39 protein-coding genes and 1 pseudogene are annotated in these 46,020 nt (G+C 60.2%); 16 read left to right on the top strand and 24 right to left on the bottom strand.

Going from position 1 to position 46,020, the window contains the following annotated elements; genetic code table 11:
• Positions 1-90 precede the first annotated feature (90 nt).
• The 3 genes from QLG10_RS22640 to QLG10_RS22650 all read right to left on the bottom strand — a co-directional run bounded on the left by QLG10_RS22640 (position 91) and on the right by QLG10_RS22650 (position 4,143).
• A complete protein-coding gene (locus QLG10_RS22640) occupies positions 91-1,671 on the bottom strand; it encodes an aldehyde dehydrogenase (NADP(+)) (RefSeq protein WP_282488066.1) in 1,581 nt (526 codons plus the stop codon).
• Positions 1,672-1,682: 11 nt separating this feature from the next.
• Positions 1,683-2,675, bottom strand: a complete 993-nt coding sequence (araD1, locus tag QLG10_RS22645; protein ID WP_110752142.1) for an AraD1 family protein — start codon at positions 2,673-2,675, stop codon at positions 1,683-1,685.
• A gap of 145 nt (positions 2,676-2,820) precedes the next feature.
• The gene (locus tag QLG10_RS22650) at positions 2,821-4,143 is read right to left on the bottom strand and encodes an MFS transporter (RefSeq protein ID WP_188264774.1); all 1,323 of its coding nucleotides are present in this window, start codon (positions 4,141-4,143) and stop codon (positions 2,821-2,823) included.
• Between the two features lie 193 nt (positions 4,144-4,336).
• Here QLG10_RS22650 and QLG10_RS22655 point away from each other — a divergent pair, with 193 nt between their 5' ends.
• Positions 4,337-6,073: an IlvD/Edd family dehydratase gene (locus QLG10_RS22655; RefSeq protein WP_110752138.1), complete on the top strand. Its 1,737-nt coding sequence runs from the start codon at positions 4,337-4,339 to the stop codon at positions 6,071-6,073.
• A 116-nt stretch (positions 6,074-6,189) separates the two neighbouring features.
• The gene (locus QLG10_RS22660; protein WP_110752136.1) at positions 6,190-6,909 is read left to right on the top strand and encodes a FadR/GntR family transcriptional regulator; all 720 of its coding nucleotides are present in this window, start codon (positions 6,190-6,192) and stop codon (positions 6,907-6,909) included.
• Between the two features lie 149 nt (positions 6,910-7,058).
• Here QLG10_RS22660 and QLG10_RS22665 read toward each other — a convergent pair whose 3' ends face one another.
• Positions 7,059-9,443 (bottom strand): RND family transporter, encoded by a 2,385-nt coding sequence (locus tag QLG10_RS22665; RefSeq protein ID WP_282488067.1) that lies wholly within the window; start codon positions 9,441-9,443, stop codon positions 7,059-7,061.
• A 28-nt stretch (positions 9,444-9,471) separates the two neighbouring features.
• Positions 9,472-10,524 (bottom strand): YCF48-related protein, encoded by a 1,053-nt coding sequence (locus QLG10_RS22670; protein WP_110752134.1) that lies wholly within the window; start codon positions 10,522-10,524, stop codon positions 9,472-9,474.
• A gap of 341 nt (positions 10,525-10,865) precedes the next feature.
• Here QLG10_RS22670 and QLG10_RS29645 point away from each other — a divergent pair.
• Positions 10,866-10,952 (top strand): annotated as a pseudogene (locus tag QLG10_RS29645) (outer membrane lipoprotein carrier protein LolA); the annotation flags it as partial.
• A 483-nt stretch (positions 10,953-11,435) separates the two neighbouring features.
• Here the strand turns inward: QLG10_RS29645 and pepN are convergent.
• Genes pepN through QLG10_RS22700 form a run of 6 tightly spaced genes read right to left on the bottom strand, consistent with a single transcriptional unit; the run spans position 11,436 to position 17,953 of the window.
• The gene (gene pepN, locus QLG10_RS22675) at positions 11,436-14,093 is read right to left on the bottom strand and encodes an aminopeptidase N (protein ID WP_282488068.1); all 2,658 of its coding nucleotides are present in this window, start codon (positions 14,091-14,093) and stop codon (positions 11,436-11,438) included.
• Between the two features lie 10 nt (positions 14,094-14,103).
• Entirely contained in the window at positions 14,104-14,934 is an 831-nt protein-coding gene (locus QLG10_RS22680) for a DUF2797 domain-containing protein (protein WP_110752128.1), read from the bottom strand.
• A complete protein-coding gene (locus tag QLG10_RS22685; RefSeq protein ID WP_020799300.1) occupies positions 14,931-15,191 on the bottom strand; it encodes a DUF1315 family protein in 261 nt (86 codons plus the stop codon). Before QLG10_RS22685 ends, QLG10_RS22680 begins: the two co-directional genes overlap by 4 nt.
• Positions 15,192-15,225: 34 nt before the next feature.
• Positions 15,226-16,095 carry a rhomboid family intramembrane serine protease gene (locus QLG10_RS22690; RefSeq protein ID WP_110752126.1) on the bottom strand — a complete coding sequence of 290 codons (870 nt, stop codon included), beginning with the start codon at positions 16,093-16,095 and terminating at the stop codon, positions 15,226-15,228.
• Positions 16,092-17,063 carry a metallophosphoesterase gene (locus QLG10_RS22695; protein WP_020799298.1) on the bottom strand — a complete coding sequence of 324 codons (972 nt, stop codon included), beginning with the start codon at positions 17,061-17,063 and terminating at the stop codon, positions 16,092-16,094. The genes QLG10_RS22690 and QLG10_RS22695 overlap by 4 nt, the downstream gene beginning before the upstream one ends.
• Positions 17,063-17,953: an NAD(+) kinase gene (locus QLG10_RS22700; RefSeq protein WP_020799297.1), complete on the bottom strand. Its 891-nt coding sequence runs from the start codon at positions 17,951-17,953 to the stop codon at positions 17,063-17,065. Before QLG10_RS22700 ends, QLG10_RS22695 begins: the two co-directional genes overlap by 1 nt.
• Positions 17,954-18,075: 122 nt before the next feature.
• Here QLG10_RS22700 and QLG10_RS22705 point away from each other — a divergent pair, with 122 nt between their 5' ends.
• Positions 18,076-19,026, top strand: a complete 951-nt coding sequence (locus QLG10_RS22705; protein WP_282488069.1) for a DUF1853 family protein — start codon at positions 18,076-18,078, stop codon at positions 19,024-19,026.
• A 103-nt stretch (positions 19,027-19,129) separates the two neighbouring features.
• Here QLG10_RS22705 and QLG10_RS22710 read toward each other — a convergent pair whose 3' ends face one another.
• Positions 19,130-20,233: a DUF2855 family protein gene (locus tag QLG10_RS22710; RefSeq protein WP_248677768.1), complete on the bottom strand. Its 1,104-nt coding sequence runs from the start codon at positions 20,231-20,233 to the stop codon at positions 19,130-19,132.
• 55 nt (positions 20,234-20,288) lie between these two features.
• Here QLG10_RS22710 and QLG10_RS22715 point away from each other — a divergent pair, with 55 nt between their 5' ends.
• Positions 20,289-20,948 (top strand): TetR/AcrR family transcriptional regulator, encoded by a 660-nt coding sequence (locus QLG10_RS22715; RefSeq protein ID WP_282488070.1) that lies wholly within the window; start codon positions 20,289-20,291, stop codon positions 20,946-20,948.
• 6 nt (positions 20,949-20,954) lie between these two features.
• Here the strand turns inward: QLG10_RS22715 and QLG10_RS22720 are convergent, their stop codons facing one another.
• Positions 20,955-21,518, bottom strand: coding sequence for an NADPH-dependent FMN reductase (locus QLG10_RS22720; RefSeq protein ID WP_282488071.1), 564 nt, complete (start codon positions 21,516-21,518; stop codon positions 20,955-20,957).
• 181 nt (positions 21,519-21,699) lie between these two features.
• Between QLG10_RS22720 and QLG10_RS22725 the strand changes: the two genes are divergently transcribed.
• Positions 21,700-21,924 (top strand): hypothetical protein, encoded by a 225-nt coding sequence (locus tag QLG10_RS22725; protein WP_110752116.1) that lies wholly within the window; start codon positions 21,700-21,702, stop codon positions 21,922-21,924.
• A gap of 91 nt (positions 21,925-22,015) precedes the next feature.
• A complete protein-coding gene (locus tag QLG10_RS22730) occupies positions 22,016-22,909 on the top strand; it encodes a LysR substrate-binding domain-containing protein (protein WP_110752114.1) in 894 nt (297 codons plus the stop codon).
• Here QLG10_RS22730 and QLG10_RS22735 read toward each other — a convergent pair.
• From QLG10_RS22735 to QLG10_RS22755, 5 genes are all read right to left on the bottom strand, one after another.
• A complete protein-coding gene (locus tag QLG10_RS22735) occupies positions 22,875-23,489 on the bottom strand; it encodes a GNAT family N-acetyltransferase (protein ID WP_110752112.1) in 615 nt (204 codons plus the stop codon). The genes QLG10_RS22730 and QLG10_RS22735 overlap by 35 nt on opposite strands.
• Before the next feature lie 14 nt (positions 23,490-23,503).
• Positions 23,504-25,759, bottom strand: a complete 2,256-nt coding sequence (locus QLG10_RS22740; protein WP_282488072.1) for an Orn/Lys/Arg decarboxylase N-terminal domain-containing protein — start codon at positions 25,757-25,759, stop codon at positions 23,504-23,506.
• A gap of 186 nt (positions 25,760-25,945) precedes the next feature.
• On the bottom strand, positions 25,946-26,710 hold the full coding sequence (gene dnaQ, locus QLG10_RS22745) for a DNA polymerase III subunit epsilon (protein WP_282488073.1): 765 nt from the start codon (positions 26,708-26,710) through the stop codon (positions 25,946-25,948).
• A gap of 213 nt (positions 26,711-26,923) precedes the next feature.
• Positions 26,924-27,376, bottom strand: a complete 453-nt coding sequence (gene rnhA / locus QLG10_RS22750; protein ID WP_020799287.1) for a ribonuclease HI — start codon at positions 27,374-27,376, stop codon at positions 26,924-26,926.
• An 89-nt stretch (positions 27,377-27,465) separates the two neighbouring features.
• The gene (locus tag QLG10_RS22755; protein WP_282488074.1) at positions 27,466-28,224 is read right to left on the bottom strand and encodes a methyltransferase domain-containing protein; all 759 of its coding nucleotides are present in this window, start codon (positions 28,222-28,224) and stop codon (positions 27,466-27,468) included.
• Between the two features lie 65 nt (positions 28,225-28,289).
• Here QLG10_RS22755 and gloB point away from each other — a divergent pair, with 65 nt between their 5' ends.
• The 8 genes from gloB to fabI all read left to right on the top strand — a co-directional run bounded on the left by gloB (position 28,290) and on the right by fabI (position 38,984).
• The gene (gene gloB, locus QLG10_RS22760) at positions 28,290-29,057 is read left to right on the top strand and encodes a hydroxyacylglutathione hydrolase (protein WP_282488081.1); all 768 of its coding nucleotides are present in this window, start codon (positions 28,290-28,292) and stop codon (positions 29,055-29,057) included.
• 99 nt (positions 29,058-29,156) lie between these two features.
• On the top strand, positions 29,157-30,593 hold the full coding sequence (locus QLG10_RS22765) for a transglycosylase SLT domain-containing protein (protein WP_179055515.1): 1,437 nt from the start codon (positions 29,157-29,159) through the stop codon (positions 30,591-30,593).
• Positions 30,594-30,787: 194 nt separating this feature from the next.
• Positions 30,788-32,620, top strand: coding sequence for an extracellular solute-binding protein (locus tag QLG10_RS22770; RefSeq protein ID WP_282488075.1), 1,833 nt, complete (start codon positions 30,788-30,790; stop codon positions 32,618-32,620).
• Entirely contained in the window at positions 32,617-34,458 is a 1,842-nt protein-coding gene (locus QLG10_RS22775) for an extracellular solute-binding protein (RefSeq protein WP_282488076.1), read from the top strand. Before QLG10_RS22770 ends, QLG10_RS22775 begins: the two co-directional genes overlap by 4 nt.
• A gap of 4 nt (positions 34,459-34,462) precedes the next feature.
• The gene (locus QLG10_RS22780) at positions 34,463-35,536 is read left to right on the top strand and encodes a microcin C ABC transporter permease YejB (RefSeq protein WP_020799281.1); all 1,074 of its coding nucleotides are present in this window, start codon (positions 34,463-34,465) and stop codon (positions 35,534-35,536) included.
• Between the two features lies 1 nt (position 35,537).
• Positions 35,538-36,557, top strand: coding sequence for an ABC transporter permease (locus tag QLG10_RS22785; protein WP_020799280.1), 1,020 nt, complete (start codon positions 35,538-35,540; stop codon positions 36,555-36,557).
• A gap of 1 nt (position 36,558) precedes the next feature.
• The gene (locus QLG10_RS22790; RefSeq protein WP_282488077.1) at positions 36,559-38,169 is read left to right on the top strand and encodes an ABC transporter ATP-binding protein; all 1,611 of its coding nucleotides are present in this window, start codon (positions 36,559-36,561) and stop codon (positions 38,167-38,169) included.
• Positions 38,170-38,189: 20 nt separating this feature from the next.
• Positions 38,190-38,984 (top strand): enoyl-ACP reductase FabI, encoded by a 795-nt coding sequence (gene fabI, locus QLG10_RS22795; RefSeq protein ID WP_020799278.1) that lies wholly within the window; start codon positions 38,190-38,192, stop codon positions 38,982-38,984.
• A gap of 93 nt (positions 38,985-39,077) precedes the next feature.
• Here the strand turns inward: fabI and QLG10_RS22800 are convergent, their stop codons facing one another.
• Entirely contained in the window at positions 39,078-40,232 is a 1,155-nt protein-coding gene (locus QLG10_RS22800; protein ID WP_282488078.1) for an RHS repeat-associated core domain-containing protein, read from the bottom strand.
• A 144-nt stretch (positions 40,233-40,376) separates the two neighbouring features.
• A complete protein-coding gene (locus QLG10_RS22805) occupies positions 40,377-41,231 on the bottom strand; it encodes a LysR family transcriptional regulator (RefSeq protein ID WP_110752094.1) in 855 nt (284 codons plus the stop codon).
• 113 nt (positions 41,232-41,344) lie between these two features.
• Here QLG10_RS22805 and QLG10_RS22810 point away from each other — a divergent pair, with 113 nt between their 5' ends.
• Positions 41,345-41,770: a VOC family protein gene (locus QLG10_RS22810; RefSeq protein ID WP_110752092.1), complete on the top strand. Its 426-nt coding sequence runs from the start codon at positions 41,345-41,347 to the stop codon at positions 41,768-41,770.
• Positions 41,771-41,893: 123 nt separating this feature from the next.
• Here QLG10_RS22810 and QLG10_RS22815 read toward each other — a convergent pair whose 3' ends face one another.
• The 4 genes from QLG10_RS22815 to QLG10_RS22830 form a co-directional block, all read right to left on the bottom strand.
• Positions 41,894-42,466: a GGDEF domain-containing protein gene (locus QLG10_RS22815; protein WP_282488079.1), complete on the bottom strand. Its 573-nt coding sequence runs from the start codon at positions 42,464-42,466 to the stop codon at positions 41,894-41,896.
• Between the two features lie 74 nt (positions 42,467-42,540).
• Positions 42,541-43,122: a hypothetical protein gene (locus QLG10_RS22820; RefSeq protein ID WP_188264786.1), complete on the bottom strand. Its 582-nt coding sequence runs from the start codon at positions 43,120-43,122 to the stop codon at positions 42,541-42,543.
• Between the two features lies 1 nt (position 43,123).
• Positions 43,124-45,292, bottom strand: coding sequence for a xanthine dehydrogenase family protein molybdopterin-binding subunit (locus QLG10_RS22825; RefSeq protein ID WP_282488080.1), 2,169 nt, complete (start codon positions 45,290-45,292; stop codon positions 43,124-43,126).
• A gap of 5 nt (positions 45,293-45,297) precedes the next feature.
• Positions 45,298-45,753: a (2Fe-2S)-binding protein gene (locus QLG10_RS22830; protein ID WP_020799272.1), complete on the bottom strand. Its 456-nt coding sequence runs from the start codon at positions 45,751-45,753 to the stop codon at positions 45,298-45,300.
• Between the last annotated feature and the right edge of the window lie 267 nt (positions 45,754-46,020).

Consider the following 46,020-nt stretch of genomic DNA (forward strand, 5'->3'; position numbering starts at 1 on the left):
CGCGAAGGCGGTGTATCAGTCAATCCAAGTGCCGACTGATACACCGCCTTCGCGAGCAAGCCCGCTCCCACAGGGGGGGGTGTGTAACCGTCAAAGGGCGTCGCGAGTCGGCTTGCCATCCACCAGGCGTTGAATGCGCAGTGGGTTGCTGTTTTTCAACGCATCCGGCAGCAGGCTGTCGGGGTAGTTCTGGAAACACACCGGGCGCAGGAAACGGTCGATGGCCAAGGTCCCTACCGACGTGCCGCGCGCATCCGAGGTCGCGGGATACGGCCCGCCGTGCACCATCGAATCGCAGACCTCCACGCCGGTTGGATAACCATTGAGCAGGATTCGCCCGACTTTCTGCTCCAGCAACCCCGTCAGTTCGCTGAACTGTTCGAAATCGGCCTGCTCACCGATGATCGTCGCGGTCAATTGACCATGCAGACCGTTCAACGCGGCGCTCAGTTGCGCCTGATCCGCCACTTCGACTACTACTGTGGTCGGGCCGAAGACTTCCGCTTGCAGCACTTCATCAGCCTCGATCAGCAAGCTCACATCGGCCTTGAACAATTGCGGTTGCGCCTGACGCCCTTGTTGCGGTTTACCCGCCAGGTGTTCGATACCGGGGTGGTCAAGGAGCTTTTGCACGCCCCGTGCATAGCTGCCCAGCGTGCCGACGTTGAGCATGGTCTGCGCCGGTTGATCGGCCATCATGTCCGCCAGTGACTGGAGGAAAGCGGTGAACTGCGGCGAACGGATACCCATCACCAGGCCAGGATTGGTGCAAAACTGACCGCAGCCTTGCACCACCGAAGCCGACAGGCCGCGGGCGATGGTGTCCATGCGCACTTGCAGTGCCTGGGGCAGCACGATCACCGGATTGATGCTCGACATCTCGGCGAACACCGGGATCGGTTGTGGGCGTGCCGCTGCCATGTCGCACAGCGCCCGTCCACCCGCGAGCGAACCGGTAAAGCCCACCGCCTGGATGGCCGGGTGCTTGACCAGCGCTTCACCGACTCCGCCGCCGTAGATCATGTTGAACACGCCGGCCGGCATCGCGGTTTTTTCTGCCGCACGGATGATCGCATCGGCCACCTGCTCGGCCGTGGCCATGTGGCCGCTGTGGGCCTTGAACACTACCGGGCAACCGGCAGCCAGGGCCGATGCCGTGTCGCCACCGGCGGTGGAAAACGCCAAGGGAAAGTTGCTGGCCCCGAACACAGCAACGGGGCCGAGAGCGATACGGTATTGGCGCAGGTCGGGACGTGGCAAGGGCTGGCGCTCAGGCAGCGCCTGATCGATCCGCGCCCCGTAGAAATCGCCCCGCCGTAGCACACTGGCGAACAAGCGCATCTGCCCGCTGGTGCGGCCACGCTCACCGATGATCCGTGCGGCCGGCAATGCCGTTTCGCGGCACACCAGGCTGACAAACTCATCGCCCAGCGCATCCAGTTCGTTGGCGATGGCATCGAGAAATTCTGCGCGACGCTCCGCGCTCAGATTGCGATAAGCCGAATACGCCTGCGCGGCAGCCTTGGCGGCGGCATCGACTTCTTGCGGCGTGGCCTGGGTGAAATCGTGGGGCAACGCCTCGCCTGTCTCGGCGTCGACACTGTGCAATTTGACGCTGCCCAGCGCACTGCGCTGGCCGCCGATGTAGTTGTGGCCAAGAATTCGAAGCATGGGGAAATTCCTCAAAGAGTGCCGACAGTGCCGGGTTCGAACGCCGCATCGACAGCAACGATGCCATTGATCAACGGCGCGCCGAACTCGCCCTGGCTGATCTCGAACACGTCGCCCGGTTGTGGGCGAATGCCGTCAGCGAAGGACAGGGTCGCGGTACCGAAGAAGTGAATGTGCACGTCCCCTGGACGCAGGAACTGGCTGTACTTGAAATGGTGGAATTCAAGGTTCGCCAGGCTGTGGCACATGTTGGCCTCGCCACTGAGGAACTCGTTCTGCCACAGCACCTGGCCGTCGCGCAGGATGCGACTGGTGCCGGCCAGGTGTTGCGGCAGCTCGCCGACCCGCAGCTCCGGACCGTAGCTGCAACTGCGCAGTTTCGAATGGGCCAGGTACAGGTAGTTCTTGCGCTCCATCACGTGATCGGAAAACTCGTTGCCGACGGCAAAGCCGAGGCGATACGGCTTGCCGTCGTGACCGATGACATAAAGGCCGCTGAGTTCAGGCTCTTCACCGGCGTCTTCGGCAAACGGTGGCAACGGGAATGGCTGGCCGGGGCGCACAACGATGCTGCCGTCGCCCTTGTAGAACCATTCCGGCTGCACGCCCGCCTGACCGGCCGCAGGCTTGCCGCCTTCCACGCCCCATTTGAAGATGCGCATGGTATCGGTCATCGCGGCTTCGTCACCAACCTGCTGGTGCATCTTGTCCCGGGCCGACGCGCTGCCCAGGTGAGTCAGGCCGGTGCCACTGACCAGCATGTGCGCCGGATCCGGGTGATCCAGCGGTGGCAGGATGCGCAATTGCGCCAGCAGTTCGGCATAGTCGTGGCTGATGCCAAGCCCCAGGCTCTGCACCTGTTGCTCCAGATTGACGCCTGCTTCGATCGCCGCCAGCGCCAGGTCGCGAACCGTGCGCGCCTCACGAACTTCCAGGACCTGCGACCCCTCGACCACGCCGACACGGCGCTCGCCGTTACTCAATTCGAACTGAACCAAACGCATGATTTTTTTCCTTTTACTTGAAAACACCGCAAACCCTGTAGGAGCTGGCTTGCCAGCGAAGGCGATCTGACAGTCAATACTGATGTCTGCTGACAGGGCCTCTTCGCTGGCAAGCCAGCTCCTACAGGTCTGTATCAGGCCTGTGTCAGGTACGGGTAGCCCCACGGGCACTGGCAGCAAACTGATCGGCCGGCAACACATGCTTGCGTTCCAACTGGCGGTACACCACACCGGTCAACACCAGGCCGAACACCATCACGCAGGACAGGAAATACAGCCCCGACGCCAGGTTGCCGGTGTATTCCTTGAGCGCGCCGATCACGAACGGGCCGATGTAGCCGCCGAGATTGCCTACCGAGTTGATCAGGGCAATCCCCGCCGCCGCACTCGCGCCGGCAAAGAAGCGCCCGGGCAAGGTCCAGAAAATCGCCGTGCAGGAAAACAGTGCGAACGCCACCAGGCACAGCGCCATCAATTGCAATACCGGAAACGTCAGCCAGGCGCTGAGGAACAAGCCGATGGCGCCCAACACATACAGCACCGCCAAGTGACCATAACGATCATTCAATCGATCGGAGCTGCGCGGGATGATCAGCAGACCAACGATCCCGAAGACATAGGGCACCGATGACACGAACCCGGTCATCAGGTCGCTGCCGCCGAACTGCTTGATCAAGGTTGGCAACCACAGGCCCAGGCCATAGATGCTGAGGGTCACCGGCAGGTAGAACAGCGCCAGCAGCAACACGCGTTTGTCCTTGAGCGCGTGCAGCGGGTTGCCGTGGCGGGTCTGGCCGTATGCCTGCAGGTCCTTTTGCAGTTCGCCGCTCAGCCAGTCCTTCTCGGCCTGGTCCATCCACTTCACCTGTTGCGGGCCATCCGGCAACCAGCGCAGTACCGGCCAGGTCAGCAGGATCGCCGGGGTGCCGATGACGATAAACAGCCACTGCCAGCCGTGCAGGCCAAGAACGCCATCCAGGCCCAACAGCCCGCCGGACACGGGCCCGGTGATCATCATTGCGATGGGTTGGGACAGGATGAACAACCCCAGGATCTTGCCGCGATGGCGCACCGGGAACCACTGGGTGATGTAGTACAGAACGCCAGGAAAGAACCCGGCTTCCGCCGCACCGAGCAAAAAGCGCATCAGGTAGAAGCTGTTTGGCCCCTGGACGAACGCCATGCCGATGGTAATGGCGCCCCAGGTGACCATGATCCGGGCGAACCAGCGTCGTGCGCCAAAACGGTCAAGCATCAGGTTGCTGGGGATTTCCAGGAGGAAATAGCCAATGAAGAACAGCCCTGCGCCCAACCCGTACGCCGCATCACCGAGACCGATGTCGGCGCCCATGTGCAGTTTGGCGAAGCCCACTGCGGAGCGATCCACGTAGGCGATCAGGTACAGCAGGATCAGGAAGGGAATCAGTTTCAGTGTGATGCGGCGGATCAGCCGCAATTCCTGGCTCATGAGATCGGTCTCCGATTGTTGTTTTTATAGAACCTCGGGGGACGCCTCTCACGGCTAACCGTCAGGGCCATCCCTCCGCTGAAAACGACTATATAGTAATACTATTTATCCAACAACACTTCCAAACAGACGAATTTGCGCTTATGTTACGCCTCAGCTCGAACAATATAGTCATACAATAAGAGAATCGATCATGTCTGATAAGAAACCCACCCTGCGCTCCGCCCAATGGTTTGGCACCGCCGACAAGAACGGCTTCATGTACCGCAGCTGGATGAAGAATCAGGGCATCGCCGATCACCAGTTCCATGGCAAGCCAATCATCGGCATCTGCAACACCTGGTCGGAACTGACCCCGTGCAACGCGCACTTCCGCCAGATCGCGGAACACGTAAAGCGCGGAGTGATCGAGGCTGGAGGCTTTCCGGTGGAATTTCCGGTGTTCTCCAACGGTGAATCCAACTTGCGCCCCACCGCCATGCTGACCCGCAACCTGGCGAGCATGGACGTGGAGGAAGCCATTCGCGGCAACCCGATCGACGGGGTGGTACTGCTGACCGGCTGCGACAAGACCACCCCGGCATTGCTGATGGGCGCGGCCAGTTGCGACGTGCCAGCGATCGTCGTCACCGGCGGCCCGATGCTCAATGGCAAGCACAAAGGCAAGGACATCGGCTCGGGCACCGTGGTCTGGCAACTGAGCGAACAGGTCAAGGCCGGCACCATCACCCTCGACGACTTCCTCGCGGCCGAGGGCGGCATGTCTCGCTCGGCCGGTACCTGCAACACCATGGGCACCGCCTCGACCATGGCCTGCATGGCCGAGGCACTGGGCACCTCCCTGCCCCACAACGCGGCGATTCCCGCCGTGGACGCTCGTCGTTATGTGTTGGCGCACATGTCCGGCATGCGTGCCGTGGAGATGGTGCGCGAGGATTTGAAGCTGTCGAAGATCCTCACCAAGGAAGCCTTCGAAAATGCCATCCGGGTCAACGCCGCCATCGGCGGTTCGACCAACGCCGTGATTCACCTCAAGGCCATCGCCGGCCGCATCGGCGTGGAGCTCGACCTGGACGACTGGACCCGCATGGGTCGCGGTATGCCGACCATCGTCGACCTGCAACCGTCCGGGCGCTTCCTGATGGAGGAGTTCTACTATGCCGGTGGCTTGCCAGCGGTATTACGCCGCCTTGGCGAAGCCAACCTGATCCCCAATCCCGATGCCTTGACCGTCAACGGCAAATCCATCGGCGAAAACACCAGGGACGCGCCGATCTATGGCGAGGACGAAGTCATCCGCACCCTCGACAACCCGATCCGCGCCGACGGCGGGATCTGCGTATTGCGCGGCAACCTGGCGCCACTGGGCGCGGTGCTCAAGCCCTCCGCCGCCACACCCGAATTGATGCAGCATCGCGGGCGAGCCGTGGTGTTCGAGAATTTCGACATGTACAAGGCGCGAATCAACGATCCGGAACTGGACGTTGATGCCAACTCGATCCTGGTCATGAAGAATTGCGGGCCGAAGGGTTATCCGGGCATGGCCGAAGTCGGCAACATGGGCTTGCCGGCCAAGCTGCTGGCCCAGGGCGTGACCGACATGGTGCGCATTTCCGATGCGCGCATGAGCGGTACCGCGTATGGCACCGTGGTCTTGCACGTCGCCCCGGAAGCAGCGGCTGGCGGTCCTTTGGCAGCCGTGAAGGAAGGTGACTGGATTGAACTCGACTGCGCCAGCGGTCGACTGCACCTGGACATCCCGGACGCCGAACTGGCGGCGCGCATGGCCGACCTGCAGCCGCCACAGCAATTGTTGGTGGGCGGCTATCGCCAGCTGTACATCGACCACGTCCTGCAGGCGGATCAGGGTTGCGACTTCGACTTCCTGGTCGGTTGCCGAGGCGCCGAGGTGCCCCGCCACTCCCACTGACTCCGCAGCCCTCCCCTGATCGTTTCCACGCTCTGCGTGGGAACGATCACTTCAAGACAGTGCCGCGCCTGTTATCATGCGCGGCATCGCCATCGCACAGGACCGCGCCGTTCCCCATGGATTACCGCAAACCCTCCGACCGCAAAAGCATGCACTCGCGCATCGTCCAGGAACTGGGCATGCAGATCGTCTCGGGACGTTTCCTGCCGGACGACAAACTGCCCGCCGAAGCCCTGCTCTGTGAGGAGTATGCCGTCAGCCGGCCGGTGTTGCGCGAAGCCACCCGTGTTTTGGTCGCCAAGGGCCTGGTGTATTCCCGTCCGCGGGTCGGCACGGTGGTCAAGCCGCGCAAGGAATGGCACATGCTCGACCCGGACGTCCTGCATTGGCTGATGCAAAGCAGCCCGCAGAACCAGTTTTTCGACCTGCTGACCAGTGTGCGCAGCATCATCGAACCGGCCGCTGCCGCCCTCGCCGCGCAGTTCGCCACCGATGCGGACATTGCCGCCATCGGTGAAGCCTACCAGCGCATGGAGGCGGCACCGACGCCGGAAGCCTTGCTGCAACCGGACCTGGATTTCCACAGCCGTATAGCCGACGCCACCCACAACGACTTGCTGGCGAACCTGTGCAACATGCTCTCGGTAGCGATTGCCGAAGCGTTGAAGCATTCCAATCAGCGACCAAACCTGCATGAGCTGGCGTTGCCGCGGCACAAGGCGATTCTCACGGCCATCGAAAACCGCGATGCGCTGGGTGCGCGGCATGCAACGCTGGTGCAGCTGGATGATGCGCGTAGTGCGCTGAATGTGGTGCTTGGCACCGATCCCTCGTAAAGCAAAATCAAAAGATCGCAGCCTGCGGCAGCTCCTACAGATGTACATCATTCCCCTGTAGGAGCTGCCGCAGGCTGCGATCTTTTGATCTTCACGCACAAAAAAAAGCCGCAACCCTGAGGTTGCGGCTTTTTTGTTTCAACCAGGGATCAGTGAGCAAACAGCGAATTACCCTTCTGCCCCGCCAGCTTTTCCGGCTTGATCAGGAACCGCGCCAGTGCCGGCAGCAGCCACAACGCACCGAACATGTTCCACAGCAGCATGAAGGTCAGCATCAGGCCCATGTCAGCCTGGAACTTGATGGCCGAGAAGATCCAGGTGCATACGCCGATGGCCAGGCACAAGCCGGTGAACAGCACGGCCTTGCCGGTGGATTTCAGCGTCTGGTAGTACGCCTCTTGCAACGGCAGGCCGGCACGCAGGAAGCTTTCCAGGCGGCTGTAGATGTAGATGCCGTAGTCCACGCCAATCCCCACCCCGAGCGCCACCACCGGCAGGGTCGCGACTTTCACGCCGATGCCCATGAAGGCCATCAGGGCGTTGCCCAACACCGACGTCAGCACCAGCGGCAACACGATGCACAAGGTCGCCGCCCAGGAACGGAAGGTGATCATGCACATGACCGCGACGCAGATGTACACCAGGATCAGGATGGTCAGTTCGGACTTCTTGATCACCTCGTTGGTGGCCGCCTCGATCCCCGCGTTACCGGCCGCCAGGATGAATTCCAGGTTCTCGGTGTTGTGTTCCTTGGCGAATTCCTGCACCGCATGCACCGCACGGTCCAGGGTTTCGGCCTTGTGATCGTTGAGGAACACCAGCACCGGTGCCAATGAGCAACTGTTGTTGTACAGGCCATCGGCGCGGGCGATGGAGTTGTTCAGCACGTCCGGGTTACGCGACAGGGTTTCCCATTTCAGGTTGCCCTCGTTCATGCCCTTGATCATCTGCTTGGACACGGTGACCAGCGAGATCGCCGACTGCACGCCCTCGGTGTTCTGCATCTTCCACATCAGCTCATCAATCGGCGCCATGGCTTCGTAGCGTGAGCAGCCTTCGGCCTTGGTCTTGACCATCACCACCAACACGTCGGAACTGGTGGAGTAGTTGCTGATGATGAAGTTGTTGTCCTTGTTGTAGCGCGAGTCCGGACGCAATTCCGGCGCGCCCTGGTCGAGGTCACCGATCTTCAGGTTCTGGCTGTACCAGAGGCCACCGCCAAAGGCGACCAGCGCCAGGAAAATCGAAACCGGTGCAACCTTCGCGCTGGCAAAGTTCGACAACAGGCGCCAGAACGGGTGCTCGCGGATCGCATCCTTCTTGCTGCGAGCTACGGCACGCTTGCTGATACCTACGTAGGAAATCGCCACCGGCAACAGGATCAGGTTGGTGAACACAATCACGGCCACACCGATGGAAGCACCGATGGCCAGCTCGCGGATCACACCGATATCGATGATCAGCAGCGTGATGAAGCCCACTGCATCGGCGAGGATCGCGATCATCCCCGGCAGGAACAACTGGCGGAAGGTGCGCCGCGCCGCCGTCAGGGCGTTTTCCGCCTCGCTGGATTGCAGGGCGATGCCGTTGATCTTCTGCACGCCGTGGGAAATACCGATGGCGAAGATCAGGAACGGGACCAGCATCGAGTAGGGATCGAGCCCGAAGCCGAAGAAGTGCATCAACCCCAACTGCCAGACCACCGCCACCAGGGTGGTACTCAATACCGCCACTGTGCTGCGCATGCAGTTGGTGAACCAGTACAGCAGGATCAAGGTGATGACGAAGGCAACACCGAAGAACATCACCACCATCACCAGGCCGTCGATCAGGTCGCCAACTTTCTTGGCGAAACCGACAATGTGGATCTTCACGTTGAGGTTTTGTTTCTCGAACTTGTCGCGGATCTTGTCTTCCAGCTCGTGGGAGAACTTGCGATAGTCCAGTGCCAGCAACTTGCCCTGGTCCTGCGGGTCCGGGTAGGACTCCAGCAGCGGGATGTCGACGATGCTCGACTTGAAGTCGTTGGCTACCAGCCGCCCGACTTGCCCGGACTTGAGCACGTTGTTACGCAACAGGTCGAGGCTTTGCTGGGAGCCGTTGTAGCTCTGCGGGATCACTTCACCGCCAGCAAAGCCTTCCTCCGTCACTTCGGTCCAGCGCACGCTCGGGCTCCACAACGACTTGAGGCCGGAGCGGTCAACACCGGAGATGTAGAACACCTCGTCGTTGATCTGGCGCAACGTCTCCATGTACTCCTTGGAGAAGATGTCGCCGTCGGTGGCTTCCACGGAAATGCGGACGGTGTTGCCCAGGTTCGCCAGATCGTTACGGTGCTCCATCATCTTCTGGATGAACGGATGCTCGAGCGGGATCATTTTTTCGAAGCTGGTGGACGGGCGGATCAGCGTCGCCTGCCAGAACAGGAACACACTGACCAGCAGGCAGATGAAAATCACTGCCGGGCGATTGTTGAAGATCAGGCGCTCAAGAAACGTCGCCTTGTCCTGATGATGGGTGCTTAAGGATGTCATGACTACGCCTTCTTATTATTAACCCGGCTCATTTGCCCAGCTCAGCGCCATTTGGCGAAGTGGCGCGAACGCCGCCCTGTCCAGCCAGAATCAGATTGCCGTTCCCCGCCGCGACGACCGAAGAGAGCGAGATACGATCCCGACGGTTGAAGACGCTGAAGGTTTCACCGTTGTCGCTGCTGCTGATCACCGAACCGCCGTTGCCGACGATCACAATGGAACCATCGTCAAGCAATGTACCGCCGGACAGGCCGAATTCCAGGTCACCGCGTTCAGCCTTGAGTTCGACCTTATCCCAGTTGCTGCCAAAATCCGTGGAGCGGTAGAGATTGCCGCGCAGGCCATACGCCAACAACGTGTTGGGTTGCGCGGTTCCGATCACACCGAACAGCGAACCTTCATACGGGCCCTCGAGTTTTTCCCAGGTCTGGCCCCAGTCGGCGGAGCGGAACATGCTGCCCTGCTCGCCAACGATGAACAGGCCGGCGTCCTTGACCGCCGCGATGGCGTTGAGGTGGAACTGGTCTTCGTTGTCCAGGCGATCGCTGACGTCTTCCCAGTTCTTGCCGCCGTCGGTGGTGGCCATCAACGCACCGTAGGCGCCCACGGCAAAACCGCTGTTGGCGTCCTGGAACCAGACGTCAAGCAGCGGAGATTCGCGTTTCAGATCTTCGAATTGCTTGGTCCAGGTGACGCCACCATCCTCGCTGGCAAGGATCTGCGCGTCATGGCCGACGGCCCAGCCATGCTGGTCGTCGACGAAGAACACCGACGTCAGCAGTTGCCGGGTCGGCACCTTGGCCTGGGTCCAGGTCGCACCCTGGTCATCGGAATACAGAATGTGGCCGCGATCGCCGACCGCCACCAGGCGCTTGCCGGCGTGCACGACATCGAGTACCAGGCTTTTGCTGGCCTTGGCCGATTCAACGGAATAAACGACGTCGGATGCTGGCGCAGCCGCGGCCAGCACAGGTGCCGACAGCATGACAGAGCCCAACAGCGAGAGCGCTGTGGCCAGCAACGCGAATTTGCGCAGTGCCGGCGGGCGGCAGATACCCACACCCATGACAGGCTCACTCATAGACCTTCCCCCATTATTATTGTTAGGTCATTCAACCTTTCAGGGCGCCGTAAGGGGTGTTCGCGGGATGACCTGTTTCAAGCATAGTCTCGAAACCCGCAATCCAGAGCCCCTTCGGAAGCTGGCTTATCCTATAGAGGTTTTTAAAGGGCTGACAATCGACGGCACGTTATGTTTTGTTAACCGCAGGGGGATGTGGTTTTACTGAATGATTGGATATCAGGTGGGGTGATTGCGGGGTTGGGGGTTGGGGGTTGGTGTACATATCCGTTATTTAGGTAACGGCGACTGATGGTTCCACTCTTACAGCGGGTCACTTTGAAGAGCCTGTAGGAGCGAGCATGCTCGCGATGGTCGTCAACGATGACGCGGGGAGCCTGACACCCCGCGGTGCTCTCAGTTTTTTCGCGAGCATGCTCGCTCCTACAGGGGATTGGGTGCATTCGCGAAAGTCAGGTCGGCTGGCAGGCGCCAAGATCAAAAGATCGCAGCCTTCGGCAGTTCCTACAGTGGGGATGTGCTACCTCCGCCAAAGCAGGTCGAGTGTCAGCTCGCCTCGCTTGCTTTTGATTTTGATCCACCCGCCCCTTCGGAAGGCTGAGTGGAGGCGTTCATCCGGGGATTGGCGCGCAGCGCCGTTCGACGCGGTCGAACACATCGCATGTAGGTGCCAGCGAAGCCAACCGGAGGGCGATGCCCCCGGATGAATGCCGGAGCGAAGGAACCCCGAGCCCCAGCGAGGGGCCGGACGCTCGGGGCGAGCCTTTTTTTGCTTACTTTTTTTTGGCGTTTGAAAAAAAAGTGAGTCGCCGTAAGGGCGAAACCGCCAGCCGCCGTTACCGCAGCAATGGATATGTACTCAGCCCCCCATGAACCTGGTCGGCCCGAAGGCCGCCAAGTTCAAGCCAGACTCAAGCCAGGCTTTTGCTGACGACCTCAAACACATCGCTGGACAGTTGCCCCGAAGCCCGAATCCGCTCCAGCTCACCCTTCATCAGGGCCTGACGTGCATCATCGTACTTGCGCCAGCGTGTCAAAGGCGCCAACTGCCGGGAGGCAATCTGCGGATTGAAGCCGTTCAACTCGATCACCAGATCCGCCAGGAAGCGATACCCGGAACCGTCCGCCGCGTGGAAGTTGATCAGGTTCTGCCCGGCGAACGCACCGATCAGTGCCCGCACCTTGTTCGGGTTCTTGATGTTGAACGCCGGGTGCTGCATCAATGCCTTGACCCGATCCAGGCCACCCGGCAACACACTGCCGGCCTGGACGCTGAACCACTGGTCCATGACCAACGGGTTGTCCTTGAAGTGATCGGCGAAGCTGGCCAGTGCCTTGGCTTTCTGCTCTTCGAATGGCGAGTTGACCAGCACAGCGAGCGCAGTCAGGCGTTCGGTCATGTTGTCGCAGGCATCGAACTGCTCCAGCGTCGCCGCCAGCACTTCGGGCTTGCCGCTGAGCATCAGGTACGACAGCGCAATGTTCTGCAGTGCGCGACGGGCAAAATGCTCGGCTTCGGCCACGTACGGGGTCTTTTTCGACAGGTCGCGGTTGGCCTGGTAACGCAGCCACAAGCCTTCGAACAACGCATCGGCCAGTTGCTTGCGGGCAAACTCGCGGGCGGTGTGAATCGCCTCGACATCGGCCACTTCGCTGATTTCGGTCAAATACGCTTCGCTTGGCAGCGACAGCATTTCGGCGACCATTGCCTGGTCCAGCGTCTCGTCGGACAGCACGGTACGCAAGGCCGAAACCAGACGCTGATCCAGTACCAGCGCTTCGCCCTTCTGCTGCTGGGCGATCAGTTCCTGCAACACCTGCACCGACAGTTGCTGACCGGCATCCCAGCGGTTGAAGCCGTCGCTGTCGTGCTGCATCAGGAACATCAGTTGGTCACGGTTGTACGGGAAGCTCAGTTTCACCGGCGCCGAGAAACCGCGCAGCAGCGAAGGCAACGGCTGCTCGGCGATGTCGACGAAGGTGAACGTCTGCTCGGCTTCGGTGACCGAGAGGACCCGGGAAGTCCCCTGCGCCGACGCTTCGCCGGCAAGACGCAGGGCAATCTCACCGCCCTGGCTGTCGAGCAGGCCGAGTTCGACGGGAATCACGAACGGCAGTTTTTCAACTTTGTCCGGGGTCGGCGGGCAGCTCTGGCGGAACGTCAGGCTGTAGGTTTTCGCCGCGGCATCATAAGACTCGCTTACCGCCAAACGAGGTGTGCCAGCCTGGCTGTACCAGCGTTTGAACTGGGTCAGGTCGACGCCATTGGCATCTTCCATGGCCTTGATGAAGTCATCGCAGGTCACGGCCTGGCCGTCATGGCGCTCGAAATACAGGTCGCTGCCTTTACGGAAGCCTTCGGCGCCAAGCAGGGTGTGGATCATGCCGACCACTTCCGAGCCCTTTTCGTACACGGTCAGGGTGTAGAAGTTGGAGATCTCGATGAAGCTGTCCGGGCGTACCGCGTGAGCCATGGGACCGGCGTCTTCGGCAAACTGGTGGGTACGCAGGTAGGCCACGTCCTGGATGCGCTTGACCGTCGCCGAGTTCATGTCGGCGGAGAAGGCGGAATCGCGGAACACCGTGAAGCCTTCCTTGAGCGACAACTGGAACCAGTCGCGGCAGGTCACGCGGTTGCCCGACCAGTTGTGGAAGTATTCATGGGCAACGATGGCCTCGACCCGCTGGTGCGCGGCATCGGTGGCGGTTTCGGCCTTCGCCAGCACGGCGCTGGAGTTGAAGATGTTGAGGCCCTTGTTCTCCATGGCCCCCATGTTGAAGTCGTTCACGGCGACGATCATGAAGATGTCCAGGTCGTACTCGCGACCATAGACCTCTTCGTCCCAGCGCATGGATTTCTTCAGGCTGTTCATGGCGTGCTGGCACTTGTCGATGTTTTCCGGCTCGACATAAATGCGTAGCGCTACGTTACGCTGGGTCATGGTGGTGAAAGTGTCTTCGACGCACCACAAATCACCGGCCACCAGCGCGAACAGGTACGCCGGCTTCTTGAACGGGTCTTCCCAGGTCGCCCAGTGGCGGCCATCTTCGCCAGGACCACTGGCGATCGGGTTGCCGTTGGACAGCAGCACCGGGTAGCTGTGCTGTTCGGCGACCACCGTGGTGGTGAAAGTGCTCATCACGTCCGGACGGTCGAGGTAATAGGTGATCTTGCGGAAGCCTTCGGCCTCGCACTGGGTGCAGAACATCGTACCGGACTTGTACAGGCCTTCCAGCGCGGTGTTGGTTTCCGGGTGAATCCTGACGCTGGTATCGACCGTGAACGTCGTGCTGGTCGGCTGCAGAGTCAAATGATTCTCGGTGAGTTGGTAATCGGCAAGGCCCAGCTCGCGGTCGGCCAGGGTCACCGACAGCAATTCCAGCTGCTGGCCATCCAGCACCAGCGGTGGCAGGCCCGGGCCGCGCTCGGGGTTGCGGCGCATCACCAGTTGCGCATGGACCAGGCTGTGGTCCTCGAACAACTCGAAGGTCAGGTGAGTTTCGTCGATCAGGTACTCGGGCGCCTGATAGTCCTTGAGGTAGATCATCTTCGGTTGTTCGGTGCGCATGCTGGAGTCCTTAACTATGCACGGCGAGCTGATAAGCCGTGTATTTACGAATGTTGATCACGCCGGTATCGAAGATCAGGTATTGGCCCTTGACCCCCATCAACGTGCCTTCGGCAATCGGGTTCTTGTCCAGGTTGAAGCTGACGATTTTCGCCGGATACTGCTCGACCGGGAAGCGGATTTCGAGCGGTTCGACGTCGGCAATAGTCTGGATCGCCTGCAGGCCGAATCGTTCCTGCAAGCCTTGCAGGCCCTCGGCGCAGCTGTCGAACAACTGGTCACGGATCTGTGGCAGGTCCACCGACACCGCATCGCCCTTGAGCAAGGCACGCCAATTGGTCTTGTCGGCGACCTGGCTGCGAAACAGATCTTCGACGAAGCCTGATTGCTGGCGGGTCGCGACGCGCATGATTGGCAACGCCTGGCTGGCGCCCTGGTCGATCCAGCGGGTCGGCAGCTGGGTGGCGCGGGTGATGCCGACCTTTACCCCGGAAGAATTCGACAGGTAGACAATGTGATCGGTCATGCAGAACGTCTGGCCCCACTCCGGCTCCCGGCAGGTACCGGCGTCGAAATGGCAGCGTTCCGGGCTCATGATGCACACATCACACTGGGCCAGCTTGGTCATGCACGGGTAGCAGTAGCCTTGGCTGAAACTGGTCTTGGTCTTGCGCCCGCAATGGGTGCAGTGGATCGCCCCCAGGTATTCCAGGCGCACCGTGGTGCCGATCAACGGATTGACCGGAACCTCGTCGTCGCCCAGGCGAAAGGCATATTGCACGTTCGGCCCGTCCAGGCGCGCCGACATTTTACTGATTGCACCGCGGCCAATCTCGATCAATGGATGGCATCCGACTTGAACAGGATATTGGGTACTTGAATCGATTTGGAGCTGCATTCCTGCGGCCCCATGTAGCCAGTACGCTCTTCTTCAGGCAGGTTCTTGATTTCCCAGGCGATCATCGCCTGCAACGACAGTTCGCGTTGTTCGGCGGTGAGCTTGCCACCGTCGGACCATTTTCCGATTTCCACCGCCAGTTTCAGGCTCTGGTAGATATCCGGGGTGATGTTCTTGATCATTTCGTTAAAAGAGGACATTGGGTCTCCGCGCTCTTTGAATCACATAACAGTTTTAGACGGCCAGTTTACGGCGGTTGTACAAACCACCCAACAAACCGGTCAAGCATCCGACGAGCAGCCCGCCAACGTGGGCCGCGTTGGCGATTTCGCCGAAACCGATCATCGAAACCAGTCCGGACATGCACAACAATAGCCATATCAGCATCATCGCCAATACCCCTCGGGGCAGGCGATAGGCGCTGTTGGGCGACAAAATCTGAAAAATCCAGCAGTGCCCGAGCAGGCCGTACAGCACCCCGGACAATCCGCCAAACAGGGTTGGCCCGCTGAACACGAACTGGGCATAGTTGGACACGAGGCTGAACAACAAGGTCAGGCCGATGAGGTTGACACTGCCCTGGCGCGATTCGATACGTCGCCCCAGCTCCCAGTACCACATGCCGTTCATGGCCAGGTGCAGGAAGCCGAAGTGAATCAACATCGGTGTCACCAGGCGCCACCACTGCCCCGCTGCCAGGCTGTCGGCCAATGGCACGAAATGGATGTACTCGCCGACCACGCGAAAATCGAGAAACGTCAGCCAGCGCAACGTACTCAGGTTATCGCCCAGCAACGTCAGCGCGCCGACGACAAGGCTCAGCAGCAGCACTGCCGCGGTCGCTTTGCCATGGCGGACCTGCTCGGCGAAGTTCGGCCGGCGAATCGACTGCGCGATCGGGATATCGAGCTTGTGCTCCGGATCGCCCTCGGGATAGCGCTCGTACAACACACGCACGTCGTCGCTGATGTTGGCCGGTACCCAAAGCACCTGTTCACCGGCTTCCTCGCTGACCCGATGCGGCACCTGCATGCGCTGCAACAAATTGACGAACCCGCTCAGGTCCACCGCCAGCGGCAGGCGCAAGACTGCGACGCGGCTCATTGCAACACCTCCGGTCGCTCGACATCGACCCAGACAAACTTGTGCGGGTCGAGCCGGGTTTCCTGGTCCAGTCGATAGGCCACCAGTTTTCCGTAGAGCACCGCACTGTAGTCCAGGCACGCCAGGTTCGGACGAATCGGCGCCGGTTTGCCGCTGCGCCAGTAGTGACCGACGAACAGCAACGGCTGGTCGGCGCCGTAGCGCAGCAGGTTGTTTTTTTCGGTTGACGACAGTGGCGTTCGGGCCACCGGGTCGGGCAAGGCGTCGGGCTGGAACACGATGTCTCCGTAGGTTTGCGGATCGTCTTCCCAGAATTTGGTGCGGAAGAACGAGCGTGTCAGGCCATCGCCGCTGGTCATGGTCAGGCCATGGGGCAGGCGCATGTCGGTGCCGCGCAACAGGCGGTCGAACACGGTACAGGCAAAGCTGTCAGGCACGGCCGAGGCCTGGAGGAAGTGCTCGTCGATGCAGCCATCGGGGAACAATGCCCGCAGCGGCTCGATCAATCCGGCGTCCCAACAGGCATGCACCACCCGGAAGCGTCCGGCATCGATAAACAGCGGCAGTTCATAGAACCACTGCTGGAAGTCATGCCAGTCACCCGGATGATGTTCGAACTGGGTTAAGGTTTCATGCAGCAAACGAGCGTGGCGCGGCGTGTGTTCGCGCACGAACTGCTTGCCGCTGCCAGGCAATGCCGGGGTTACCCAGCCCAGGGCGTTGAATTCATGGTTACCCATGATGCACAGCGCCTGCCCTGCCTCGACCATGTCGTGGACGATGTGCAGCGCCTCGCGAATCCGTGGGCCGCGGTCAATGATATCGCCGACGAACACCGCCATGCGCGAGGCATGACGCCAAACGCCGGCTTGCTTGTGATAACCGAGCCGGTCGAGCAAGTGCTCAAGGGTCAGAGCGCAACCGTGCACGTCACCGATCAGGTCGTAGCTACGCGCGGGATCGAGCATCAGTCGCCTCCACCACCCAACCTGCTGCCCCAGCCGAGTTTGGTCCGGCACACTTCATAGTAGTTGTGGTCGAGGGGGTGGATCAGCCGCAACTTCTGGGCTTTCTTGCTGATGGTGATGGTGTCGCCGGGCGCACAGGTGAAGTGGTTCTGCCCGTCACACGAGACTTGCGGGTATATCTGCATATCCTTGGACACGACGATTTTCAGCTCACTGTTGCCATCGACCACAATCGGCCGGCCTGACAAGGTATGGGGGTACATCGGCACAATCACAATGGCATCGAGCTTGGGATGCATGATCGGGCCGCCGGCAGAAAGCGCATAGGCCGTGGAGCCCGTGGGCGTGGCGACGATCAGGCCGTCGGCCTTCTGGCTGCAGACGAACTGGCCGTCGATGTACAGCTCGAACTCGATCATGCGCGTCGATTTGCCGGGGTGCAGCACCACATCGTTCAGCGCATCGCCCTGGCCAATGGCTTCGGCGTGGCGACGAACTTCAGCTTGCAGCAGGAAGCGGTTCTCTACCAGATAGTGCCCATCGAGCACTTCGGCGACCTTGATTTCCAGCTCATCGGGGCGGATGTCGGTGAGAAACCCCAGGCTGCCCCGGTTGATGCCGAGCACCGGGATATTGTGCCTGGCCAGCGCCCGTGCCGCGCCAAGCAGACTGCCATCACCGCCCACCACAATGACCATGTCACAGACTTCACCGAGCATTTTGCGCGACGAGGTCTGCAAACCGTGGCCCGGCAAGACTTCGGCAATGGTGTCTTCAAGGATCACGTGCAGGTGACGATCGAGCAGAAAACGTTTCAGTCGGCGGACAGTATCCAGCACCTGGGAACTGCCGAGGCGTCCGATGATGCCGATATTACGAAATTGCTCCATGGGGCTCCTATGGGGACGCGGGGGCCTGCGACGGCGAAAAACACGATTATGGGTGAAAGCGCGGGATAGACAAAATCCTTTCAGCCTCAAGGTGTACCCACGATTCGGGCTATGCTCGCAAGATGATCCTATTTCCAGATTTGCTGCAGTTACCCCACCAGTTGCGCCACCCCGAAGTGCGCGACCTGGCGTGGGTCATCCTCGCCCCGCCGATGCTCGGCGCCACGCCCTGGCCGCAGCGACATCCATTGGCTGGCAGTGACTGGGTGCAGGCCCCGGAACACCTGGAAACCTGGCTTAGAAAACTCGACCGGGACAGTTACGGTTTGCTGCACTGGCTGGCCCAGGCCCGCACCCGACGCCTGGGCCTTTATTATGAACGGCTTTGGCAATTTGCCGTGCAGCATGCGCCCGGCATCGAGTTGATTGCCGCCAACATGCCTATCCGCCGTGAAGGTCACACCCTGGGCGAGCTGGACATGCTGCTGCGCGATCGCGACGGCGTGCATCACCTGGAACTGGCGATCAAGCTTTACCTCGGCCCGCAGAACGGCGACGGGCACGACACCGCGCAGTGGCTCGGTCCGGGCTGCCACGATCGGCTGGACCGCAAACTGGCCCACCTGAGCCAGCACCAATTGCCGATTTCCGCGCGTGCCGAGAGTCGCGCGGTGCTGGCGGCGCTGGATATCCGGGAGTTCAGCGCGCATTTGTGGTTGGGCGGTTATTTGCTCTACCCATGGCCGGGGCAGGCGGCCTCGCCCAGCGGCGCGCACCCACAACACCTGCGCGGTCGTTGGCTGCATCAAAAGGATTGGAAGCATTTTTTCGCGCAGAGTCCGCCCGGTCGCTGGCAACCCCTGCCCCGGCATGCCTGGCTGGCACCGGCGCATTACCCCGCGGAGCAGACCTGGGACGCGGAACAGTTGGAGGCCTGGCTCAGCGATCTGGAACCTGCGGCGCCGGCGCAACTGCTGGTGCGTCTGACGGAAAATGCCCACGGCGATTGGGAGGAAGCGGAACGCTTGTTCCTGGTGTCGGATCTTTGGCCGAATGTGCCGGGGCAGTATTGAGTTTTTCGCTGGCTGAACGCCCCCCTTCGCGAGCAGGCTCGCTCCCACAAGGGAACGCATTTCCAATGTGGGAGCGAGCCTGCTCGCGAAGGGACCACTTCAGTCACAACCGAATCACATGCCCCTCCACCGGCGCGACCTGTCCATGGAACAGGCGTGAAATAACCGTCTGCGCCGCTTCGTAACCCTGGCTTTGCACCACCTTCAGCAACGGCGGCTCATTGGCCGTGACTTTCCGGAAAAACGCCTGCAAACCCTCGCCGATATGCTGACTGACCCCTTCCGGCCCCCAATCGGCATTACGCTTGCGAATCTGGATCGGCGCAAAAAAGAACACCGGCTGCGGGCCCTCGATGGCTGTCAATCGAGCCTCATCGGTGCTTTGTGCCGAGCCGGCGAAACAACTGTAGGCCAACTGTCCAGCGAAATGCCGGTGCACTTGGTCACGCAGTTCAAGGTCGCCGGAAAAATCCACATACAGTGTTGGACGATCATTGGGCACGTCCGCCAAATCCGCGTAAGACACCGCTCGCTCGTAACAACCAAGACTCTCGACAAAAGCCTTGTTACCGGTTGAAGTCAGCGCAACGCGTTCCACGCCGGCAAGATTGCCCAGGCAGACTGCGGTGCCGTAGGCGGTTTTGCTCGAGGCGCTGGAGAACACCAGTCGAGTTGCACCAAAGAACTGCTTGTCCTGCAAAAAGTCCGCGAGCATGGAAGAGGTCAGGAACAAGGGTTTGAGCAAAATCTGCAGGTTTTCGGTTTCCGGGCTGTAGTACGAATCCCAACTGCAACGGGTGTATTGGTTGTACGCCGAGGTCAACCCGAGTCGATGCTCGGCACCGTCGTAGAAACCACGTTCGGTAACCCGCTCAGGGCGCATCCACAGATGGCTGGCAATCGGGAAATACCCGTAGAAACGTTCCCCGACCTTGATGCCAGCCACGTCAGAGGCCACGACATCGGCAAAGCCCCAGGCAGGGACGTGACCCCACTGCTCTAAACCTGTAGGGAAGAATCCCCAGTAGTTCATCGAATTGCCATAGGCGGCGTAAGTAATGTTATTGGTCGTCAGCGCGCAACGGTCAATCTTCAAGATCACCTCGCCGGCCGCCGGAATCAGACTTCGCTGCAGCTCTTCAATCCGACTCTGGTCCAAGGCATTTTTACGGGTTATCAGCCGTGTTACCGTACATGAACTTTGCATCCTTCAATCTCCTGCTGCGCTAGTGTGGCGGGTAGCACCAGAGTAATGGCAGCCGATGAAGAGCGGGTTCGGAAACACCAGGGGCGGCTCGCCCAACGTCAATCCCCGGGCAAAACCGCTGAAACGGCCGAGTCAGGCCCGGGCGATTTTCACCGTCGAAGCGATTTACCAGGCTTTTGTTCGGATTTGGCGCAGAAACGGTTGGTCTGGCTTGACCACCCGGGAAGTGGCGCTTGAGGCAGGCGTTGCGGTTGGCACGCTGTACGACTATTTCCCGAGCAAGGAAGCCCTGCTCTCCGGCTATATCCGACATCGACTGGATGCCTTGTTGCAGCATCTGGATGAAGCGGTTGTGCAAGCCAATGAACTGGACTGGGCAACCCGGATTAAACGCCTCATACGCCTGACCTGTACCCCCGACGATGAGCACCAGCCCTTTTTCAACCATGCCGTGCTGCTCATCGAACACCAGATCGCCGAGCCTAAACACCATCGAAGGCTGTTCGACGAGCTGTCGCAGAAATGGCGCGAAGCGTTCGCCGCCTGTGGCGATCTGCCTGCCCCCCCTTCACAGGCGACTATCGATGCCTGGGTCATCATGGCGTGGGGCGGACGGCGTTATTGCGTCACCGCGCAACCAGCGGCGGCGCAAACCGCCGCATGGTTGTCGGAAATGGAAACAATGATCTGTAGCCGACTGGCTAACGGTGCGTAATCCGATTCAACAAACCTTCTTGTGTTGTTCGACCCACTTGCCGTAGGCATCGATGAACTTCTGCAAGAACGGCCTGACGGATTCGGACAGGTTGCCCGCCTCGTCAAACGCGGCACCGGCGCCACTGAGGTAGGCTTCCGGTTGTTGCATCATCGGCACATCGAGAAACACCATGGACTGGCGCAAGTGGTGATTCGCACCGAATCCACCGACCGCCCCCGGCGAAACACTGATCACCGCACCCGGCTTGCCACTCCAGGCACTCTTGCCATAGGGGCGCGAACCCACGTCGATGGCGTTTTTCATCGGGGCAGGCACCGAACGATTGTATTCCGGGGTAACGAACAGCACTGCGTCGGATGAACTGACTTGTTGTCGGAAAGTACTGTAGGCTGCCGGCGGTGAAGCACCATCGATGTCTTCGTTGTAGAGCGGCAAATCCCCGATTTCGACGATGTTGAGCTTGAGGTTGGCCGGCGCCAGATCCGCGAGCGCGAGGGCGACCTTACGGTTGATCGATGCTTTACGCAGGCTGCCGACCACTACGGCGATGTTATAGACATTACTCATGGAAGACGCTCGATTGTCCGTGGGAGGAGCCTGTAGTTATAGATGATCAGGCGACGGTTCAGCCAATAAACACAGTATTGTGCGTCCTGATATATTTTTTTTACGTAGGAAAACTTACCGTGCTCAGTGGCGGTCTACCCCACCGCACATTGAGTGATTTATCTCCAGAGGTTCTAAGCAGATGGCAGCAGTACTCGTCGGTCAGTTCCATGCAAGAGACGCGGAAGGCCGTGTTTATTCCGTACATGAGTTCCAGGAATCCACCCAGTCCGCTGACGGCACGTCTGTCACCACGTACAAACTGGCAATCGGCGACCGCGTCAACAAACTCGATGACAACGAGTTTCAATTGGTGCAAACGGGTGTAACGCTGATCCGCGAGCCGGAATCGATCCGCGCTTCATAACTCGGTGTTATGAGCAGAAGTCATATGCGCAGACTTGGGTTAGGATTCAGTCACTGACTCCTTCTTCACCTGCTGAACATGGACTTCACGCATGCGCTTACGCCATATCGAAGTGATCCAGGCGCTCCTGCAGACCGGTCACCTGGGCACCGCCGCTGAATGGCTGCAGTTGCCGGTGACCGAAGTCGAACGCATTTTGCGCGACGCCGAGGATCAGTTGGGTTTCATGCTGTTCGCAAGCGTTCGCGGACGCTTGCAGGCCACGCGTGAGGCGCGGGCGTTGCAGGTCGAAATCACCCGTGTCTACGATGCACTCGAACCGGTGCAGCGCCTGGCGAGCAGCCTGAGGCAATACCTGGCGGCGCCGTTACGCATCATCTGCACCCCGCCCCTGGCCCAGCAATTGTTGCCGCACAGCATCGCCGCGCTGCGCCGACGCTTGCCTGACGCACCCTGTACGCTCCTGAGCCAACCCACACGCGAGATCGTGCGCAGCCTGCTGCTTCGCGAAAGTGACCTGGGCCTGAGCCTGCACGATCCCGATCACGACGATATTCATTGCCAACCGATCGCTCACGGCAAGCTGCAACTGCTCGCCCCTCACGGCTGGCTGCAACCCAAGCAGAAGTACATCTCGCTCCAGGACCTGGCCGGCCAGGCGATGGTCGGACTTGAAGGCCACGACCCGATCAGCCCGGCGCTTGAAAACAAACTGCATGCGCTGCGGCCGGCACCGGTCATACAGACGCGGGTGCAAACCCACCAGATGATGCGCAGCATGGTCGAGGCCGGTGAAGGCCTGGCCATTGTCGACCCTTTCACCGCCCTGGGCGCCAAATCGACCGGGCTCGACGCTTGCCCGCTGGCACCAGCCGTGCCGGTCACCCTCTACGCCTTGACCCTTAAGAACGGCGAGCCCTCGCCAGCCCTTCAGGCTTTGCTGGCGATCATCACGGAACAAGCCGCGGTGATGTTGGCGAACTGATGGGATTTTCCAGCGGGTTGTCGAACAATCGGTACCAGAACAGCGCCACTTCGGCAGTATTGGGATCAATACCCCGATAACGCAGATGGTCGATGCCGCCGATCATGAAGCCGCAACGCTCGTAAAGCCGGCAGGCACCCAGGTTGTTGTTCTGGGTCTCCAGCATGACGCCGGGCAGTTTCTTCTTGCGACTCCAGAACTGCGCCACATCCAGCAATGCCTTGGCCACACCGTGTCGCCTGGCCGGTGCATGTACCGCCAACTCATCGATATGGGCAAAACCGTTCCAGTTGGTGCTGATCACCAGGTGGCCAACAGGTTCGTCGTCCAGGTACGCCATGAAAATCGCGCTGTCGGCGGCATCGCGAAAGCTGCTGAACTCTTCCGGATCGATGCCATAGCATTTGCGATAAGGGGTGATGGGCGTGACCTTCCACTGCTCTACCGGCTGGCCGATTTCGGCAGCGCCGTAGGCGGCGACTTCAAAACTGAAATCACTGCCCCATATATAAGCGGCAAAGCCCTCGTCGGCCACGCGCACCGACAGCCCTGGGTAATTCGGATTCATGACCGGTTGCATACTGGGAAAGGTCCTCATTCCTTGATGCAATCGACGGTGTAGTGCCGCCCATTGCCCTCGTCTTCGTGTTGCAATCCGTGCACATCAGCAACGAAACCCGGGAAACTGCTGTCGAACGTGCGAGCGAACGCCAGGTAGTCGATGATCGAGCGGGTCGCCTCGGTAAAGCGTTCTCCGGGCATGATCAACGGAATGCCCGGCGGGTATGGCACCAGCATCACGGCGGCGATACGTCCGTCCAGCGCATCGATCGAAACCGCTTCGACTTCGCCACGTACCAGATGATCATACGCATCCGCCGGCTTCATGGCGATTTGTGGCAGTACCGTGTACATCCGCTTGAGATGCTTGGCCGTGGCATTACTGCGATAACAGGCGTGCAACTGATCGCACAGGTCTCGCAAGCCCATGCCCTGATAGCGCGCGCCGTGCTGTTGCGCCACGCAAGGCAGGCAGTTGGCCAGACTGACGTTGGCGTCGTAGCTGCGCTTGAACTCCAGCAACTCGGTCAGCAACGTGCTCCACTTGCCCTTGGTGATCCCCATCGAAAACAGCACCAGGAACGAATACAGCCCGGTCTTTTCGACCACCAGCCCGCGTTCCCACAGAAACTTGCTGACCACGGCCGCCGGAATCCCGCGCTCGCTGAGCGCACCGCCCGCGGTCAGGCCCGGCATAACCAGGCTGACCTTGATCGGATCGAGCAAGACATAGTCGTCGCTCACCTCGCCGAAGCCGTGCCAGTCATCCGCAGGTTGCAGCAGCCAGTCCTCGGTCACCACACGGTCGATGCCTTCGACCGATGGCGGCTGCCAGATTGAAAACCACCAATCGTCGGCGGCGATATGCTGGCGCAAATTGGCCAGCGCCCGCCGAAAGCTCAGGGCCTCGTCGAACATCTCCTGCAACAGCGAACGCCCGGCCCCGCCCTCCATCATCGCCGACGCCACATCCAGCGACGCGATGATGCCGTACTGCGGTGACGTGGAGATATGCATCATGAAGGCTTCATTGAAACGATCACGGTCCAGTTGCCGGGCACCACCGTCCTGCACATGTATCATCGACGCCTGGCTGAATGCCGCCAGCAGTTTGTGCGTGGAATGAGTGGTGAACACCAGCGGGCTGTCTGCACTGCGAGACGTGCCCATGCCGTAGCGGCCGCTGAAAAACTCATGGAACGCCGCATAGGCGTACCAGGCCTCGTCGAAATGCAAGACTTCGACGCTATTGCCCAACTGCTGCTTGATCAGTTCGGCGTTGTAGCAGAGGCCGTCGTAGGTTGAATTGGTCACCACCGCCAGCTTGACCTTCGGTGTCCGGCCCTTGGTCAACGGACTGGCATCGATCTTGGCCTGGATCGATTCGCGGCTGAACTCAATCAATGGAATCGGCCCGATGATCCCCAGTTCATTGCGCTCCGGGCACAGGTACAGCGGAATGGCTCCGGTCATGATGATCGAGTGCAACACCGACTTGTGGCAATTGCGATCAACCAGCACCAGATCGTCTCGAGCGACCATCGAATGCCAGACAATCTTGTTCGCCGTCGAGGTGCCGTTGATCACGAAGAAGGTGTGATCGGCGCCAAAGTTACGCGCCGCCCGCGCCTCCGCCTCTGCCAGGGGCCCGGTGTGATCCAGCAGTGAACCCAGTTCCGGCACCGAGACCGAGAGATCCGAACGCAGGGTATTTTCCCCGAAGAACTGATGGAAAGCCTGCCCCACCGGGCTCTTGTGATACGCCACCCCGCCACCGTGACCGGGGGTGTGCCAGGAATAATTGGAATCGGCGGTGTGCTGCACCAACGCCTTGAAGAACGGCGGCAGCAAGCCATCGAGGTACTTGCGCGCGGCCCGCGCCACCTGGCGTGCGAGGAATGGCACGGTGTCTTCGAACAGATAGAGAATGCCGCGCAATTGATTGAGCTCGGCCATGGCATCGGCGGGTGCGTTTTCCAGGGTCACTTGCTCGCCGAGGGCGAAAATGGGCAGGTCCGGCGCCCGCACTCGCGCCAGCCCGATCAACTCGGCCATATTCTGTAACAAATGAGAATGGGCACTGGCGTCTTCTGCCGCTATCAGCATGCACGAGAGGCCGTGATGGGTCGAAGCGACCAGCCGGCCTTCGGTGTAGTCCATGGCCGAGACGATACTGAAACCTTCCTGCTCCAGTTCCCGGGCGATACCCCGCACGCGATCGCCAGCGACGGTGTCGGCCTTGATGTCGCGATGGACGATCAGGACCGGGAATTTCAGATCTTTATACATGGGCTCAGTGTCCTGAGGCGGCAGGCCAGAGCCTGCCAATCACCTCAGGGTAGAGGGTTGGAACGGATGTGGCGAGTGCGATGCACTGAAATGGGTCAACTGATCGGAGAAGATCAAAAGATCGCAGCCTCGTTTCACTCTGTAGGAGCTGTCGAGTGAAACGAGGCTGCGATCTTGTTAACGGACCTATGCCGAGGCCTCAGCCTCAGCCTCAGCCAATTGCAACCAAAGCGCCGGCCCACCGGCGGATTTGCTGATGACTTCCAGCCGAGCCATGTGCTGCGCCAGCTCCTCTTCAGTGGCGCGTATGATGCGCGCTGGCTGACGGTCGGCCGGCAGGCGGCGGATTTCAGTGGCGGAGTTGTCCGCACCCTCGCCGGAGCCATTACCGTCCGAGGCATTGCCCGCCAGGGACAGGCTGGTCTGGCCACCGGTCATGGTCAGGTAGACGTCGGCCAGGATCTCGGAGTCGAGCAAGGCGCCGTGCAGTTCACGGCCGGAGTTGTCGACGCCATAGCGCTTGCACAAGGCGTCGAGGCTGTTGCGCTGCCCCGGGTGACGTTCCCGGGCCATCATCAAGGTATCGAGAATCGAGCAGTGCTGGGTGATGTCCGCACGATCGTGCTGGCCCATCAGGGCAAATTCGTTGTTGATGAAGCCAACGTCGAACGCCGCGTTATGGATGATCAGCTGCGCGCCCTTGATGAATTCGAAGAACTCTTCGGCCACCTCGGCGAAACGCGGCTTGCCCACCAGGAATTCGTTGGTGATGCCGTGAACGCCGATGGCGCCCTCGTCACTTTCGCGGTCCGGTTGCAGGTAAACGTGAAAATGCCGGCCAGTGAGGCGCCGACCGATCAACTCGACACAACCGATCTCGATAATCCGGTGGCCGTCGGTCACCGGCATGCCGGTGGTTTCGGTGTCGAGTACAACGGATCTGGTGGCCATCGGGTGCTAAGCTCTCAATCGGTCAGTCGGGCAAAAGCGGCGATATTAACACGCTTGCCGGGGTCTTTCAGATACACCGTGTCACGGCCTTCGCGAGCAGGCTCGCTCCCACACTGGATCGCAGGTGAACGCAGAATTTGCGCTCAAGGAGATCAAATGTGGGAGCGAGCCTGTTCGCGAAGGCAGCGACACGGTGTGTCTTTGGCGTTGAAATCAGGCCTGTTTGAAGCCGCGCACTTCATCCACGCCACGGTTGGCCAGTTGATCCGCCCGTTCGTTGCCGTGATGGCCAATGTGCCCACGTACCCATTTCCAGGTGACGTTATGGCGATTGACCTGCTCGTCCAGCAGCATCCACAGGTCAGCGTTCTTGACCGGTTCCTTGGCTGCGGTTTTCCACCCGCGTTTTTTCCAGTTGGCCATCCACTCGTTGATGCCTTTCATTACGTACTGGGAGTCGGTCACCAGCAACACATCGCACGAACGCTTGAGCTCCTCCAGGCCGCGAATCGCGCCCATCAGCTCCATGCGGTTGTTGGTGGTATTGGCTTCGCCTCCCCAAAGTTCTTTCTCCACGCCCTTGCACACCAGCAATGCGCCCCAGCCGCCAGGGCCAGGGTTGCCCTTGCAGGCGCCATCGGTGAAGAGTTCTACGCTATCGCTCATGCCAATCTATCCAGAAAATGCAGTGGCCCGCCAATCGAAGATCGACGACGCCCGGGACCGGGGCAACCCCGGTCGGAAAAAAGGAAGTATCACGGTTCGATGTTACGACGATTGACCTTGGCCATCGGCAACGGGATCAGCTTGCCCATCGGCTCGCGGCGCTCCTGACGGAGCGGTCGCAGGCCTACCACGATCTTGCGCGCCACCAGTAAATAGAAGCCGCCACCGGACAATTGCCAGTCACCGGCCTTGCGCTCCCAGCCGGCCAGGCGAGCCTGCCACGTGGGTGAAGCCAGCGGCGGACGATAGCACCCGAAGCGGCGTTTCTCCAGCGCGAAGCCCAGCAGGTTCAGCCAGTCAGCCACCCGCGAGGGGGAAATGCAGCGTGCCTTGCGCAATCCGTCATGGGCAAACGCATGGCGCAATCCCCACGTGCTCCAGGGATTGATGCCGATGATCAGCAAATGCCCGCCGGGCCGCACACTGCTCGCCGCCTCCCGCAGCAAGCCGTGAGGCGACAGGCAGAAATCCAGTCCATGCTGCAGCACCACCACATCGGCGGCATGCTCACTCAGCGGCCAGGCCTGCTCCTCGCAGACGATCTCGACCCCGGGCAACGGTGCGCCCAGGCGCACATTGCGCTGCACCTGCGGCGCCGACGGCGGGGTCTGGGCCGACGGCCCGTAATGCACCAGGTAGCCGCCGAAGAATCGCCCCAGCTCGTCTTCGAGCATGCGCCGCTCTTCATCCAGCAGCAATTGCCCAAGGGGACCTGACAGCCAGTCACGTGCTGCGCTGATCAACGCCAGCCAGTCAGGATCAGCCTGAGCGAACGCTTTATCGGTCATTGCATTCTCCAACGCGCCAGGAAGTTCTAAGATGCGCCATTGTTTTCCGCTTGGCGAATCCGACGATGATACAGATCACTGCCCTGCCCGCCTTCACCGACAACTACATCTGGTTGTTACAAGACCCCGACACCCGACGCTGCGCGGTGGTCGACCCGGGCGATGCCGCGCCGGTAAACGCCTGGCTCGCGGCCAATCCGGGCTGGGTCCTGAGCGATATTCTGATCACTCACCATCATCACGACCATGTCGGTGGCGTCGAGCAGCTCAAGAAAGCGACGGACGCGACCGTCTATGGTCCTGCCAGCGAAAACATCCCCAAGCGGGACATCGCGCTCAAGGATAACGATCGTATCAATGTGCTGGGCCATGACTTCGAGATCATTTCGGTGCCCGGTCATACCCTGGGCCACATTGCCTATTATCACCCCGGCCTGCTGTTTTGTGGCGACACCCTCTTTGCGGCAGGTTGCGGGCGCCTGTTCGAAGGCACGCCCCACCAGATGTACACCTCGCTGTCGCGCCTCGCCGCGCTTCCGGAGGACACCCGGGTGTATTGCACCCATGAATACACGTTGAGTAACCTGCGCTTCGCTGCCGCGGTCGAACCCGGGAACGCCGACACCCTTGAACGCCTGGCCAGCGTGACCCGTCAGCGTGAAGCCGGCGTCATCACGCTGCCCTCCACGGTGTCCCTGGAAAAACGTACAAATCCGTTTTTACGTACCGGTGAAACATCCGTTAAAGAAAAAGCGGATGAACGGACCGGCACGGATAACTCCGCGCCCGATATGGTTTTTGCTGCACTAAGGGCCTGGAAAGATACGTTCTGAGCAGTTTGCACCATGGTCCAAAAACTCTGAAAGGTTGACCGCAGAGGGCGTGCTTTCTAGAATCGCCCGACATTTTTGCCCGGAACTTACTTCCAGCCAATGTCGTCATCTATACGCAAAGCCATCAATTCGGACGCACTGACCCGCCTGGCACAAGCCATAGCGGTGGCTGTGTCCGCGACATTGGCGGGCTGTTCCAGTCATGTGCCGCAGACCGATGCGGCACACGCACCGAATATTGCCGCGCGCGCCAAGCAGAAACCCGTCTTCCTCACTGAAAAGCCCAGCCCACAGATCCCGCAGGATGTCTGGGAGCGCATGCGCCAGGGCTTCCAGTTGCAGGATGGCCTGGGCGTCAACCCGCGCATCGAGCAGCAACGACTGTGGTTCGCCAGCAACCCGTCGTTTCTCGAAAACGCCGGCGATCGCGGCAGCCTGTACATCCACTACATCGTCGAGCGCCTTGAAGAACGCAACATGCCGCTGGAACTGGCGCTGCTGCCAGTGATTGAAAGCGCCTACAACCCGATGGCTTATTCCCGGGCCAATGCAGTGGGCTTGTGGCAATTCATTCCCTCCACGGGGCGTTACTTCAACCTGCGCCAGACCCGTTTTTATGATGGCCGGCGCGATATCACCGCTTCGACGACGGCGGCCATGGACTACCTGACCCGCCTGCACGACATGTTCAACGGCGACTGGCTGCTGGCCCTGGCTGCCTACAACGCCGGTGAAGGCACGGTCAGCCGCGCTATCGAACGCAACGAGCGACTCGGCCTGCCAACCGATTACTGGAACCTGCCCCTGCCCGCCGAGACCCAGGCCTATGTGCCGAAGTTGCTGGCACTCTCGCAGGTAGTGATGGCGCCGGACGCCTACGGCGTGAACCTCAACCCGATCGCCAACGAACCGTATTTCCAGGTCGTCGAAATCAACCAGCGGATGGACCTGTCCAAGGTCGCCGCGGTGGCCAACATCGACGAAGACGAACTGTTCCAGCTCAACCCCGCTTTCAAGCAACGCACCACCATCGACGGCCCGCAGCACTTGCTGGTACCCACCTCCAAGGCACAACTGTTGACCACCAGCCTGCAGACCATGCGCCCCGAAGAGTTGATCAGCAAGAAGCAGCTCAAGCCGGTTTTCGAAGGCGCGGACGATACGCAACTGGCGAGCGCCAAACGTAGCTATCGGGTCAAGCGCGGCGATAACCTGGGCTCCATCGCCAAGGCCAACAATGTCGACGTCAAGGACCTGCAACGCTGGAACAAGTTGAGCGGCAAGAATCTCAAGCCTGGCCAGACGCTGGTCATGCAAGACACCGGCAAGCGCAACTCGGGACGCATCAACACCGTGGTCGCGGCCAAGTCGAAGACCCAGAAGCCGCAGTCGCAATACAAGGTCCAGCAAGGCGATTCGCTGTACATGGTGGCCAAGCGCTTCAACGTTGAAATGCAGCACCTCAAGCGCTGGAATCCTCGGGTTGGCCAGGCGTTGAAGCCGGGGCAGATGTTGACGGTTTCCAATCCGCATTAAAAATTGATGTGATGCCGAAAAGATCGCAGCCTGCGCCAGCTCCTACAGGGGAATACGTTTCCCTGTAGGAGCTGGCGCAGGCTGCGATCTTTTTCGTACCCGAACACTGCTTTCGAACCCTGCCTTTTTCCTGTCCATACAAGCTGTTACTGTACGACCCACAAAGCCCAAGCCGCCCGGATCGGATTCCTTATTTGAAGCGTCCCCTCCTCCTGCTCCTGATCAGCCTGGCCTTGAGCTCCACCGCAAGCGCAACGATCAGCGAAAGCCACGGTTATGCGCAGTTCGGCACGCTCAAGTACCCGGCCAGATTTACCCACTTCGACTGGGTCAACCCGCAAGCGCCCAAAGGCGATACGTTGCGGGTCATGGCATTTGGCACCTTCGATACGCTCAACCCCTACACCTTCAAGGGCACCAGCCCCGTTGCAACTCCCAACTTCCTGCAATACGGCATCAACGAGCTCAACGAGCCGCTAATGGTCGGCACTGGCCAATACGCGCCGTCAGGCGACGAGCCGACCTCCAGTTACGGCCTGATCGCCCAATCGGTGGAATACAGTGAGGACCGCAGCTGGGTCGTCTTCAATTTACGTCCGCAAGCCCGCTTCCACGACGGCACGCCAATCACCGCCTTTGATGTGGCATTCTCCTACCGCCTGCTGCTCAAGGAAGGGCACCCGCAATATCGCACCAACCTGCAGGAAGTGTCGCGGGTCGACATCCTCAACCCCTTGCGTATACGGTTCGTGTTCAAGCGTGCCGGCAATCCCTTGCTGATCCTGCGCCTGGGGGAGTTGCCGGTGTTGCCGCAGCATTACTGGAAAGGTCGCGACTTCAAGGCGACCACCTTCGAGCCGCCGCTGGGCAGCGGACCGTATCGCATCACCTCGGTCACGCCGGGGCGCCAGCTCGTGTTTGAAAGGGTCAAGGACTACTGGGGCAAGGACCTGCCGGTCAATCGCGGCAAGTACAACGTCGACCGCATGGAAGTCGAGTTCTACCGTGACAGCGATGTCGCGTTCGAAGCGTTCAAGGCCGGCGAGTTCGACATCTATATCGAGCACCAGGCGAAAAACTGGGCCACCGGCTATGACTTTCCGGCGATTCGTCGTGGCGAGGTGATCAAATCGCAGATCCCGCACCAGATCCCGACCCAGACCCAGGGCCTGTTCATGAACAGCCGTCGCGCGACGTTCGCCCAGGCGAGGGTTCGCGAAGCACTGGGCCTGATGTTCGACTTCGAGTGGACCAACCGCACATTGTTCAGCGGCGCCTATCAACGCGCCATGAGTTACTACCCCAACAGCGAGTTTTCCGCCAGCGGGCTGCCGGTCGGCCACGAATGGCTGTTGCTCAAGCCGTATCGCGAGCAATTACCAGTCAGGCTGTTCACCGAGCCTTTCAGCCTGCCGCAGACCCAGGGTCGCGGCGTTCCCCGGGAAACCCTGCGCAAAGCCTTGGCCTTGCTTGCTGAAGCCGGCTGGAAGCTCAACGGCCAGCGCTTGCAGAACGCGGCCGGGCAACCGCTGCGCCTGGAGATTTTGCTGGTCAACCCGAACCTGGAGCGCATCCTTCAACCCTATGTCGAGAACCTGGCCAGCATCGGCATCGACGCCAGGCTGCGCACGGTCGATCGCGCACAGTACAAGCAGCGCCTCGATCAGTTCGACTTCGACATGATCCTGATGACCCTCAACCAGACCCTCAGCCCTGGCCTGGAGCAATGGCAGTACTTTCACTCCAGCCAGGCCACGGTCAAGGGCAGCAAGAACTACGCAGGCATTGCCAATCCGGTGGTGGACCACCTGCTTGAACAATTGCTCGCCGCCAAGACCCGCGATGAACAAGTCGCCGCCGGCAAGGCACTCGACCGCACACTGCTGTGGCAGCACTACATCATTCCCAACTGGTACCTCAATTATCACCGCCTGGCCTACCGTAACCGGTTCGGCTTCGTCACGACGCCGCCCTACACCTTGGGCCTGAGCGCGTGGTGGCTGAAATCTTCGGAGAAAGATCGATGAAATCCGCAAGCGCCCTGCTCCTGCAGGCCGGCGCCCTGTTGTTCGCAGGGTGGGCCTTCGCCTCCCCGCAACATGCCCTGACCCTGTACAACGAGCCGCCGAAATACCCGGCCGACTTCAAACACTTCGATTACGTCAATCCGGACGCCCCCAAGGGCGGCAAATTCCGCCAGGCCGGGTTCGGCGGGTTTGACAGCCTCAACCCGTTCATCAGCAAGGGCGTGTCGGCCAACGACATCGACTTGATCTACGACACCCTGGCCCGACAGAGTCTGGATGAACCTTTCACGGAATATGGCCTGATCGCCGGCAAGATCGAAAAAGCCCCGAACAACGACTGGGTGCGTTTCTATTTGCGGCCCGAAGCGCGTTTCCATGATGGGCATCCGGTTCGCGCCGACGACGTGGTGTTCAGCTTTCAGACCCTGGTCAAGGATGGCGCACCGATGTACCGCGGCTACTACAGCGATGTCGAAGACGTGGTCGCCGAAGATCCGCTGACCGTGCTGTTCAAGTTCAAGCACAGCAACAACCGCGAATTGCCGTTGATCCTTGGCCAGTTGCCGGTGCTGCCCAAGCACTGGTGGGCGAGCCGCGACTTCAACAAGGGCAACCTGGAAATCCCACTGGGCAGCGGCCCGTACAAGGTTACCGAAGTGAAGGCCGGGCGCTCGGTGCGCTATGAGCGGGTCAAGGATTACTGGGGCAAGGACTTGCCGATCAACCGCGGCTTCTACAACTTCGACGTGATGACCACCGACTACTACCGCGACAACACGGTGGCGCTGGAGGCCCTGAAGGCCGGGCAGTTCGATTACTGGTTGGAGATGACCGCGAAGAACTGGGCCAACGCCTACAATATCCCGGCGGTGACCGAAGGCCGGCTGATCAAGGAACAGATCCCCAACGGCAATCCCACCGGCATGCAAGGCTTCGTATTCAATCTGCGCCGCCCGTTGTTCCAGGACGTGCGCGTGCGCCAGGCCCTGACCCTGCTGCTGGACTTCGAATGGACCAACAAGCAATTGTTCAACGGTGCCTACGCAAGGACCCGCAGTTACTTCGAGAACTCGGAAATGGCTGCCACCGGCTTGCCCGATGCCGATCAGTTGGCAATCCTCGAACCGTTTCGCGGCAAGATTCCCGAGCAGGTCTTCAGCGAGGCGTTCCAGAATCCCGTGACCGATGCCAGTGGCATGATCCGCACCCAGCAACGCAAGGCTTACCAACTGCTGCAAGAGGCCGGCTGGCGCATCGTCGATGACAAGATGGTCGACGCCACCGGCAAACCGGTGAGCATCGAATTCCTGCTGGCCCAGACCGAATTCGAACGGGTCCTGTTGCCGTTCAAGCGCAACCTGAGTGACCTCGGTATCGAATTGGTAATCCGCCGGGTCGACGTTTCGCAGTACGTCAACCGCGTGCGCTCGCGGGACTTCGACATGATCGTCGGCAGCTTCCCGCAGTCCAATTCGCCGGGCAACGAACAGCGTGAGTTCTGGATGACCGCGGCCGCCGACAAACCCGGCAGCCGTAATTCCATGGGCCTGAAAGACCCGGTGGTAGACCAGTTGGTCGAACAACTCATCAACGCCGACTCACGCCGAAGCCTGGTGGCCCATGCCCGCGCACTGGACCGGGTGCTGCAATGGGGCTATTACGTCATCCCCAACTGGCACATCAAGACCTGGCGCGTGGCGTACTGGAACCACATCGGCCACCCCAAGGTCTCGCCTAAATACGACATCGGCATCAACACCTGGTGGATCAAGCCCGATGCGAAACCGGCCATAGAGATCGAAACCAAATTGCAAGCCGACCCTGCGGGCACGGAGTAATCAGATGCTGGCGTATATTTTTCGGCGACTGCTGCTGATCATCCCGACACTGTTCGGCATCTTGCTGATCAACTTCGTGATCATCCAGGCCGCCCCCGGTGGCCCCGTAGAACAGATGATCGCCAAGCTCGAAGGCTTCGAAGGCGCCACCAGCCGCATCGCCGGTGGCGGCGCCGAGGTGTCGGTGGCAGGCTCCGCCTATCGTGGCGCCCAAGGCCTGGACCCGGCGCTGATCAAGGAAATCGAACACATGTACGGCTTCGACAAATCGGCGCCGGAACGCTTGTGGATCATGGTCAAGAACTATGCCTCCCTGGATTTTGGCGACAGCTTTTTCCGTGATGCCAAGGTCATCGACCTGATCAAGGAAAAGATGCCGGTATCGATCTCCCTCGGGTTGTGGAGCACCCTGATCATGTACCTGGTGTCGATCCCGTTGGGGATCGCCAAGGCCACGCGGCATGGCAGCCACTTCGACGTCTGGACCAGTTCGGCGATCATCGTCGGCTATGCGATCCCGGCATTCCTGTTCGCCATCCTGTTGATCGTGGTGTTTGCCGGCGGCAGTTACCTGGACTGGTTCCCGTTGCGCGGGCTGACCTCGAACAACTTCGACGAGTTGAGCATGGGCGGCAAGATCCTCGACTACTTCTGGCACCTGGCGCTTCCCGTGACCGCCCTGGTGATCGGCAACTTCGCGACCATGACCCTGCTGACCAAAAACAGCTTCCTCGATGAAATCAACAAGCAGTACGTGGTGACCGCCAAGGCCAAGGGCCTGACCAATCAACGCGTGCTGTATGGTCATGTATTTCGCAACGCCATGCTGCTGGTGATCGCCGGTTTCCCCTCGGCATTCATCGGTATCTTCTTCACCGGTTCGTTGCTGGTGGAAGTGATCTTCTCCCTCGACGGCCTCGGCCTGATGAGTTTCGAAGCGGCAATCAACCGCGATTACCCGGTGGTCTTTGGCACCTTGTTCATCTTCACCCTGCTGGGGCTGGTGGTGAAGTTGATCGGCGACCTCACCTACACCTTCGTCGATCCACGCATCGACTTCGAAAGCCGGGAGCATTGAGATGAACCTGTCCCCGCTCAATCGACGACGTTTCGAACTGTTCAAGGCCAACAAGCGTGGCTGGTGGTCACTGTGGTTGTTCCTGATCCTGTTCGGTGCCAGCCTCGGCGCCGAGTTGATCGCCAACGACAAGCCACTGGTAGTGCACTACGATAACGGCTGGTACTTCCCGGCCCTCAAGCGCTACCCGGAAACCACCTTCGGCGGCGAATTCCCGCTGGAAGCCAACTACAAGAGCCCGTACATCCGCGAACTGCTCAAGGCCAAGGACGCCTGGGTGTTGTGGGCGCCGATTCCCTACAGCTACCAGAGCATCAATTACGACCTGAAGGTACCGGCCCCCGCGCCACCGTCGGCCGATAACCTGCTGGGCACCGATGACCAGGGCCGCGATGTGCTGGCCCGGGTGATCTACGGCTTCCGCATTTCCGTGTTGTTTGCCCTCACGCTGACGCTGCTCAGTTCGCTCATCGGGGTGATCGCCGGCGCGCTGCAGGGTTTCTACGGCGGCTGGGTGGATCTGGCCGGGCAGCGTTTCCTGGAGATCTGGTCCGGATTGCCGGTGCTGTACCTGCTGATCATCCTCGCGAGCTTCGTCCAGCCGAACTTCTGGTGGCTGCTGGGGATCATGCTGCTGTTTTCCTGGATGAGCCTGGTGGACGTGGTGCGCGCCGAGTTCCTGCGTGGGCGCAACCTTGAATACGTGCGTGCAGCCCGGGCCTTGGGCATGCAGAATGGCGCGATCATGTTCCGCCACATCCTGCCCAACGCCATGGTCTCGACCATGACCTTCATGCCGTTCATCCTGACCGGCGCCATCGGCACCCTGACCGCCCTGGACTTCCTTGGCTTCGGCTTGCCGGCCGGCAGTCCGTCACTGGGTGAACTGGTGGCCCAGGGCAAATCCAACCTGCAAGCGCCCTGGCTGGGCATGAGCGCGTTTGCGGTGCTGGCGTTGATGTTGAGTTTGCTGGTGTTCATCGGCGAGTCCGCTCGCGATGCCTTCGACCCGAGGAAGTGAAATGAATCAGGACAATCTGATCGAAGTGCGCGACCTGGCCGTCGAATTCGTCGTTGGCGAGCGCTGCCAGCGGGTGGTGGAAGGTGTCAGCTTCGATATCAAGCGTGGCGAGACCCTGGCGCTGGTGGGTGAAAGCGGGTCCGGCAAATCGGTAACGGCGCATTCGATCCTGCGCCTGCTGCCCTACCCGCTCGCCCGGCACCCGTCGGGCACCATCGAATATTCCGGGCAGAACCTGCTCAACCTGAAAGAGAAAACCATCCGCCATATCCGCGGCAACCGGATCGCAATGATCTTCCAGGAGCCGATGACCTCGCTTAACCCGCTGCACTCGATCGAGAAGCAGATCAACGAGGTGCTGGGCATCCACAAGGGCCTGACCGGCAAAATCGCGACCAAACGCACCCTGGAGCTGCTGGAAATGGTCGGCATCCCGGAACCGGAAAAGCGCCTCAAGGCCCTGCCTCACGAATTGTCCGGCGGCCAACGCCAGCGCGTGATGATCGCCATGGCCCTGGCCAACGAGCCGGAACTGCTGATCGCCGACGAGCCGACCACCGCGCTGGACGTGACCGTTCAGCTTAAAATCCTCGAATTGCTCAAGGAACTGCAGGCCCGCCTGGGCATGGCGCTGCTGTTGATCAGCCACGATTTGAACCTGGTGAAAAGAATTGCGCATCGCGTATGTGTCATGCAGCGCGGTTGCATCGTCGAACAGGCATCGTGCGAACAATTGTTCCGCGCGCCGCAGCATCCGTACACTCGGGAGCTGCTGGCAGCGGAGCCCAGCGGGACGCCTGCGACCAATGTTGTCGGCCCGCCCATGCTCACGGTCGAGGACCTGAAAGTCTGGTTCCCGATCAAGAAAGGCTTGCTGAAAAAGACCGTCGATTACGTCAAGGCAGTCGACGGCATCAATTTCAGCCTGCCCCAGGGCCAAACCCTGGGGATCGTGGGAGAAAGCGGTTCCGGCAAATCGACACTGGGCCTGGCGATCCTGCGCTTGATCGGCAGTAAAGGCGGCATCCGTTTTGAAGGCAAGCAGCTGGACAGCCTGACGCAGCAACAGGTGCGGCCACTGCGGCGGGAAATGCAGGTGGTGTTCCAGGACCCCTTCGGCAGCCTGAGCCCGCGAATGTGCGTGAGCCAGATCGTCGGCGAGGGCCTGCGGATCCACAAGATGGGCACCGAGGCTGAACAGGAACAAGCGATTATTGCTGCACTCAAGGAGGTAGGTCTGGACCCGGAAACCCGGCACCGCTACCCCCACGAATTTTCCGGCGGGCAACGGCAGAGAATCGCCATTGCCCGGGCATTAGTGCTAAAACCGGCGTTGATTCTGCTGGACGAGCCGACTTCGGCCCTCGACCGCACCGTGCAACGCCAAGTGGTCGAGCTGTTACGATCACTGCAAAGCAAGTACAACCTGACGTATCTGTTTATCAGCCATGACCTGGCTGTCGTCAAGGCGCTGAGCCACCAGTTGATGGTGGTCAAGCAGGGCCAAGTGGTCGAACAGGGTGACGCGCAAAGCATTTTTGCCGCCCCCCAACATCCGTATACACAGCAGTTGCTGGAAGCCGCCTTCCTGGTTCCAGCCACTGCGCAATAACCTGAAAAGAGGAGCAACACATGGGTTTTCTCGCCGGTAAGCGCGTACTGATCGTCGGTGTCGCCAGCAAGCTGTCCATCGCATCCGGCATCGCTGCCGCCATGCATCGCGAGGGCGCTGAGCTTGCCTTCACTTATCAGAACGACAAACTCAAGGGTCGTGTCGAAGAATTCGCACAGGGCTGGGGTTCGAGCCCCGAGCTGTGCTTCCCGTGCGACGTGGCCAGCGATGCGGAAATCGCCAAGGTCTTCGAAGAGCTGAGCAAGAAGTGGGACGGCCTGGACTGCATCGTGCACTCCGTAGGCTTCGCCCCGGGCGATCAACTGGACGGCGACTTCACCGAGGCCACCACCCGTGAAGGTTTCCGCATCGCCCACGACATCAGCGCCTACAGCTTCGTGGCCCTGGCCAAGGCCGGCCGCGAAATGATGAAAGGCCGCAACGGCAGCCTGCTGACCCTGTCGTACCTGGGCGCCGAGCGCACCATGCCCAACTACAACGTGATGGGCATGGCCAAGGCTTCCCTGGAAGCCGGCGTACGTTACCTGGCCGGCTCCCTGGGCCCGGACGGTACTCGCGTCAACTGCGTCTCGGCCGGCCCGATCCGCACCCTCGCCGCTTCCGGCATCAAGAACTTCCGCAAGATGCTGGCCGCCAACGAAGCGCAAACCCCGCTGCGTCGCAACGTCACCATCGAAGAAGTCGGCAACGCCGGCGCCTTCCTGTGCTCGGACCTGGCGTCCGGCATCAGCGGTGAAATCATGTACGTGGACGGTGGCTTCAACACCACGGCCATGGGCAACCTCGAAGAGTGATCTTCGGTTAGCCAGTAAAAAAACCCGCCGCTTCAGGCGGGTTTTTTGTGCCAAAGTGGCAGCTTTCAACTTAAGGCAATATTTAAAACCCTATTACAAATCCAGTTGCTCTAATTGTTTCAACGTCATTTTCTGCAGCCCTCTAATCCGCATCTGAAGCGGAGTTATTACATTAAAATCCTGCTGGTGCCTGTTCGAATTGTTCATTCCTGGCGCTTGCGCGCGAGGTGGGGAGGCAATCTGTGCACGTTGAACTTGAGAAACTGACGGTAAAGCAGCTCTAGGGCGTACGGTCGGCGGCGTAGCCCGCACCGCGGGAGCTGGAGAACCCTGTTCTGTCAAAATGAGATTGTCGAATTGCGTGTTTGGAACTCGATAGGTCGAGCCAGACTGAGCAACTGTCTGCAAGCTGGCATTGCGATGGATACCGTGCCCATACTGACTCACGTCAAGCTCGCCGACATAGTGAACACCGAACATCCGTACTTCACTGTTAGGGCCAGCTTGATTCAAGAATGCTTGTGCAACTTTTTCATCTGACGTTGCATAGAGGCCTGGCCCCAGCAGTTTTCCTTTAGCATGCATAGCCGCCCCAGAAAGCGTTCCGCCATTCTTGAGGCTGGTGAGGGGCGCTTTTCTCCCAACATAAAAGCCGAGGAACGTTCCTTTGCGGGTTCGCGGTAAAATGTTCAGCGCCTTGCTTGCGATGATAGCTACGTGCCCAGTCGGATCCGTCCGCAGCACCGGATTCCCCTGGCAATACGCATACGCATTCAATCCTCCTCTGCCAAAGGGACTCCAATTGTCCACGCTGTTAAACCGCATCAATACCGGATTAAACGCCCGATAGCCATTGCCCAGCCAATAACAACCGGTCACAGCATCTCGGCGCTCACCGTTAAACCCAAGTAGACTGGTCAAACCGCTTTCATTTGGGTGATGACCATAAGGCGAGTAAGCGATAGACCGTTGCGGGAAGTTGTTTTTGAGTAGATGCAACACCGATCCTTGTTGATCGGTAGCCAGCAAGGTGCTTTCGGATGCACCGCCCTGGTGTTGCTGCTCCGCGAGTACCAGGTCACCCTGCTGGACGATGGAGCAACACACCGCTCCCTGTATCTCGGTAGCTAAACGACTTGCGCAGTAAAAAAATTGGGGCCCGCAAGCATCCGGCTGGCCTTGGCTGGTCAGGCGATCCAGTGAGTCGTAGAAGTATTGGCTGAGCAGGATTGGTAATGAAGCATCCATGGGCGTGCCTGGCTTTCAAGTGCTGGGAGCCTGAGTTTTTAGTGTAATGCCCAAAATGACAACTATCAGAACTGATAGGTAAGGGACGATAACACGATCCAAAATCATGTAAAAAACCGCCTGTTCAGGCGGTTCTTTTGATCTTCAAACCAGGCACTTCGCGAACAACTGCTGGATCGGCTGCATCCGTTGGCTGTGCCGCTGCAACAGCACGATTTCGCGGTAGAAGGTCAACTCTCCCAGCGGGATCACCCTGACCTTTGCCCCATGTTCCAACCAAAGCCCCGCCGCGGGCAGCAGCGAAACCCCCAGCCCACACTCAACCATTTTCACAATGGCTTCCAACTCATCCAGCTCCAACGCAACGCGCACATCGATTTGCTGTTCCCTTAGAAATCGCGTCACCAGTCGTCCACCAAATGAATTGCGGTCGTAACGCACTTGGGGATGTTCAACGAGCAGCTGCAGTGGCTCACCACCTTCGAGGTTCGCTGGCACAATCAGTACGAAGGGTTCGCGGCGAATCACGTGTGCCACCAGTTCCTTGGGCAGTTCGAACGGCGGCTTGATCAGGATCGCCAGGTCCACTTCGCCGGTATCTACCTGGCTCAGCAAATTGAGGGAAACGCCGGGAACCAACTTCGGTTCCAGCAACGGTGCCTGCTGGCGCAAACGCAACAGCGCCTGCGGCAGCAAACCGGTCTGGGCGGTGGCCACTGCGCCGATTTTCAGCTCACCACGGTATTGGCTAACGTCCTCACTGACAGCCATGCGGCTGAAGATGTCGAGCATTTCCCGGGCCATGGGCAACGCCCGCTGACCCGCTGCATTGAGCAACGCCTGGCGTCCGGTGCGATCAAACAGGCGTATGCCGAGGGCTTGCTCCAGGTTTCGAATCTGCGCACTGACAGCCGACTGGGTCAGACCGATGTGCATGGCCGCCGCGGCGAACGTACCGTAGCGTGTCACGGCGATAAAAGTCTTGAGTTCGCGCAGCATGATGAGTTTCCGACTAATCGAAATAATTTGAGCTCGATGCAAAAATTATCGTCTTTTCATCAAAATTCCCAGAGGTAAACTCAGTCTCAACTTTACGCGATCGAGGCACGCCGATGAATCTTTCCCCTTTTCACCTCGCCATTCCGGTCTATGACCTGGCCTCCGCGCGGCACTTCTACGGTAGCGTGTTTGGCCTGGAGGAAGGCCGCTCCAGCGAGCACTGGGTCGATTTCAACTTTTTCGGCCACCAACTGGTGATCCACCTCGCGCCAAAAAACGCCGCGCAAGAAGCCGCCCATACCAACGCGGTTGACGGCCATGACGTACCCGTGCCGCATTTCGGCGTGGTGTTGGGCATGAAAGAATGGGAGGCACTGGCTGAACGATTGAAGTCGCTGCAGACGCGTTTCGTGATTGAGCCGGGGATTCGTTTTCAGGGGTTGGTGGGCGAACAGGCGACGATGTTTCTGTTCGATCCGTGCGGGAATGCGCTGGAATTCAAGGCGTTCAAGGATATTGGGCAATTGTTTGCCAAATGAAGGCAGGCGTAGCCTCCAAGGCCGCCTTCGCGAGCAGGCTCGCTCCCACATTTGACAGAGTTGAAATGCTATCAACTGTGGGAGCGGGCTTGCCCGCGATGGGCCAGTCACCGCACCGGAGTGCTACCGGCCCAACACCTTTTCAGCCTCAATCAGCATTTCTTCAACCGAGCCATGAACCGACGGATCATGCTCAATCTGCCCGATACTGAAACGAATCTCATACCCGCGGTGCGCCGTGGCCATGCGTTCATCGAGCATTTCTTCGAGCCGCGACTTGATCGCCTCGATGTCCACACTGCCGGAACCTGTGAGCAAGACCACGAAGGTGGCGCCCTCCAGCCGGCCGACCACATCGTTTTCCCGAAAACCAATGCGCAGTACATCGGCAAAAGTTTTCAGCGCCTTATCACCTTCGGTGCGACCAAACAGGTAGTTGATGCGCTTGAACTCGTCAAGATTGAAAAACAGCAGCGTCGCCGGTCGCTCCAGTTGCTGGCAGGCGTCCAGCCCCAATTGGGCCAACGCGAGGAAACCGTGCCGGTTGGGCAGTAGCGTCAACTCGTCCATGCTCGCCATCTGTACCCCGATCAGCTCTTGCTCTGCCTTGCGGGCCAGATCGCGCAAAAACTCGCGTTCCTGCTGTGGCGTCCCTGCACGTACACACGATTTGTGCGGTTTGCCTGAGATCAGCATCACATACTCCATAGGTGGGTATGTTCTTTAGAGTCCTCGATATCGGGTTTGACTCCATGTCGACTCGCCGTTGGTCAGCTACCCACTACCGGACACGGCCCGCCGGCGTCCGCCCAGCGCTTGAACTGTGTGACAAAAACATCGTGCGGCACCGGTACTGGCGCGCGATCCCCGCCAGGATTCCAGCCCCACAGCACCAGTTTGTCCTCGCTGACATGCTTGATCAGCGCTGCCAAATCGCGATCACCGTTGCTCGCGCGGTCCTTGATCATGCTGCACAACATGTCCGGTGGCAGGCCGATCCAGGCCATTTTGTGCGCCGCCGGTGGCAGGCTCCAATGCGGAGCCCCCGGCGGGGCATTGGCGCCGTAACTGGCGGGGGGATTGGCTTCGGCATGGCAGCTGGCGCAAGGCAACCCCGAAGCCCCCTTGCCGTCCATGCCGCGTACCACGTTCATCGCATGGGGTATCCCGGCGTCGAACTGCAAGGGGGCGTCTCCGGGAATGTGGCAGTTCTGGCATCGGGGGCTCTGGAACACCTTCTGGACGGTGTCGAAGGCCTTCACCGCCTCCTTGTCATCGGCGAACAGTTCTGTTGCATAGACAAAAAGGCAAATCAGTATCAGCGAGCCGAGCAACCAATGGTGTCGTTTCATCTCACACCCCCGACAGTTGCAACGGCAGTTCACGCAGGCGTTGCCCGGTCAGGGCGTACACCGCGTTGGCCACTGCTGGCGCCGTGGGTGGAACACCGACCTCACCGATGCCACCGGGTTTTTCGCTGCTGGGCAGGATATGCACTTCGACCACCGGCATCTCGTTGAGCCGCAACACCTGGTAATCGTGATAGTTGGACTGCACTACCCTGCCATCCTTGATCGTCAGCTTGCTGTGCAAGGTGAAGCCCAGGCCGAAGGCGATGCACGACTCCATTTGTGCCGCGATGCTCTGCGGATTGACCGCGATCCCACAGTCCACCGCACACACCACCCGATGCACACGAATCGCCAGGTTATCCTGGGAGACTTCGGCGACCTGGGCCACATAGCTGCCGAATGACTCATGCACCGCCACGCCAAGGGCGTGGCCGTCCGGCAGCGGCGCCTTCCAGTTGGCCTTCTCTACCGCCAGGTTCAATACGCCAAGATGCCGTGGATGCGCCTTGAGCAAGGCCCGTCGGTACTCCACCGGATCCTGGCTTGCCGCCGCGGCCAGTTCGTCGATCAGCGATTCCATGACGAAGGCGGTGTGCGTATGCCCCACCGAACGCAGCCACAACACACTGATGCCGGTGTTTGGCGAATGCAGCTCAACCTGATGATTAGCCAGCCCCTGCAGGTAGGGACCGTCCGCCACGCCCTCCACGGACGTCTTGTCGATGCCATTCTTGACCATGGCCGCTTCGAGCGAGGTGCCGGCCATGATCGACTGTCCGACCAGCACATGCTTCCACGCCAGCGGCAGGCCATCAGCGCCCAGGCCCACTCGCGCCTGATGCAGGAACGCCGAGCGATAATAGCCGCCACGGATGTCATCCTCCCGCGCCCACACGGTTTTCACAGGCCCGCCCGCGGCCTTGGCGACCTGGACCGCTTCGGCGACAAAGTCCGAGGTCGGGTTGGCACGCCGGCCGAAGCCGCCGCCGAGAAACTCGGTATGGATCTCGACCTGCTCAGGCTTGAGCCCGGTGATTTTGCCGGCGATCATCTGGTCCAGGGTCTGGAACTGGGTACCGGTCCAGATCTCGCATTTGTCCTGGGTGATGCTCACGGTGCAGTTGAGCGGCTCCATGGGTGCATGGGCCAGGTAGGGCACGCTGTACTCGACGTCGAGGGTCTTGGTCGCTTTGGCCAGTGCAGCCTGGGTATCGCCGGCCTCGCTCACGGGCAGCCCGGGCGTGGCAGCGAGCTTGCGGAATTCCTCGAGCAATTGCTCGCTGTCGAGCCCTGCGTGCGGCCCCAGGTCCCACTCGACATGCAGCACATCCCGTCCCAGTTTCGCCGCCCAGTAGTGATCAGCAATCACCGCCACGCCGGTCGGCACCTGCACCACCTTATGCACGCCGGGTATCGCCAGCGCCTCGGCGCCTTCAAAGGATTTGACGCTGCCACCAAACACCGGAGAACGCGCGACCATCGCCGTCATCAGGCCATCGAACTGCACGTCCATGCCGAATTTGGCGCGGCCGGTGATTTTCTCCGGCGTATCCAGGCGCTTGGTGGGTTTGCCGATGATGGTCCAGTCCTTGGCCTCCTTGAGCTTGATGGTCGCAGGGTCCGGTACTGGCAGCTTGCCGGCGTCATCAGCCAGTTCGCCGTAGGTGGCGTGCCGGTCGCCAGCAATCACCACGCCCGACTCCGTGCGAATCGCCGAGGGGGCGACGTTGAAGCGCTTGGCCGCGGCCTCGACCAGCAGCAACCGCGCCGCCGCACCGGCCTGACGGTAACGGTCGAACTCCATCCAGGTCGAGGTCGAGCCGCCGGTGATCTGCATGCCGCCGAACCCGGCCAGACCGTAATCGGCGGCCGACGCCGGTGCGTGCTCGACGCGAATTCTCGACCAGTCGGCGTCCAGCTCTTCGGCGATCAGCATGGTCAACCCGGTCCAGATACCCTGACCCATTTCCGAATGACCGAGCAGCACGGTGACGCTGTTGTCATTGCCGATGCGCAGGAAGGCATTGGGTGCGAACACGTTGCCCTGGTTTTCCGCGCCCCGGGCAAAGCGATGGCCCCCGGGGATGACAAACGCCACCACCAGCCCGCCGCCCAGCATGGCACTGCCCTTAAGAAAATCGCGGCGCGATAGTGGATCGCTGCTGTTCATGGTCATCAACCCAGTTGGGCAGCGCGTTTGACCGCGGCGCGGATTCTTGGGTAGGTGCCGCAACGACAGATATTGCCTGACAACGCCTGGTCGATATCGCTGTCGGTCGGTTGTGGGATCTTTGCCAGCAAGGCCGCCGCTGACATGATCTGCCCAGACTGGCAATAACCGCACTGCACCACATCGAGTTCGGCCCAGGCTTGTTGCACCGGGTGCGAGCCGTCGGTGGACAGGCCTTCGATGGTGAGGATTTTCTGCCCATGGGCCACAGCCGTGGCCGGTGTGATGCAGGAACGCAAAGGCGTGCCATCGATGTGCACGGTACAGGCGCCGCACTGGGCCATGCCACAGCCGAACTTGGTGCCGGTCAAGTGCGCAACATCGCGCAGGACCCATAGCAGCGGCATGTCCGCAGGGACATCCAGCTCCTGGTCCTGGCCATTGATATTCAAGGTCAGCATTGCGACGGCCCTCAGACTCACGGTGTTCTGAAGTTGGCGCCGCTGTGGCGATCAGGAACCTGCGCGCGCCTTGGGGTTATCCCTACAGCTAAGCGCAAATTGTCCGGCAGGCCGAGGTGTATCGACCACCGGTCACAAAAGCTACCGGGTAGCCGACCCTTTATTTGTTGTCGGAGTACATATCCATTGCTGCGGTAACGGCCTCCTATGGATTCGCCCTTACGGCGACTCCCTTTTTCAAACGCCGGAGTGCCGGCCCAGCAAAAA

The organism is Pseudomonas sp. V98_8 (assembly GCF_029967975.1).
Classification (GTDB): domain Bacteria; phylum Pseudomonadota; class Gammaproteobacteria; order Pseudomonadales; family Pseudomonadaceae; genus Aquipseudomonas; species Aquipseudomonas umsongensis.

What these genes read in the sequence shown, in the direction of transcription:
- QLG10_RS22640 (WP_282488066.1), bottom strand. Translation starts at nt 1,671, where the DNA reads ATGCTTCGAATTCTTGGCCACAACTACATCGGCGGCCAGCGCAGTGCG.
- araD1 (WP_110752142.1), bottom strand. Translation starts at nt 2,675, where the DNA reads ATGCGTTTGGTTCAGTTCGAATTGAGTAACGGCGAGCGCCGTGTCGGC.
- QLG10_RS22650 (WP_188264774.1), bottom strand. Translation starts at nt 4,143, where the DNA reads ATGAGCCAGGAATTGCGGCTGATCCGCCGCATCACACTGAAACTGATT.
- QLG10_RS22655 (WP_110752138.1), top strand. Translation starts at nt 4,337, where the DNA reads ATGTCTGATAAGAAACCCACCCTGCGCTCCGCCCAATGGTTTGGCACC.
- QLG10_RS22660 (WP_110752136.1), top strand. Translation starts at nt 6,190, where the DNA reads ATGGATTACCGCAAACCCTCCGACCGCAAAAGCATGCACTCGCGCATC.
- QLG10_RS22665 (WP_282488067.1), bottom strand. Translation starts at nt 9,443, where the DNA reads ATGACATCCTTAAGCACCCATCATCAGGACAAGGCGACGTTTCTTGAG.
- QLG10_RS22670 (WP_110752134.1), bottom strand. Translation starts at nt 10,524, where the DNA reads ATGAGTGAGCCTGTCATGGGTGTGGGTATCTGCCGCCCGCCGGCACTG.
- pepN (WP_282488068.1), bottom strand. Translation starts at nt 14,093, where the DNA reads ATGCGCACCGAACAACCGAAGATGATCTACCTCAAGGACTATCAGGCG.
- QLG10_RS22685 (WP_020799300.1), bottom strand. Translation starts at nt 15,191, where the DNA reads ATGTCCTCTTTTAACGAAATGATCAAGAACATCACCCCGGATATCTAC.
- QLG10_RS22690 (WP_110752126.1), bottom strand. Translation starts at nt 16,095, where the DNA reads ATGAGCCGCGTCGCAGTCTTGCGCCTGCCGCTGGCGGTGGACCTGAGC.
- QLG10_RS22695 (WP_020799298.1), bottom strand. Translation starts at nt 17,063, where the DNA reads ATGCTCGATCCCGCGCGTAGCTACGACCTGATCGGTGACGTGCACGGT.
- QLG10_RS22700 (WP_020799297.1), bottom strand. Translation starts at nt 17,953, where the DNA reads ATGGAGCAATTTCGTAATATCGGCATCATCGGACGCCTCGGCAGTTCC.
- QLG10_RS22705 (WP_282488069.1), top strand. Translation starts at nt 18,076, where the DNA reads ATGATCCTATTTCCAGATTTGCTGCAGTTACCCCACCAGTTGCGCCAC.
- QLG10_RS22710 (WP_248677768.1), bottom strand. Translation starts at nt 20,233, where the DNA reads ATGCAAAGTTCATGTACGGTAACACGGCTGATAACCCGTAAAAATGCC.
- QLG10_RS22715 (WP_282488070.1), top strand. Translation starts at nt 20,289, where the DNA reads ATGAAGAGCGGGTTCGGAAACACCAGGGGCGGCTCGCCCAACGTCAAT.
- QLG10_RS22720 (WP_282488071.1), bottom strand. Translation starts at nt 21,518, where the DNA reads ATGAGTAATGTCTATAACATCGCCGTAGTGGTCGGCAGCCTGCGTAAA.
- QLG10_RS22725 (WP_110752116.1), top strand. Translation starts at nt 21,700, where the DNA reads ATGGCAGCAGTACTCGTCGGTCAGTTCCATGCAAGAGACGCGGAAGGC.
- QLG10_RS22730 (WP_110752114.1), top strand. Translation starts at nt 22,016, where the DNA reads ATGCGCTTACGCCATATCGAAGTGATCCAGGCGCTCCTGCAGACCGGT.
- QLG10_RS22735 (WP_110752112.1), bottom strand. Translation starts at nt 23,489, where the DNA reads ATGCAACCGGTCATGAATCCGAATTACCCAGGGCTGTCGGTGCGCGTG.
- QLG10_RS22740 (WP_282488072.1), bottom strand. Translation starts at nt 25,759, where the DNA reads ATGTATAAAGATCTGAAATTCCCGGTCCTGATCGTCCATCGCGACATC.
- dnaQ (WP_282488073.1), bottom strand. Translation starts at nt 26,710, where the DNA reads ATGGCCACCAGATCCGTTGTACTCGACACCGAAACCACCGGCATGCCG.
- rnhA (WP_020799287.1), bottom strand. Translation starts at nt 27,376, where the DNA reads ATGAGCGATAGCGTAGAACTCTTCACCGATGGCGCCTGCAAGGGCAAC.
- QLG10_RS22755 (WP_282488074.1), bottom strand. Translation starts at nt 28,224, where the DNA reads ATGACCGATAAAGCGTTCGCTCAGGCTGATCCTGACTGGCTGGCGTTG.
- gloB (WP_282488081.1), top strand. Translation starts at nt 28,290, where the DNA reads ATGATACAGATCACTGCCCTGCCCGCCTTCACCGACAACTACATCTGG.
- QLG10_RS22765 (WP_179055515.1), top strand. Translation starts at nt 29,157, where the DNA reads ATGTCGTCATCTATACGCAAAGCCATCAATTCGGACGCACTGACCCGC.
- QLG10_RS22775 (WP_282488076.1), top strand. Translation starts at nt 32,617, where the DNA reads ATGAAATCCGCAAGCGCCCTGCTCCTGCAGGCCGGCGCCCTGTTGTTC.
- QLG10_RS22780 (WP_020799281.1), top strand. Translation starts at nt 34,463, where the DNA reads ATGCTGGCGTATATTTTTCGGCGACTGCTGCTGATCATCCCGACACTG.
- QLG10_RS22785 (WP_020799280.1), top strand. Translation starts at nt 35,538, where the DNA reads ATGAACCTGTCCCCGCTCAATCGACGACGTTTCGAACTGTTCAAGGCC.
- QLG10_RS22790 (WP_282488077.1), top strand. Translation starts at nt 36,559, where the DNA reads ATGAATCAGGACAATCTGATCGAAGTGCGCGACCTGGCCGTCGAATTC.
- fabI (WP_020799278.1), top strand. Translation starts at nt 38,190, where the DNA reads ATGGGTTTTCTCGCCGGTAAGCGCGTACTGATCGTCGGTGTCGCCAGC.
- QLG10_RS22800 (WP_282488078.1), bottom strand. Translation starts at nt 40,232, where the DNA reads ATGGATGCTTCATTACCAATCCTGCTCAGCCAATACTTCTACGACTCA.
- QLG10_RS22805 (WP_110752094.1), bottom strand. Translation starts at nt 41,231, where the DNA reads ATGCTGCGCGAACTCAAGACTTTTATCGCCGTGACACGCTACGGTACG.
- QLG10_RS22810 (WP_110752092.1), top strand. Translation starts at nt 41,345, where the DNA reads ATGAATCTTTCCCCTTTTCACCTCGCCATTCCGGTCTATGACCTGGCC.
- QLG10_RS22815 (WP_282488079.1), bottom strand. Translation starts at nt 42,466, where the DNA reads ATGCTGATCTCAGGCAAACCGCACAAATCGTGTGTACGTGCAGGGACG.
- QLG10_RS22820 (WP_188264786.1), bottom strand. Translation starts at nt 43,122, where the DNA reads ATGAAACGACACCATTGGTTGCTCGGCTCGCTGATACTGATTTGCCTT.
- QLG10_RS22825 (WP_282488080.1), bottom strand. Translation starts at nt 45,292, where the DNA reads ATGAACAGCAGCGATCCACTATCGCGCCGCGATTTTCTTAAGGGCAGT.
- QLG10_RS22830 (WP_020799272.1), bottom strand. Translation starts at nt 45,753, where the DNA reads ATGCTGACCTTGAATATCAATGGCCAGGACCAGGAGCTGGATGTCCCT.